At 57.3% G+C, this 57,035-nt stretch carries 53 protein-coding genes (2 of these 53 cut by a window edge); 30 read left to right on the top strand and 23 right to left on the bottom strand.

Annotated elements, in window-relative coordinates; genetic code table 11:
* Both BLQ98_RS04475 and BLQ98_RS04470 read right to left on the bottom strand, forming a co-directional pair.
* A protein-coding gene (locus BLQ98_RS04475) for an acetylornithine deacetylase/succinyl-diaminopimelate desuccinylase family protein (RefSeq protein ID WP_093732141.1) crosses the window boundary here: on the bottom strand, positions 1–1,127 show its 5' portion. The gene continues 154 nt to the left of window position 1, outside the view; the window shows 1,127 of its 1,281 coding nt (coding positions 1–1,127); its start codon is at positions 1,125–1,127; its stop codon lies beyond the left edge, outside the window.
* A 100-nt stretch (positions 1,128–1,227) separates the two neighbouring features.
* A complete protein-coding gene (locus BLQ98_RS04470) occupies positions 1,228–2,478 on the bottom strand; it encodes an aminotransferase class V-fold PLP-dependent enzyme (RefSeq protein WP_093732140.1) in 1,251 nt (416 codons plus the stop codon).
* A 120-nt stretch (positions 2,479–2,598) separates the two neighbouring features.
* Here BLQ98_RS04470 and BLQ98_RS04465 point away from each other — a divergent pair, with 120 nt between their 5' ends.
* On the top strand, positions 2,599–3,450 hold the full coding sequence (locus BLQ98_RS04465) for a formate/nitrite transporter family protein (RefSeq protein ID WP_093732139.1): 852 nt from the start codon (positions 2,599–2,601) through the stop codon (positions 3,448–3,450).
* A gap of 53 nt (positions 3,451–3,503) precedes the next feature.
* Positions 3,504–4,430, top strand: coding sequence for a YihY/virulence factor BrkB family protein (locus tag BLQ98_RS04460; RefSeq protein ID WP_237272562.1), 927 nt, complete (start codon positions 3,504–3,506; stop codon positions 4,428–4,430).
* Between the two features lie 3 nt (positions 4,431–4,433).
* On the opposite strand, the gene BLQ98_RS04455 is transcribed toward BLQ98_RS04460, so the two are convergent.
* Positions 4,434–5,162 (bottom strand): Crp/Fnr family transcriptional regulator, encoded by a 729-nt coding sequence (locus BLQ98_RS04455; RefSeq protein WP_093732138.1) that lies wholly within the window; start codon positions 5,160–5,162, stop codon positions 4,434–4,436.
* A gap of 83 nt (positions 5,163–5,245) precedes the next feature.
* Between BLQ98_RS04455 and BLQ98_RS04450 the strand changes: the two genes are divergently transcribed.
* Positions 5,246–5,602 (top strand): hypothetical protein, encoded by a 357-nt coding sequence (locus tag BLQ98_RS04450; RefSeq protein WP_093732137.1) that lies wholly within the window; start codon positions 5,246–5,248, stop codon positions 5,600–5,602.
* Here BLQ98_RS04450 and BLQ98_RS04445 read toward each other — a convergent pair.
* The 3 genes from BLQ98_RS04445 to BLQ98_RS04435 form a co-directional block, all read right to left on the bottom strand.
* Complete coding sequence (locus BLQ98_RS04445; protein WP_093732136.1) at positions 5,565–5,942, bottom strand: hypothetical protein; 378 nt, start codon at positions 5,940–5,942, stop codon at positions 5,565–5,567. The two genes, BLQ98_RS04450 and BLQ98_RS04445, sit on opposite strands and share 38 nt — an antisense overlap.
* Positions 5,942–6,244: an ElaB/YgaM/YqjD family protein gene (locus tag BLQ98_RS04440; protein WP_237272564.1), complete on the bottom strand. Its 303-nt coding sequence runs from the start codon at positions 6,242–6,244 to the stop codon at positions 5,942–5,944. Before BLQ98_RS04440 ends, BLQ98_RS04445 begins: the two co-directional genes overlap by 1 nt.
* A gap of 144 nt (positions 6,245–6,388) precedes the next feature.
* The gene (locus tag BLQ98_RS04435; RefSeq protein WP_093732134.1) at positions 6,389–7,198 is read right to left on the bottom strand and encodes a response regulator; all 810 of its coding nucleotides are present in this window, start codon (positions 7,196–7,198) and stop codon (positions 6,389–6,391) included.
* A gap of 108 nt (positions 7,199–7,306) precedes the next feature.
* On the opposite strand from BLQ98_RS04435, the gene BLQ98_RS04430 reads away from it, so the two are divergent.
* From BLQ98_RS04430 to BLQ98_RS18210, 4 genes are all read left to right on the top strand, one after another.
* Positions 7,307–7,462, top strand: a complete 156-nt coding sequence (locus tag BLQ98_RS04430; RefSeq protein ID WP_093732133.1) for a NepR family anti-sigma factor — start codon at positions 7,307–7,309, stop codon at positions 7,460–7,462.
* Positions 7,459–8,016 carry an RNA polymerase sigma factor gene (locus tag BLQ98_RS04425; protein ID WP_093732132.1) on the top strand — a complete coding sequence of 186 codons (558 nt, stop codon included), beginning with the start codon at positions 7,459–7,461 and terminating at the stop codon, positions 8,014–8,016. Before BLQ98_RS04430 ends, BLQ98_RS04425 begins: the two co-directional genes overlap by 4 nt.
* Before the next feature lie 53 nt (positions 8,017–8,069).
* A complete protein-coding gene (locus tag BLQ98_RS04420) occupies positions 8,070–9,740 on the top strand; it encodes a sensor histidine kinase (protein ID WP_244148369.1) in 1,671 nt (556 codons plus the stop codon).
* A gap of 293 nt (positions 9,741–10,033) precedes the next feature.
* A complete protein-coding gene (locus BLQ98_RS18210; RefSeq protein ID WP_167354505.1) occupies positions 10,034–10,183 on the top strand; it encodes a hypothetical protein in 150 nt (49 codons plus the stop codon).
* Positions 10,184–10,228: 45 nt separating this feature from the next.
* Here the strand turns inward: BLQ98_RS18210 and BLQ98_RS04415 are convergent, their stop codons facing one another.
* Complete coding sequence (locus BLQ98_RS04415; RefSeq protein WP_093732130.1) at positions 10,229–10,780, bottom strand: cupin domain-containing protein; 552 nt, start codon at positions 10,778–10,780, stop codon at positions 10,229–10,231.
* Positions 10,781–11,033: 253 nt separating this feature from the next.
* Here BLQ98_RS04415 and gabT point away from each other — a divergent pair, with 253 nt between their 5' ends.
* The gene (gene gabT, locus BLQ98_RS04410) at positions 11,034–12,353 is read left to right on the top strand and encodes a 4-aminobutyrate--2-oxoglutarate transaminase (RefSeq protein WP_093732153.1); all 1,320 of its coding nucleotides are present in this window, start codon (positions 11,034–11,036) and stop codon (positions 12,351–12,353) included.
* A 70-nt stretch (positions 12,354–12,423) separates the two neighbouring features.
* Here gabT and BLQ98_RS04405 read toward each other — a convergent pair whose 3' ends face one another.
* Positions 12,424–14,040, bottom strand: coding sequence for an FMN-binding glutamate synthase family protein (locus BLQ98_RS04405; protein ID WP_093732129.1), 1,617 nt, complete (start codon positions 14,038–14,040; stop codon positions 12,424–12,426).
* A gap of 450 nt (positions 14,041–14,490) precedes the next feature.
* Here BLQ98_RS04405 and BLQ98_RS04400 point away from each other — a divergent pair, with 450 nt between their 5' ends.
* The 6 genes from BLQ98_RS04400 (at position 14,491) to BLQ98_RS04375 (ending at position 24,916) form a co-directional block, all read left to right on the top strand.
* On the top strand, positions 14,491–15,450 hold the full coding sequence (locus BLQ98_RS04400; RefSeq protein ID WP_093732128.1) for a TAXI family TRAP transporter solute-binding subunit: 960 nt from the start codon (positions 14,491–14,493) through the stop codon (positions 15,448–15,450).
* 123 nt (positions 15,451–15,573) lie between these two features.
* Entirely contained in the window at positions 15,574–18,342 is a 2,769-nt protein-coding gene (locus BLQ98_RS04395; protein WP_093732127.1) for a TRAP transporter permease, read from the top strand.
* Positions 18,343–18,509: 167 nt separating this feature from the next.
* Entirely contained in the window at positions 18,510–19,616 is a 1,107-nt protein-coding gene (locus BLQ98_RS04390) for a carbon-nitrogen hydrolase family protein (protein ID WP_093732126.1), read from the top strand.
* Between the two features lie 83 nt (positions 19,617–19,699).
* The gene (locus tag BLQ98_RS04385) at positions 19,700–22,438 is read left to right on the top strand and encodes an aminotransferase class I/II-fold pyridoxal phosphate-dependent enzyme (protein ID WP_093732125.1); all 2,739 of its coding nucleotides are present in this window, start codon (positions 19,700–19,702) and stop codon (positions 22,436–22,438) included.
* A 24-nt stretch (positions 22,439–22,462) separates the two neighbouring features.
* A complete protein-coding gene (locus BLQ98_RS04380) occupies positions 22,463–23,923 on the top strand; it encodes a biotin carboxylase (protein WP_093732124.1) in 1,461 nt (486 codons plus the stop codon).
* Between the two features lie 18 nt (positions 23,924–23,941).
* Entirely contained in the window at positions 23,942–24,916 is a 975-nt protein-coding gene (locus BLQ98_RS04375) for a C45 family autoproteolytic acyltransferase/hydrolase (protein ID WP_093732123.1), read from the top strand.
* A gap of 65 nt (positions 24,917–24,981) precedes the next feature.
* Here the strand turns inward: BLQ98_RS04375 and BLQ98_RS04370 are convergent, their stop codons facing one another.
* A complete protein-coding gene (locus BLQ98_RS04370; RefSeq protein ID WP_093732122.1) occupies positions 24,982–25,542 on the bottom strand; it encodes a type 1 glutamine amidotransferase domain-containing protein in 561 nt (186 codons plus the stop codon).
* Positions 25,543–25,708: 166 nt separating this feature from the next.
* On the opposite strand from BLQ98_RS04370, the gene BLQ98_RS04365 reads away from it, so the two are divergent.
* The 7 genes from BLQ98_RS04365 (at position 25,709) to BLQ98_RS04335 (ending at position 34,697) form a co-directional block, all read left to right on the top strand.
* Complete coding sequence (locus BLQ98_RS04365) at positions 25,709–26,356, top strand: paraquat-inducible protein A (protein ID WP_093732121.1); 648 nt, start codon at positions 25,709–25,711, stop codon at positions 26,354–26,356.
* 11 nt (positions 26,357–26,367) lie between these two features.
* The gene (locus tag BLQ98_RS04360) at positions 26,368–26,973 is read left to right on the top strand and encodes a paraquat-inducible protein A (RefSeq protein WP_093732152.1); all 606 of its coding nucleotides are present in this window, start codon (positions 26,368–26,370) and stop codon (positions 26,971–26,973) included.
* On the top strand, positions 26,966–29,050 hold the full coding sequence (locus tag BLQ98_RS04355; protein WP_244148368.1) for a PqiB family protein: 2,085 nt from the start codon (positions 26,966–26,968) through the stop codon (positions 29,048–29,050). The genes BLQ98_RS04360 and BLQ98_RS04355 overlap by 8 nt, the downstream gene beginning before the upstream one ends.
* A gap of 3 nt (positions 29,051–29,053) precedes the next feature.
* Complete coding sequence (locus BLQ98_RS04350) at positions 29,054–29,617, top strand: PqiC family protein (protein ID WP_093732119.1); 564 nt, start codon at positions 29,054–29,056, stop codon at positions 29,615–29,617.
* 221 nt (positions 29,618–29,838) lie between these two features.
* Positions 29,839–31,974, top strand: coding sequence for a polysaccharide biosynthesis tyrosine autokinase (locus BLQ98_RS04345; protein ID WP_093732118.1), 2,136 nt, complete (start codon positions 29,839–29,841; stop codon positions 31,972–31,974).
* 113 nt (positions 31,975–32,087) lie between these two features.
* Positions 32,088–33,116, top strand: coding sequence for a hypothetical protein (locus tag BLQ98_RS04340; RefSeq protein ID WP_093732151.1), 1,029 nt, complete (start codon positions 32,088–32,090; stop codon positions 33,114–33,116).
* A gap of 18 nt (positions 33,117–33,134) precedes the next feature.
* Entirely contained in the window at positions 33,135–34,697 is a 1,563-nt protein-coding gene (locus BLQ98_RS04335) for a substrate-binding domain-containing protein (protein WP_093732117.1), read from the top strand.
* A 43-nt stretch (positions 34,698–34,740) separates the two neighbouring features.
* Here the strand turns inward: BLQ98_RS04335 and radC are convergent, their stop codons facing one another.
* The 5 genes from radC to dnaK all read right to left on the bottom strand — a co-directional run bounded on the left by radC (position 34,741) and on the right by dnaK (position 41,268).
* Positions 34,741–35,502: a RadC family protein gene (gene radC, locus BLQ98_RS04330; RefSeq protein ID WP_093732116.1), complete on the bottom strand. Its 762-nt coding sequence runs from the start codon at positions 35,500–35,502 to the stop codon at positions 34,741–34,743.
* A gap of 395 nt (positions 35,503–35,897) precedes the next feature.
* Complete coding sequence (locus tag BLQ98_RS04325) at positions 35,898–37,100, bottom strand: IS91 family transposase (RefSeq protein ID WP_093732115.1); 1,203 nt, start codon at positions 37,098–37,100, stop codon at positions 35,898–35,900.
* Positions 37,101–37,111: 11 nt separating this feature from the next.
* On the bottom strand, positions 37,112–37,984 hold the full coding sequence (locus BLQ98_RS04320) for a tyrosine-type recombinase/integrase (RefSeq protein WP_093732114.1): 873 nt from the start codon (positions 37,982–37,984) through the stop codon (positions 37,112–37,114).
* A 142-nt stretch (positions 37,985–38,126) separates the two neighbouring features.
* The gene (gene dnaJ, locus BLQ98_RS04315) at positions 38,127–39,284 is read right to left on the bottom strand and encodes a molecular chaperone DnaJ (RefSeq protein WP_093732113.1); all 1,158 of its coding nucleotides are present in this window, start codon (positions 39,282–39,284) and stop codon (positions 38,127–38,129) included.
* A 76-nt stretch (positions 39,285–39,360) separates the two neighbouring features.
* Positions 39,361–41,268: a molecular chaperone DnaK gene (gene dnaK / locus BLQ98_RS04310; protein WP_093732112.1), complete on the bottom strand. Its 1,908-nt coding sequence runs from the start codon at positions 41,266–41,268 to the stop codon at positions 39,361–39,363.
* A gap of 208 nt (positions 41,269–41,476) precedes the next feature.
* On the opposite strand from dnaK, the gene BLQ98_RS04305 reads away from it, so the two are divergent.
* On the top strand, positions 41,477–42,079 hold the full coding sequence (locus BLQ98_RS04305; RefSeq protein ID WP_093732111.1) for an alpha-ketoglutarate-dependent dioxygenase AlkB family protein: 603 nt from the start codon (positions 41,477–41,479) through the stop codon (positions 42,077–42,079).
* 2 nt (positions 42,080–42,081) lie between these two features.
* On the opposite strand, the gene BLQ98_RS04300 is transcribed toward BLQ98_RS04305, so the two are convergent.
* Positions 42,082–42,906 carry an ABC transporter permease gene (locus BLQ98_RS04300; protein ID WP_093732110.1) on the bottom strand — a complete coding sequence of 275 codons (825 nt, stop codon included), beginning with the start codon at positions 42,904–42,906 and terminating at the stop codon, positions 42,082–42,084.
* Between the two features lie 113 nt (positions 42,907–43,019).
* Here BLQ98_RS04300 and cysQ point away from each other — a divergent pair, with 113 nt between their 5' ends.
* The 8 genes from cysQ (at position 43,020) to BLQ98_RS04260 (ending at position 52,131) form a co-directional block, all read left to right on the top strand.
* A complete protein-coding gene (cysQ, locus tag BLQ98_RS04295; protein WP_093732109.1) occupies positions 43,020–43,817 on the top strand; it encodes a 3'(2'),5'-bisphosphate nucleotidase CysQ in 798 nt (265 codons plus the stop codon).
* The gene (locus BLQ98_RS04290; protein ID WP_093732108.1) at positions 43,817–44,617 is read left to right on the top strand and encodes a 3-deoxy-manno-octulosonate cytidylyltransferase; all 801 of its coding nucleotides are present in this window, start codon (positions 43,817–43,819) and stop codon (positions 44,615–44,617) included. Before cysQ ends, BLQ98_RS04290 begins: the two co-directional genes overlap by 1 nt.
* Positions 44,618–44,900: 283 nt before the next feature.
* The gene (gene galU, locus BLQ98_RS04285; protein ID WP_093732107.1) at positions 44,901–45,800 is read left to right on the top strand and encodes a UTP--glucose-1-phosphate uridylyltransferase GalU; all 900 of its coding nucleotides are present in this window, start codon (positions 44,901–44,903) and stop codon (positions 45,798–45,800) included.
* A gap of 24 nt (positions 45,801–45,824) precedes the next feature.
* Entirely contained in the window at positions 45,825–46,808 is a 984-nt protein-coding gene (gene galE / locus BLQ98_RS04280; protein ID WP_093732106.1) for a UDP-glucose 4-epimerase GalE, read from the top strand.
* Positions 46,805–47,845, top strand: a complete 1,041-nt coding sequence (locus tag BLQ98_RS04275; RefSeq protein ID WP_093732105.1) for a glycosyltransferase family 2 protein — start codon at positions 46,805–46,807, stop codon at positions 47,843–47,845. The genes galE and BLQ98_RS04275 overlap by 4 nt, the downstream gene beginning before the upstream one ends.
* Positions 47,846–48,019: 174 nt before the next feature.
* The gene (locus tag BLQ98_RS04270) at positions 48,020–49,006 is read left to right on the top strand and encodes a glycosyltransferase family 2 protein (protein ID WP_093732104.1); all 987 of its coding nucleotides are present in this window, start codon (positions 48,020–48,022) and stop codon (positions 49,004–49,006) included.
* Entirely contained in the window at positions 49,003–50,700 is a 1,698-nt protein-coding gene (locus tag BLQ98_RS04265; RefSeq protein WP_093732103.1) for a DUF5927 domain-containing protein, read from the top strand. Before BLQ98_RS04270 ends, BLQ98_RS04265 begins: the two co-directional genes overlap by 4 nt.
* A 3-nt stretch (positions 50,701–50,703) precedes the next feature.
* Positions 50,704–52,131: a nodulation protein NodH gene (locus BLQ98_RS04260; RefSeq protein WP_093732102.1), complete on the top strand. Its 1,428-nt coding sequence runs from the start codon at positions 50,704–50,706 to the stop codon at positions 52,129–52,131.
* Positions 52,132–52,137: 6 nt separating this feature from the next.
* Here the strand turns inward: BLQ98_RS04260 and BLQ98_RS04255 are convergent, their stop codons facing one another.
* From BLQ98_RS04255 to BLQ98_RS04220, 8 genes are all read right to left on the bottom strand, one after another.
* The gene (locus tag BLQ98_RS04255) at positions 52,138–52,602 is read right to left on the bottom strand and encodes a PTS sugar transporter subunit IIA (RefSeq protein ID WP_093732101.1); all 465 of its coding nucleotides are present in this window, start codon (positions 52,600–52,602) and stop codon (positions 52,138–52,140) included.
* A 42-nt stretch (positions 52,603–52,644) separates the two neighbouring features.
* Positions 52,645–53,211, bottom strand: coding sequence for a ribosome hibernation-promoting factor, HPF/YfiA family (hpf, locus tag BLQ98_RS04250; RefSeq protein WP_093732100.1), 567 nt, complete (start codon positions 53,209–53,211; stop codon positions 52,645–52,647).
* 248 nt (positions 53,212–53,459) lie between these two features.
* A complete protein-coding gene (lptB, locus tag BLQ98_RS04245; protein ID WP_093732099.1) occupies positions 53,460–54,218 on the bottom strand; it encodes an LPS export ABC transporter ATP-binding protein in 759 nt (252 codons plus the stop codon).
* On the bottom strand, positions 54,218–54,712 hold the full coding sequence (locus BLQ98_RS04240) for an LptA/OstA family protein (RefSeq protein WP_093732098.1): 495 nt from the start codon (positions 54,710–54,712) through the stop codon (positions 54,218–54,220). The genes lptB and BLQ98_RS04240 overlap by 1 nt, the downstream gene beginning before the upstream one ends.
* Complete coding sequence (locus tag BLQ98_RS04235; RefSeq protein ID WP_093732097.1) at positions 54,709–55,317, bottom strand: hypothetical protein; 609 nt, start codon at positions 55,315–55,317, stop codon at positions 54,709–54,711. The genes BLQ98_RS04240 and BLQ98_RS04235 overlap by 4 nt, the downstream gene beginning before the upstream one ends.
* Positions 55,318–55,323: 6 nt before the next feature.
* Entirely contained in the window at positions 55,324–56,286 is a 963-nt protein-coding gene (locus BLQ98_RS04230; RefSeq protein ID WP_093732096.1) for a KpsF/GutQ family sugar-phosphate isomerase, read from the bottom strand.
* Positions 56,283–56,897: a ribonuclease D gene (locus tag BLQ98_RS04225; RefSeq protein WP_093732095.1), complete on the bottom strand. Its 615-nt coding sequence runs from the start codon at positions 56,895–56,897 to the stop codon at positions 56,283–56,285. The genes BLQ98_RS04230 and BLQ98_RS04225 overlap by 4 nt, the downstream gene beginning before the upstream one ends.
* Before the next feature lie 55 nt (positions 56,898–56,952).
* Positions 56,953–57,035 carry the 3' end of a PaaX family transcriptional regulator C-terminal domain-containing protein gene (locus BLQ98_RS04220; RefSeq protein WP_093732094.1) on the bottom strand. Its footprint extends 688 nt past the window's final position, so the window shows 83 of its 771 coding nt (coding positions 689–771); the start codon falls outside the window, past its right edge; the stop codon is at positions 56,953–56,955.

The raw sequence follows: 57,035 nt of genomic DNA, 5'->3' as shown, positions 1-57,035 counted from the left end.
TCGATGTGTTTCTGGTCGTATGACCCGGGGGAGGCAACATATTCAGGGGGTTTGCCCATGATATCCTCGATCGCATGGGCGACGGTTTGCACGACCGGCGCATCACGGTCGGTCATCGACGGCATGACAGAGTTCAGTTCTGTCAGCTCATAGTCAAAATCGACCCGTGTTTCGCGTAGCCCTTCCAGCAGCGCGCGCACTTCGCCGCGCACCTGATCCAGCGGTTCTTCCAGCAAAAAGCGCCGGTCGATGGTAATGCGGCAGCTGTCGGGGACGCAGTGCGCCGGTAACCCGTCAAAGTCCGCATCGTTTTCCTTTTGTCCACCGTGTATCGAATTGATGTTCATAGTTGAACTGCGCGCCCCTTCGGGGACCACGGGCATGTCTGTGTGACGGGCGGCCATGGCGGGGAAAAGCTTGTTTTCGAACTCGGACAGCACCGCGCCCATGTGGCGCACGGCGCAGTCGCCTAGAAACGGCATCGAGCCGTGGGCGATTTCGCCCTTGGTTTCGATCTCGGCCCACCAGCCGCCGCGGTGACCCAGACAGATACGGTCTTTTTGCAACGGCTCGGGGATGATCACGTGCTGCACGCGGTCAGGGTTGAAATGCCCGTGTTCTGCCAGGTAGGCGACGCCACCATAGCCGCCGGATTCCTCATCCGCCGTGCCAGAAATTTCGATGGCCCCGCTAAAGTCGGGATGTTGTTCGATAAAGGCTTCCGCCGCGATGATTGAGGCCGCCAGCCCGCCCTTCATATCGCAGGTGCCGCGCCCGTATATCTTGCCATCCGAGATTTCCGCCCCGAATGGGTCGAACGTCCAACCCGCGCCCACCTCGACCACGTCGGTATGGCTGTTAAAATGCACGCATTCGCCGGCCCTGCGCCCTTCGCGACGGGCGATGATGTTCCAGCGGGGGTATTTTTCGCTGTCGCCGGGGGTGCCAAACGCGCGGATCAACTGCGTCTCGAACCCGTGCTTGCGCAGACGGGTATCGAGGTATTCGCAGATCAAACGATAGTCCTGCCCCGGCGGGTTCAACGTCGGGATGCGGATCAAATCTTGGGTCAGGGCGATCAGGTCGTCGCGCTTGGCGATAATTGCGGTAGAGAGTGTGCTTGTCATGGTGCCATGTTTGAACGGGCGTTCATATATGGCAAGCGAAGTTTGAAGTTGCCCCGTCGGATTTGAGTTTATTTTGCAAAATGAAGCCGCGAACGGACGTTTATGCGGCGATGTCTTTTATCGCGGTGAGCAGGGCGCGGACTTCGTCCATCGAATTGTAATGGCACAGAGAAACGCGTACCGCAGCATCCAGCCCCAGCGGCGTAAGGATATTGCCGGAGTAGTGATCGGCCTTGCGCACATGGGTCCGGATGCCTTGGGCGTTGAGCTTTGACACGATATCTGCAGCGGGCAGCGTGTCGAGGGTGAACGATACCAACCCCTCGCGGTCGGGGTTGTCTGTTCCGCCAAGGATGGTGACGCCCGCCAGATCAGCTAGTCCCGCAAGGTTGCCGTTACCGAACATCAGCGCGTTGGTAAGCTGATGCTCATGCGTGTGAATTGCAGCCGCGGCGGCCTCGATACGTGCGCGCGGATCGCTGGCGTCGGATACTTGCGCCCCCAGCCAGTCAAAATAACGCACCACATCCGAAAATGTCGCATAGGCTCCTGTGTCTCGGGTGCCCATTTCCCAGTTGCCAGCGGGACCGTTTGCCAGTGTTTCAATCGGCAGCGATGAAAGGCGATCAGAGGCCCAGGCGATGCCATAGCCGTGGCGCGAGAACAGTTTGTACGGCGAGATGACATATCCATCGATATCATAGCTGGCGATGTCGATATGGCCGTGGCTGGCGTGTTGGATGCCATCAACAAAGATAAAGGCGTCGGGAGAGACGGCGCGGATCGCGGCGCTGATGCCCGCCACATCGTTGGCAATTCCTGTAACTGGCGAGGTGTGCAAAATTGTAGCGACCCGTACCTCGGATGTCATCAAGGCAGCATAGGCATCGGGCGTGACCTGTCCTGTCGCGTTGTCGTGGGGCACGCTGATATATGGTTTGCCTGCCACATCGGCCCAGTGTTGCGCGGCGCTGCGCGAAGCGGGGTGTTCGACGGTGGACCCGATGACGGCACCGGGGGCGCTGCCCATGACCGCGGTGCGGATCAGACGGAACGACAGCTCGGTTCCGCTTTCGCCAACAAAGAACTGCCCGACGGGGGCGTTAAAGAACAGCGCCATGTCGGCGCGAGCCTTTTTGATAACATCGACCAGCGCATGGGATGCCGGATTATCGCGGCCTTGGTTGTCAGGGATCGCCGCGAATTTGGCAGAAGTATCGACGACAGATTTCAGCGTTAGCGCGCCGCCAGCGTTTTCGAAAAACACGCGCGGACCCTGAAACGGGCAGTTGTCTACATGGGCAAAGCTGTCGCGGATTGCTGTCATGACTTTGGGGTTATCGGTGAACATTCTAGCGCTCCGCTACGTTAAATTGTGTGCTTATGCAGTTTCTGCGCTAGTTTGAGGCTGGATAACAATGGTATTTTAAGGCCTCGGCCCTATTCCTTAGCCTTTTTCAGGAGCGCAAACATGGCCCCTCTTATTCAACGCAGGGTTTCGCGCAAGAAATCGCAAGACGCGCAGGCCGAAGAGAAATCTGTGAGCGAAGCGACGGCCCTGTCGCCCAAGCTGATTTACGAGGTTATCCGCCGCGAGGGCGAGGAAGAGCTGGCGCGCAGTAAGCGGTCTTTGATCTGGTCGGGCATCGCCGCTGGTATCATGATCAGCCTGTCGGTTCTGGGCGAGGCGGTGTTTCGCACCTATCTGCCCGATACGCCGCACCGGTTTTTGATCGAAAATCTGGGCTATTCGCTGGGGTTTCTGGCCGTAATCATGGGCCGGATGCAGTTGTTTACCGAAAATACCATTACGACCGTTTTGCCCATCATGCGGGCTAAGACATGGCATTCGCTGATGTGCATGTTGCGACTGTGGGGGGTCGTACTGGCAGCGAATGTGGTGGGCGCATTTGCCGCCGCGATGCTGTTCCTATGGACGCCAGCGATCTCGCCCGACGTGCTGTCGGCGATACTTGACCTGTCGCATCACGCAACCAGCATGGGGGCCTATCAGGGGTTCTGGCGGGCAATACCGGCGGGAGTGATTGTGGCGCTCATTGTTTGGATGATGCCGCAGGCGGATGAGACGTCTTTTTTCCTGATCTTGGTATTCACATGGCTCATCGCGGCAGGGGATTTTGCGCATATTGTTGCGGGATCGGTTGAGATGGCGGTGATGATCCTGAACGGTCAGCTTGGCGTATTTGCAGCGGTGTTCGAGTTTTTCCTACCGGTGCTTGCGGGCAACATTGTCGGAGGAACGATCATCTTTACGCTCGTGGCTTGGGGTCAAGTGCGCGATGAGGTAGAAGAAGACAAGTAGCGAATAATTGATGCGGTAGCTGTAGCGGCTGCAGAAGACAAGGATCAGGGCTTTTGGCAGAAAAATCGGTGGGCATCTTCAAGCTGTACTGGGACGCGTTGAAGGCTGCGCTGGTTGATATCGCCGATAAAAACGTATCGCTGATCGCTGCGGGGGTGGCATTTTATGCAATGCTGTCGTTGTTTCCGGCGATTGCGGCGTTGGTCACGATCCTTAGCCTGATCTCGGACCCGGTCGTTGTCATTGCCCAGCTTGAGGACATGCGTGGCCTGCTGCCGAATGATGTCTATGATATTTTGAACGATCAGGTTGTGTCTTTGGTGACGACCAGCACTGGCAAGCTCGGCTGGGCGGGTGCGGTCTCTGTTCTGGTGGCGATGTGGTCGGCGCGAGCGGGCGTTGGCGCGATGATGATCGGTTTGAACAGCGTCTATAGTGAGCGAAACAGGAATGCCGCACGACATTATTTCCGCGCACTTACGCTGACGGCAACCTTGGTGCTGGTCGGATTGATCGCACTTGTGACGGTGGTGATTGCGCCGATCGTCCTGTCGTTTATCCCGATGGGCGTGTTCGGTTATTTCGTGGCAGAGGTCATCCGGTGGAGCATCGCAATCACGGTCCTGCTGGCCGGTGTGGGCGTACTTTACCGATTTGGTCCGAACCGTCGTGCCGCGCGGATCGGCTGGCTTACATGGGGTGCCGTCTTTGCGGTATTTTCATGGGCCGTCGTGTCGATCGCCTTTAGCTATTACGTGGCGAATTTCGGGAATTACAATCAGGTCTACGGGTCCATCGGGGCTGTCATCGCCATGCTGGTCTGGCTGTGGATCAGCAGCTTTTTGGTATTGATGGGGGCCTCGTGGAACGCACAGGTGGAACTGCGCACACGTCCTGACAGCACCATCGGGCCTGATCGTCCGCGCGGGAACCGGGGCGCGTATGTTGCGGATAATCTGGTCGGTTTTTCAGAGGAATAACGGCTACATCAACGGGCGTTTTGTCGGTTTGCTTCGTTCCGTCTCGGCAACGTCGGCGAGCTTATCCAGATCATTAACCTGCAGCACTTGATCGGACCATGATGCAAGCTGCTGATCGCGCAGCTTTGCAAGGGTTTTGTTGGTGTGAACCAGGGACAGGCCCAAAGCGTCCGCCAGATCACGCTGCGTAAAGGGAAGGGTCATCGTATTGTTGGTGACCATACCCAGCCCCATACCGCGTTCAAAGAACTTGAGCATCGCCCATGACACGGCTTGCAAGGCAGTGCGTTGACCGACAGTGGCCAGCGTCTCGCCGAGAAAATGTTCCTCGATTGCAGCGAGCCACGTGATGTCAAAGGCACGGTTGGGGTTGCTGCGGAAAAAGGTCCAAAAGTCGGATCGGTTGAATACACACATACGCATATGGGTGCGCGCATCAATGCTATGCCCCATTTCGCCTAGCATACCGGCCTGTAGCCCAAGGAAATCTCCGGGGAAAACAAAATTTATGACCTGTCGTTCACCATTGTCCAGCGACCTATGGCGAATCCCCATGCCTGAAAGCACAGTATAGAGTTGGGGGGAGTTTGATCCTTGCATCAGGATCGTGGTGCCGGGATCAACGGACAGCTCGCCGACCTTGAATTTCTTCATGAATTCGAGCTCTTCCCGTGTCATTGTGACAAAGGCGTCCTTTTTGTGCAGAGGACAATAACGACAATCGATACCCATTAAAAAATTCCTAACTCGTATGTCATAGTTTAACGCGATGCCGGATAGAGTTTGCTACACTTGCGTCAACAGAAAGGCGCGCTGTGATTCCTTTTTTCGTCTTTGATACAGACCCGATTGTTCGGGCCGATGTGGTCGATATCCTTGAACAGGCATGCGGCTGCACTGCCTTGTTTGTGTCCGAAAGCCTGACGGCTTTTGTCGAAGATCTGCGCAGCTGTTCTGCCCAAGCGGTTGCGCTTGTTTCTGGAACAAGACACGATTTGGCAGAGCTTTTTGCCTATGATCTACCTAAGACCAACGTGGCTTATGTCTTATATGGCCAAGGTCAGGCGCTTCCCGAACAATATGTCTATTCCGTTGTCGACCGGCCTTTCACCAATGAAACTATGATGCAAGGCATTAGTGACGCGCTTGCTTCCCTGCGTTCAGACCGTTGACGAAAGCCATAATGATCGCAGCAATTCCGCCCACGCCGCCAGTCACTTGGGCTTGTTGCATTGCTTGCGCTCGCAAGGCCGCTTCGCGCTTCTGACGCCGAATTGCACGGGCGCGAATTGACAGGGCAGCGATCAGAACAAGACCTAGCCCAAAGAGCAAACTTCCCAGAATTAGGCACGCCACCAAGGCCGAAGTAAACGTTAGCAGAAATAGCCAGAAGGCGACTGCGAGAAATGCCCCACCTACAATCAGGCAAAGCATCGCGCCGAAACCAATTGCTGCGGTTTGCGCAGTTCGGGTCGCCTTGAGGGCAACCCTATCTGTCACATATTCGAACATTAGCGGCGGGTCGCGAACAGACCGGCGATGAACCCAACACCCGCAGCGATGCCTAAGGCGGCAGTGGGTTGAGTGCGTACAAAATCTTCGGCAGTTTTCTGAGCTTCTAGCGCCTTATCGCGTCCGGAGTTTGCCATATCCTGAGCGGTGGACTTCGCCGTCGAGGCGGCTTCGGCGCTTTTGGCTTTGGTCAGATCGGCCATCGTGCTTGTCAGAGACGCAATATCGTCTTTCAAAACGCTCAGTTGGACCGAAATGTCATCGACAGACAGCGCTTTTGTGGTGGTTACGTCCTTGGCCATGGTGATCTCCAATATTCATGTGTTCACCAACCAAACGCGTCCTGTGGGCATAAGTTCCGACGCAATGTGTTTCACGTGGCACATCGCGCATAAAAAAAGGCCACGGTGGAACCCGTGGTCTTTTGTTCGTTCACATGGCGGAGCTTAGCTGTTCAGCGTCTCTGTCGAAGAGAAGAACATCGCCTGCGAAACCGCGGAAACAACCTGATCCACAGTATATGGTTTAGAGATCAGGAACGCGGGCTCGGGCTTGTCACCGGTCAGCAGGCGTTCGGGGAAGGCCGTGATGAAGATAACCGGACGGTTGCCCAGATCGCGCAGCAGGTCGTTGACCGCATCGATACCGGAGGAGTTATCGGCCAATTGAATGTCGGCGAGGATCAGGTCCGGCACGTCAGCCTTGCCTAGTTTTACGGCCTCTTCGCGTGTGCGTGCAACACCGGTGACCCGGTGACCCATCTCGGCAACGATAGATTCGATATCCATCGCGATAATCGCCTCGTCTTCGATGATCATGACCGAACCGGTTACACTATCGGCCATCTCACGGCGCGCAATCTGCACCAGCTGGCTGGCTTCGCTTTCTTCAACGCCGATGATTTGACCGACCTCTTTGAAAGAAAACCCTTCAATCGTGTGAAGCAGCAACGCTTCGCGGCTGTGGTTGGTCAGCTTAGCGAGGTGTTTTTGCGCTTTGGCCCGGAGGCCGCTTTCGCCTTCTTCAACAGGTGCACCGGCACTGGCCCAAATGCCGTATAACACCCGAAAAACACCTGTACGCGTATCGACACCATCCAGAACCGACCGATCTGTCAGGATCGCTTCGAGCGACGCGGCTGCAAAAGCATCGCCGCTGTTTTGGCTACCGGTAAGCGCGCGCGCGTAGCGACGCAGGTAAGGAAGGCATTCACCCAACGCATCGCTGACACTTGGTGTTTCGGTGACATCCGTCATTTATTGTCGTCCTTTTAAAATATTTCTGGAACCAAACCCCCTAACGTTAAGTTTGGTTCCATGTCATATGTATATATATAGTATTTAGAGAAGGCAGGAAACTTGTTGATGCAATCAGGCCAAAACGACGAGCGTGAGCGCTTTATCGATGAAAATCTTCGCCGCGTTTACGATGAAACGATGGAAGAAGGCGTTCCAGATAAATTCAAGGACCTGCTCAACCAGCTGAAAGAGCAGGATAAAACTGTTGGTAAAAAGGGATGAGCGCCGCTGATCCGCGCGATCAACTGGTAGAGCATTTGCCAGCCATGCGCGCCTTTGCCATTAGCCTGACCCGCAATGGTGCGATCGCCGATGACATGGTTCAAGACACTTTGGTCAAAGCCTGGACAAATATCGAGAAATTCGAGGTCGGCACGAACATGCGTGCGTGGCTCTTCACAATTTTGCGCAACACGTATTATTCGTCGCGTCGTAAGGCCAACCGTGAAGTCGCGGACGTCGATGGTGTGTTCACTGAAAGCCTGGCTGAAAAGCCGGCACACGATGGGCATATGCAAATGACAGACTTCCGCAAGGCTTTGGGTCTATTGAAGGACGAACAACGCGAAGCTTTGTTGCTTGTGGGTGCATCCGGATTCTCTTACGAAGAAGCTGCAGATATGTGTGGCGTGGCAGTAGGGACAATCAAAAGCCGGACCAACCGTGCACGTGCGCGCCTTGCTGAGTTGATGGGCTTGCGGGACGATGAAAGCCTCGAAATGACGGATGATGCGACAATGTCTGTAATTTCTGCATCCAAAGTTTCTTCCTTCTGACCATGACCTCGGGGTTCCTATCAACGAATATTTTTCGTGGCCTCGCGTTTCGCGTGCTGCTTTTCCTATCGCTCGCACTGTTGCCAATTGGTCTGATTGCTGTCGTTCAAACACGCGAGATCGCCGATCAGAGCCTTGAAAACGCAGAGCTTTCTTTGCTTGCAATAACAGAGCAGGCCTCGACGTTGGAAAATGGCACGATCAGGGAAGCCTTTGGTGCGGCTGCTGCTTTGGCGTCCGTGGTCAATCTAATCAAATCCGACGATGTCTCGTGCAGCGCCTTCATGCGCGAATACCAAGAGCTATCTGAACTTTATACCGTCGTGAGCTTCATCACGCCGGAGGGGAACATGGACTGCGTTTCTACTGGCGTCTCGGGTAATGTATCAGACCGGGATGTCTTTCAGAAGATGACCCAATTCAAGACCCGGATGGCGAATGTCACCGACAATCCGGCGCAAAGCTCCGAGCCGGTGATGATCGTCACAAATCCGCTTAAGGTTGATGATGAGTTAATCGGGTTCATCAACCTGTCTGTGCCGCTTAAAAGTTTCGACGACGCTCCTGAACCGGAGCAGTCGGCGCGCCCGATCTCTATGCTGACGTTCAATGCGCAGGGCGATATTCTGACGTCAAAAGGCGCGCTCGACACGACCCTAAAGGAACTGCCGTCTTTCGCGGCATTAAAATGGTATGCGGGCAAATCTGGCCGCGTCTTCCATGAAACCAATCAAGAGGGTGAGGAGCGCGTATATGCGGTGCTGCCGATCGTGTCTGGCGTCGGGTATGCCATGAGCGTTTGGCCCAAAAACTCCCCGCTGCTGAAGGCCGGTGCGATGACCCGGTTGAGCTTTGTGCTTCCGATTGCGATGTGGCTTGCCAGTCTTATCGTCGCGTTTTGGGCGCTGAACCGCCTGGCCATCAAACATATCCGCAAGCTTGGCCGGCAAATGCACCACTTTGCGTTGAACCGGACCTTGCCGAGAACGACGCTCGGCGGTGTCGTTCCAACCGAAATCGTCAATATGGAACATGCTTTCGTTGGCATGGCGGAATCTATTCTACGGGATGAGGCCGCGCTAGAAGATAACCTGCGCCAAAAGAACATCCTTCTAAAAGAAGTTCACCACCGGGTGAAAAACAATCTTCAGTTGATCTCGTCGATCATGAATATGCAGATTCGTCAGGCCACCACGCCGGATTCCAAGCGTGTCTTGCAGCGCCTTCAAGATCGGATCCTTAGCCTCGCGACGGTGCACAAAAGCCTGTACCAAAACGATAACCTGTCCCGCGTCGACGGGGGCGCGCTGATGCATGAAATTGTGAACCAACTACTTAGTGTTGGGTTGCCTTCGGGCTCTGCCGTGAAGGTGATGCAGAATTACGAAGCCGTGCAGTTGGACCCCGACGACGCTGCTCCTTTGACGTTGTTGGTATCCGAGGCGATCACAAATGCGCTGAAATATGTCGCTGCCGACGCGACGGGTGCGGGTCAAATCGAAGTGAGCCTGTCGCATACCCAACCCGAAATGGCGCTGCTGTTGGTCAAGAATACCGTCGGCAAAGGCGAAGTCGAAGACGGCACGGGGCTTGGCTCTCGTTTGATCAACGCGTTTTCACGGCAGTTGAACGGACAGGTGGAGATTACCGAGGATGACGGGCTTTATGTTCTTCGGGTTGAATTTCACGTGCCCCTGCAGGCGAAAGATGTTTACGACTATTAAACTGCCGTAGACTAAGCGAAAATAATTGAAATTTTTTTGCTATGTCGCGGATGAATCCCGCGGCGGCCTGTCACTAGGTCCACTTTTCACGCAACTGTAGGGATTCATGGGCCTTTTGCCGATTTCGCCTCGCTTGCGGTTCTCGGTGACTATGTCAGGCTACATTCTTGGCCGCAGCGGATTATAGCCCACGCTCTGCGGTGCAGCATTTAGGGGGGTCCAAGGCTGGAACCTTGTGATCCCCCGACTGTTACTCTCCTGAACGAGCCACACAAAGCGTACAGGAGGCATCAATGACGACAGACTTGTTTATCGCATCATTTTTGATTCTCGCTTTGGCTGCAATCGCTATCGTTTCGCTGACCACACAGCGCGGCAGCGAAGAGAAAAAGCGCCAAAGATCGTCTTTGCATCGCCCTATCCGGCGCGACGACGAACGATAATCAAAGGCATAGTGCGGGGTATCCGCACTTCCACATATAACGAATTCAAAAACTCGGCGGCGTACATGCACTTACAACAATGCATAGGACGTCGCCGATGTTTCTGAAACGGTGCGGCAATCGGCTGTCGAACAGGTAGCCATCGCCAGCGGCCAGAACAGCCACAGCACCATCTACGGTCACCTCGATCTCTCCTGATATGACAACGCCGGCTTCTTCGCCTTCGTGCACCAACAGTTCGGGCCCTGTATCTGCGCCGGGGGGATAGGTTTCGTGTAGCACCTGCAGGGAATGCTGTTCAGCGTTTCCGAGCTGCCGAAGCGAAACCTGTCCGTCACTGGTCGGTGAGACTTTGGTAAATTCGCTCTCGCGGTAGAACACCTTGGGGGTCTGGGTGTCTTCCAACGTCGAAAAGAATTCCGCCATGCTGATCGGGATCGCGTCCAGCAAGCTCTTCAAAGACGCAACCGACGGGCTCGTCTTGTTCTTTTCAATGAGGGAGATGGTGCCGTTGGTCAGCCCAGCCTTGGTCGCCAGTTCGCGCTGAGACAGGCCGCGGTCTTCTCTAATCGATCTTAGTCTTTGACCTATATCCACGTCCGGTCCCCGGATTATTTCTTTCAGCTTCCTAACCCGTATCATGGTGCGATCACAGGCAAATTTTAGCGCAGTAACTTCAAGTAAATTTTGCTGGGATAGATCTATATTGACAATTAAATTAAACGCAATAATAGGATTTTAAACGCAGGTCGCGTTTCAAAATGAGGATTTGTATATGCCTAGCACTGTCAAAAAACAGCCGCGCAATGCCGCTGCAAAGAAATCGGCAAAAAGCAGCGTCGTGCCCGACATGCTTGATGCGAATGTATCTGTCGAAACCAACGCGCAGCTGATTGCACGCCGTGACCTTGCCGTCCCACGTGGTGTCGCGTCTGCCGCGCCGATCTATGCGAAATACGCCGAAAACGCAGAGCTCTGGGACGTAGAGGGCAACCGCTATATCGATTTCGTCGGCGGCATTGGTGTGCTGAACACCGGCCACCGCCACCCCAAGGTGATCGCCGCGGCAAAGGCGCAAGAAGACCAGTACACGCACACCAGCTTTCAGGTCGTGCCTTATGGGCCCTATATTGATCTGGCCGAAAAGCTGAACGCGCTGGCCCCTGGGGATACACCCAAGAAAACCCTGCTGGTCACAACCGGTGCCGAAGCGGTGGAAAACGCGGTTAAAATTGCACGCGCCGCGACAGGCCGACCCGGTGTGATCGCCTTTACCGGCGGGTATCACGGGCGCACGCTGTTGACGCTGGGGATGACGGGTAAAATCTCTCCCTACAAAAAAGACGTTGGTCCCTTCCCGTCGGATATCTTCCGCGCGCCCTTCCCTTCGGCCCGTGATGGGATCACCGTTGAGGACGCGATCACCGGCCTGAAAAACCTGTTCCTGACCGACGCGCAGCCCGAACGTGTGGCCGCGATCATCATCGAACCCGTTCTGGGCGAGGGCGGCTATACCCCTGTGCCCTTTGACATGATGCGCCAGCTCCGCGAAATCTGTGACCAGCACGGTATCATGCTGATTGCAGACGAGGTTCAGGCCGGCTTTGGCCGGACTGGCAAATGGTTCGCGATTGAACACTCCGGCGTAGTGCCTGACCTGATCACCGTGGCGAAATCCATGGCGGGCGGTTATCCTTTGGCGGGTGTTATTGGTCGCGCCGATGTCATGGACGCGATGATCCCTGGCGGTCTGGGGGGCACCTATGGCGGCAACCCCGTCGCCTGTGCCGCAGCGCTTGCCGCGATTGAGGCGATCGAGGAAGAGGGCCTGTTGCAGCGTTCCTTGGACATGGGCGAACACCTTAAGGCGCGCTTTGCCGAGATTGGTGCACGCTCCGCGCCGTTCCGCATGTGGGATATCCGTGGTTTGGGTGCGATGGTTGCGGTCGAGTTTGTGACCGACTTTGACACCGCAACACCCGACGGTGATTTCACCAAGCGCGTCATTGCGCATGCGCTCAAGCGCGGTCTGTTGCTGCTAAGCTGTGGCATGCAGGGCAACGCTGTGCGTGTGATGGTGCCGCTGACCGCGTCCGATGCGATCATCGAAGAGGGGCTCGAGATATTCGAAGCCTCCGTCGCTGCCGCGGTTGCCGAAGACGCAAAGTAAACTGTCCAGACTGACTGAAAGGCGCGCCGGGAAACCTGCGCGCCTTTTGTGTTTCTGATCTTGGCGGCGGCTAGTCGAACGGCACAAAGCTGTCGGCCTGCGCCCGTGCCCAACGGGTTTTGTTGCCGTTATAATCGGGTGATTGATCGTCCAGCAAATAGCCTTCGGGCAGGTAGCCATAGACCTGATCTCCCTGCACCATACTGTTATCGCTTTGCCGCATCATCATATGCCGGGGCAGGAAATTGCTGGGGCTTTCCAGGCCGGCGGCACCTGCCATTTCGCCCAAGGCCATCAGCGTATTGTGGTGAAACCGCGCGACACGCTGGCTTTTGTCGTCCACATCCAGCGCGCGTTGCCGCGTGGGATCTTGGGTCGCGACGCCAACGGGGCACTGATTGGTATGGCACGCCTGCGCTTGAATGCAGCCCACCGCAAACATGAACCCACGGGCCGAGTTGCACCAATCCGCGCCCAAGGCCAGCGCCCGCGCAATATCAAAGGCCGACACAACTTTGCCCGCGGCCCCCAGTTTCACCTGATCGCGGATACCGGCACCGCGCAAAGTGTTGTGCACAAAGGTCAGCCCCTCGACCATCGGCATGCCGACGTGGTTGGCGAACTCTAGCGGGGCGGCGCCCGTGCCGCCTTCGGTGCCATCCACGACGATAAAGTCGGGCACGATCCCGGTCTCCAGCATCGCCTTGACCATACACATGAATTCGCGCTGGTGTCCGATGCACAGCTTGAACCCGACGGGTTTGCCGCCTGACAGATCGCGCAGCTTGCCTAGAAACTCCATCATCTGCACAGGCGAGGTAAAGGCAGAGTGGGCTGCGGGCGAGATACAGTCATGCCCCATCGGGATGCCCCGTGCCGCCGCGATCTCGGCGCTGATCTTTGACGCGGGCAGCATCCCCCCGTGGCCCGGTTTGGCCCCTTGGCTAAGCTTGAGCTCGATCATCTTGATCTGGTCGCTGGCGGCTTGTTCCTTGAACTTGTCGGGGTCAAACTGCCCATCTTCTGTGCGGCAGCCAAAATAGCCTGACCCGATTTCGTAGATCAGATCACCGCCGCCCTCGCGGTGATACCGGCTGATCCCGCCTTCGCCGGTGTCATGGGCGAACCGGCCCATCTTGGCACCCTTGTTCAGTGCGCTGATCGCATTGGCCGACAGCGACCCAAAGCTCATGGCAGAGATGTTATAGATCGACGCATCGTAGGGTTGCTTGCAGTCCTTGTTGCCGATGGTCACGCGAAAATCTGTATCGGTGATATGCACAGGCTGCACCGAGTGGGTAACCCATGAATATCCAGCATCATAGACCCGCATCCGCGTCCCGAAAGGTCGTGCATCTTCAACGCCCTTGGCGCGTTGGTAGACCAACGACCGGTCATCGCGGCTGAAGGGTTCTTCGTCCTGATCGGATTCAATCAGGTACTGCCTGATCTCCGGGCGGATGCCTTCAAAGAAGAACCGCATGTGACCCAGAACAGGATAGTTGCGCAGGATTGAATGTTTGGTTTGGATCAGATCGTAAATCCCCATCGCCATGAGGGTGCCCAAGATCACTGCCGGTAGGATCATCCATAATGACCACAGCGCCGAAAGTGCCGCGAACAGAACGAAAAGCGCTGAGATGAGCGCAAAAGGGCCAAAGCGGCCGAGGGACTTTAGTGCTTTCATAGGGAGGAGGCTCCTGCTGGAATGGCGAAGGTCAAATGCACCTTTTTCGGAGGGTATATAGCACGATAAACCTCAATGTACTGCGCAACCCAGTCGGATGTTCGGCCCTACTGCCGGCGCGCAGTTTTGATAATTCGTCAATCCGCGCTATCATTATCCCATATTGGAATGGGCGTTTAGAAATAGCTATGAAAAATCAGTTGATTACAGGACTATCGCATTGATATTTGTGCCCTGCGTCCGTTAAATGACGGTGGCCTTTTTGTACCGCATAGTGAAAATAAAACACAGTTTCATCACGCGAAACATATAGGGTCAGAGCATGTTTTCGGGGAGGAAACGGAATAAATCCGCTTGTTATGCTTGGGAATATCTGCGCTCATTTCAACCATCACGGAGAGCATACGCATCAATGACGTGTGTTCAGACAACTAAGTTGGGAGACTTCAAATGACGATTTTCAAGTCCATCGCCATCGCCTCTGCATTGGTCGCGGGTACCGCAGCCACCGCGCAGGAAAAATTCATCACTATCGGGACCGGCGGCCAGACCGGGGTATACTTTGTTGTGGGTCAGTCGATCTGCCGCCTGGTAAACCGTGACAGCGCCAAGACCGGCCTGAAATGTACCGCCCCGTCCACCGGTGGTTCCATCGCCAACATCAACGCCATCAAGGCGGGTGACATGGACATGGGTGTTGCCCAGTCCGACTGGCAGTTCCACGCCTACAACGGGTCTTCGCAGTTCGAAGGCGATAAGTTCGACAAAGAGCGGGCGGTATTCTCTGTCCACGCCGAGCCTTTTAACGTGATCGCGCGTGCTGATTCCGGCATCGAAAGCTTTGACGACCTGAAAGGCAAACGTGTCAACATCGGCAACCCCGGTTCCGGTCAGCGCGCCACAATGGAAGTCGTTCTGGATGCCAAAGGCTGGACCCTGGATGATTTCGCGCTCGCATCCGAGCTTAAGCCAGCCGAACAGGCTGCGGCTTTGGGCGATAACAAAGTCGACGCGATCATCTATACCGTGGGCCACCCCAACGGGTCGATCCAGGAAGCCGTATCCACCGTAGACGCCAAACTGGTGCCGGTAGAAGGCGAAGCGATCGACAAGCTGGTCGCCGATAACCCCTTCTACGCCTACTCCACCATCCCCGGTGGCATGTACAAAGGCACCGATGCGGATGTGAAAACATTCGGCGTGAAGGCGACTTTTGTGACTTCTGCCGACGTGGATGATGAAGTCGTGTACGAAGTTGTCAAAGCCGTGTTCGACAACTTTGACCGCTTCAAAAAGCTGCACCCCGCATTTGAGAACCTCAAAGAAGAAGAGATGATCAAAGACGGCCTGTCTGCGCCTCTGCACGACGGTGCGGCGAAGTACTACAAAGAGCGTGGCTGGATCGAATAAGCCAAACTCTTGACCATTTACGAACGCGGGGGAGACCTCGCGTTCGTACCCTGCGGCAACGACCGCAGCAGTAAGACAATAAACGTGCACCTGTCCTGATACGGGGCCACCAAGGGGACGAAGATGTCACAAAATGACCAACACCAAGCCGCCGCAGTAGAAGCTGAAGCCGCCGGCAAAGCCGGGCTGAGCCAGAGTGACCTCGACGAACTTGTCGCATCTTCGGATACGGGCGGCAGGTCTGCGACCGGCAGCGTTGGTGTTTTTCTTGCGCTAGCTGCGCTGGCATGGTCGCTGTTCCAACTGTGGATCGCATCCCCTCTTCCCTTTATTTTCGGGTGGGGCGTCTTTAACGACACCGAGGCACGCTCGATCCATCTGGCTTTTGCCATTTTCCTTGGCATCGCGGCCTTCCCTGCAGCGCGCACGAAGGTGCAGCTAGGACTTGGCGTTCTTGTGCCGGTGATGCTGGCCTATCTATTTATGGTTGCGGCCAAGGACGGCACCCCGACATGGTGGATCCCGCTGGTCGCCATCGCCATTGTCGCAACTGTTGTGCTTGGATCGCCCAAGGATCGTATCCCGCTGTGGGAATGGGCCTTGGCATTGGTCGGTGCGGCGTCGGCCCTATATCTGTTTGTCTATTACCGCGAAATCTCGGGCCGCGTGGGGGCACCGAACATGCAGGATACGGTCGTCTTTGTGATCGGCATTATGATCCTGCTTGAAGCAACGCGCCGCGCACTTGGGCCTGCGTTGATGATCGTCGCCTCGGTTTTCCTTGTGTACAATGTGCTGGGGCAGATGATGCCCGATATCATCGCGCACAAAGGGAATTCCCTGTCCGAGATCGTGAACCACCAGTGGATCACCACCGAAGGCGTGTTCGGGATCGCGCTTGGGGTTTCTACCTCGTTCGTCTTCCTCTTTGTGCTGTTCGGCGCCCTGCTAGATAAGGCCGGTGCCGGTAACTATTTCATCCAGGTTGCGTTCAGCCTGATGGGCCACATGAAGGGCGGGCCGGCAAAGGCTGCCGTGGTGTCCTCTGCGATGACGGGTCTGATTTCGGGGTCTTCCATCGCGAACGTGGTGACCACGGGGACATTTACCATTCCGTTGATGAAGAAGGTGGGTTTCAGCTCTGAAAAAGCCGGCGCGGTAGAGGTGGCATCGTCGGTCAACGGGCAGATCATGCCGCCCGTGATGGGCGCTGCGGCCTTCTTGATGGTTGAATATGTGGGCATCCCCTATTTCGACGTCGTCAAACACGCCTTCTTGCCAGCCGTGATATCCTACATCGCCCTAGTCTATATCGTGCACCTCGAAGCGCTTAAGGCCGGTATGGTCGGGCTTGAACGCCCCTATACGCCCAAGCCGATTGTGCAACGTCTACTGGTGTCTGCCTTTATCATCGCCTGCATTTGCGCGCTGAGTTTTGGAGTTTATTATGGCATGGGTTGGCTGCGCCCGGCCTTCCCCGACACTGCGGGCTATATCATCTTTGCGCTGCTAACGGCGGTCTATGCCGGTCTGCTGTATATCGGCTCGAAAGAAGAGCCGCTGGTGCTGGATGATCCGAACGAGCCGGTGACACGTTTGCCCTTGCCCGGTCCAACGGTGCGGTCGGGCCTGCACTTTATCCTGCCGATCGTCGTGCTGGTCTGGGCCTTGATGGTGGATCGCCTGTCGCCGGGACTGTCGGCCTTTTGGGCCACGACCTATATGGTCTTTATCCTCGTGACACAGCGCCCGCTGATGGCGTTGTTCCGTGGTGAAAGCCAGTTCGCGAATGATGTGGTCGCGGGTATCCGTGATTTGATCGATGGGTTGGTCGTCGGTGCGCGCAACATGATCGGCATCGGTATCGCCACAGCGACCGCCGGCGTGATCGTAGGCGTCGTCAGCCAGACCGGCGTTGGGTCTGCGCTGGCCGATGTGGTCGAGGTACTGTCGGGCGGTAATATCCTTGCGATCCTGTTCCTGACCGCGATCCTGTCGCTGATCCTTGGGATGGGGTTGCCGACAACGGCGAACTATATCGTTGTATCGGCCCTGCTTGCGCCCGTTATCGTGACGCTGGGCCAGCAGAACGGCTTGATCGTGCCGCTGATCGCGGTGCATCTTTTTGTGTTTTACTTCGGCATCATGGCTGACGTGACGCCTCCGGTTGGATTGGCGAGCTTCGCCGCCGCGGCCGTGTCCGGTGGCGATCCGATCAAGACCGGTGTTGTCGCGTTCTTTTACAGCTTGCGGACGGCGGCGCTGCCATTCCTGTTCATCTTCAACACCGAACTTCTATTGATTGATGTGACGGTGGTGCAGGGCATCTTTGTCTTCATTGTCGCGACCTTTGCGATGCTGCTGTTCGCGGCAGCGACCCAAGGCTGGTTTATGGCCCGCAACCGTTTCTACGAGACGATTGCCCTGTTGCTGATTGCCTTTACCCTGTTCCGGCCCGGTTTCTGGATGGATATGGTCTTTCCGCCCTATACCGAAGAGGCACCAGCCGCGATCGTGCAGGCCGCCGCCGATACTCCGATGGGCGAAGACCTGCGTCTGCGGGTGGCCGGTATCAATGATTTGGGCGATCCGATCGAGTTTGTGGCGCTGTTGCCAATCAGCGAAGGCACCACCGGCGAAGAACGGCTGGAGGCAGCGGGCGTGATCACCCGTGTCGAGGACGATAAGATGTTCATCGACGATGTGCTCTATGGGTCTGCCGCGCAAGCTGCCGGTCTGGACTGGGATCAAGAGGTGCTGCGTGTCCTGAAACCCGTCGCAACCCCAAGTAAATATTGGATGTTCATCCCCGCGCTGTTACTGCTGGCCCTCGTGGTCGTGCTGCAACGGGGTCGCACAGCGCGTGCGGCGCGCAAAGAAGCGGTGGTGTAGAAAATTAGTTTGTGCAGGTTACGCATAGAGGCCATGCAAATGCCGGTGGGGTCATCATCACGTCACGTGTTTAATATTCCCAACAATGGGGGTATGGACACGTCACCTTGGGCGTATGGGCGGAGTATTTCCGGCCCCTTCCGCCCATTTGGACGGAGTGACAAGTTATGACACCTTTTGCGATTGCAGGCGTACAGATGTACGTCAACGCGCTGGAGTCCAACGTTGATGGCATGATCCAGCGACTGGACATCCTGATGGCGCGTTTTCCATGGACCCAGATGGTCCTGTTTTCCGAGCTGGCACCTTTTGGCCCGCTTGACCAGTTTGCACTACCCCCCGAAAATGAAACGCTTGAGGTGTTTCAGGCTGCTGCACGCAAACACCGTGTCTGGCTGATCCCCGGCTCCATGTTCCTCAAGAACCCCGAGGACGGGCGCGTGTACAACACCGCCGTGGTGATCAACCCCGAGGGCGAGATCATCCGCCGTTACGCCAAAATGTTTCCGTTCCGGCCTTATGAATCCGGCATCGCGGCGGGCACTGAATTCTGCGTCTTTGACGTGCCAGAGGTCGGGCGTTTCGGGTTGTCGATTTGCTATGATATGTGGTTCCCCGAAACCACCCGCCAACTGACCAGCCAAGGCGTCGAAGTGTTGCTGACACCGGTCCTGACCGGCACCACTGACCGCGATGCAGAGCTGGCGATTGCCCGTGCGACCGCGGCGCAGTTCCAGTGTTATGTCTTTGCTGTCAACGGTCTGGGCGCGGGCGGCGTCGGTAAATCGCTGGTCGTTGATCCCACGTCGATGGTGCTGCACCAGTCCGCGGGTCAGGAAGACATGTTCCCGATCGAAGTCGACCTGTCGATGGTGCGTCGTCAGCGCGAAACCGGCATGAAGGGTCTGGGGCAGGTGCTTAAATCCTTCCGCGACCGGTCTACCGATTTCTCGATCTATGATCGCTCCAGCGGGACGGACGCCTATCTGAACACGCTTGGCCCGCTTGAGGTGCCCCATCAGGGGACCCGCGCCGGCCTGCACGTTGATGTGCCCGCACAACGGGTACCGGACGCGCCCGTATTCAAAGGGCATGAAACAACGACACCTGCGGTTCAACCGGGCTTTGCCCCCGAACCGCTGCCAAATCCATCGGCAGGGACCGCCAATATCGAGGCCTCTGTCGCACCACCTGTGGCTCCGGCTGCAGCGACACCAAATCCACCCGCAAAGCCCGGTGATCTGCCGGGCAGCGGGCCGACATCTAGCGGCTAGGCTGCGGCACTCAGGTCCGGCACTTTTTAAAAGTGCCGGACATCGGGATGCAGCAGTCGACCGCCCAAAGCGGAGTACGATTGATGCATTCTATGAACGATTATTCGTCGGCAATTCAGTTGCGGTCCGACCGATGGAGCGCGCTGCGTGAAGCGGCAAGCGGGCTCACCCGCGCTACCACAGCGAAAGAAACCGACACCCTGCGCGCCAAATGCGTAACGCTGTTTGAATCCCTGGCGCTGATCGAACCCTATTGGGCCTTTCCCGGCATGGCGGCGTTCGAACACCTGCAGCGGATGCTGAACAACAACAGCGTTGACGATATGTCCTTTGCGGTAAACCGCATAACGCGGGCGCTGACAACGGGGGCCTATCGCCGTCGCACCATCCCGCTGGAACGCGACAGCATCGATCATGACGAACATGACGACGAGGCCATGCTGTCCCCCGAAGCGCGGGCGCTGACCAAGCCGTATTTCGAGGTGTTGATCGTCGATGACGTGAATGACCAGCAGGAACGTTGGCTGAAATCCAACGTCAGCCGGATGCGCCGCCCCGAAGACCCGTTCCACTATGAGGCGGTGGTGGTCAAATCCATCGAAGACGCGCTGATCGCGGTGCTGTTCAACCACAATATCCAAGCCATCGTTGTGCGCCCGGGTCTGACGCTCAAATCCAAAATGGACGAGACTATTCTGGCTCGGTATCTCGCGCGCGCCGGCGGGCAGGAGGAGATCGACAAGCTCCAACCCGAAAACTATGGCCCCGAACTGTGCCGGATGATCGCCAAGGTCCGCCCCGAGCTCGACGCCTATCTGGTGACCGAACGGTCGGTCGAGGATATTGCCGGACTGGATCTGGGGATCTGCCGTCGGGTCTTTTACAACCAAGAAGACTTTATGGAGCTGCACCTGAACATTCTGCGCGGAGTGCAGGCGCGAAACAAATCGCCGTTCTTCACCGCACTTGTCGAATATTCCAAACAGCCCACGGGTGTCTTTCACGCGATGCCGATCAGCCGCGGCAAGTCGATAACGCGGTCGCATTGGATTCAGGATATGGGCGCGTTTTACGGGCCGAACATCTTCCTCGCGGAAACCTCTGCCACGTCCGGCGGGCTGGACAGCTTGCTGGAACCCCATGGGCCGATCAAAGAGGCGCAGGAACTGGCAAGCCGCGCTTTCGGATCCAAGCAGACCTTCTTTGCCACCAACGGGACATCGACCTGCAACAAGATCGTCGTACAGGCGCTGGTCCGGCCCGGTGACATCGTGCTGGTGGACCGCGACTGCCATAAATCCCACCACTACGGGATGGTGCTGGCAGGCGCGCAGGTGTGTTACCTCGATAGCTATCCGCTGAACGAATACTCCATGTATGGTGCCGTGCCGCTGCGTGAGATCAAGCACCAGTTGCTGGCGCTCAAGGCGGCGGGCAAACTGGATCAGGTGCGCATGTTGCTGCTGACCAACTGCACGTTCGACGGGCTGGTCTATAACGTCGAGCGGGTGATGGAGGAGTGTCTGGCGATCAAGCCCGACCTGATCTTCCTGTGGGACGAGGCGTGGTTTGCCTTTGCCCGCTTTAACCCGACCTACCGCCAGCGCACCGGCATGAACGCCGCCAATACGCTGCGTGTGCGGTTCAAGTCGGACGATCATCGCGCCGCCTATGAAAAGCAGCAGGCAGAGCTGAAAGACGCGGACGACGAGACGTTGCTGAATACGCGGCTGATCCCCGCGCCCAATGCGCGGGTGCGGGTCTATACGACGCAATCGACCCATAAAACGCTGACATCCCTACGGCAGGGGTCGATGATTCACGTGAACGATCAGGACTTTAAGGGCGAGGTGGAGCAGAGCTTCCACGAAGCCTATATGACCCATACCTCGACCTCGCCGAACTACCAGATCATTGCCTCGCTTGATGTGGGGCGGCGTCAGGTCGAGCTTGAAGGCTATGAATTCGTGCAGCGCCAGATCGAGGCCGCCTTGTCGATGCGCCGCGCGATTGCCGACCATCCGCTGCTGAACAAATACTTTAAGGTGCTGACCGCGGGCGACATGATCCCACAAGAATATCGCGAAAGCGGGGTGACCAGCTATTACGATCAGCAACAGGGCTGGACCGATATGTGGGACTGCTGGGAGAAGGACCAGTTTGTCTTGGATGCCAGCCGTGTGACGCTGCTGGTCGGTGGTACAGGCTGGGACGGTGACACGTTCAAGACCGATATCCTGATGGACAAATACGGCATCCAGATCAACAAGACCTCGCGCAATACCGTTTTGTTCATGACCAACATCGGCACCACGCGGTCCAGCGTCGCCTATCTGATCGAGGTGCTGGTCGAGATCGCCAGATCGTTGGACGACCGTCTGGATGACGCCAGCAAGATGGAACGGCGGTCCTTCGACAACCGCGTTGCCAACCTGATGGAGAACTATCCGCCGCTGCCGGACTTTAGCCGCTTCCACGAGGCGTTCCGAAACGACAATGTGACCTCAGAAGGTGATATTCGCACGGCGTTCTTCCTCGCTTATGACGAAAAGAACACCGATTACCTTGAACTGAACGGCTCGCTAAAGGATGCGATGGACGCCAACCAGACGGTCGTGTCTGCCAGCTTTATCATCCCCTATCCCCCCGGCTTTCCCATCCTTGTCCCCGGACAGGTGGTAAGCCAGGAAATCCTGTCGTTCATGCGGAATTTGGACGTCAGCGAAATCCACGGTTACCGCCCCGATCTGGGGCTGCGCGTCTTTACGGATGCGGCGCTGAAACGGGTGCGCAAGAAAAACCTGTCGTCTTCACCTGACTAAGATTGAGCAAAGGACCAAAATATCATGACAACGACTGTTCTTAAGAATATCTCGGAAATTCGCCGGTTCTTTCACCGTAACGAAGACCCTGTGTACTTTATCTCGGCCACGAACTTTAACCTTCTGGGTCTCGATGAGTGGGTGAAAAACTTCAAATACATCTGCTATATTGACTGCTACGGCGGCAAGCACCCGAACGTGTTCTGCCCCTCGGAACAGCCCCATGCGGAATTCCAGAGCATCGAAGACATCAACAATTATCTGCTGCAGCACAAAGAGGTTATCGACTTCATCAAGCGGCGCGGTGGCAAGCCCAAGTTCGTGTTCCTGATGTTTGACGAGGAAACCGAACGCCTGTCGAAAGAGCTGGGGGCGGATGTCTGGTTCCCCAAGGCCAAGCTGCGTCAAAAGATGGACAACAAGATCGAAACCGTCCGGATCGGCAACAAGGCCGGTGTGCCGTCGGTGCCGAACGTGCTGGCCGAGGTCAAAGATTACGAAGACCTCAAAAAGACCTGCGAGAAGGCCGGGATCGGGCACGATCTGGTGCTCCAATCCGCCTTTGGCGATAGTGGCCACACGACGTTCTTTATCAAGTCCGAAGCAGACTTCCGCCGTCATGAATCCGAGATCGTCGGCGAGGGCGAGATCAAGATCATGAAGCGCATCGACTGTCGCGGCTCGGCCATCGAGGCATGTGCCACCAAGGAAGGCACGATCGTGGGCCCGCTGATGACCGAGCTCGTTGGCTTTAAGGACCTGACGCCCTATCGCGGGGGCTGGTGTGGCAACGAAATCCTGTCGACGGCCTTTCCACCCAAGGTCCGCCAGAAAGCGCGCGAGCTGACTTATAAATTCGGGGAACAGCTGCGCAAAGAAGGCTATCGTGGCTATTTCGAACTGGATTTCCTGATCGACAAAAAGACCGGAGACATCTGGTTGGGCGAGCTGAACCCGCGCATCACAGGCGCGTCGTCGATGACGAACCACGCCGCCTTTGCCCATGCCGATGCGCCGCTGTTTCTGTTCCACCTGCTGGAATTCAGCAAGAAGAAGTTCAATCTGGATGTCGAAGAGCTGAACAACCGCTGGGCTGACCCGCAGAACATCGATGGCTGGAGCCAGATGGTGATCAAACACACGGACGACAGCGTCGATATCTGCACCGAAGCGCCAGAGACTGGTATCTACAAGATGAAGGAAGACGGCAGTGTGGTGTTTGACCGCTTTGACTATCACCGTCGTGCCGTGGAATCCGAGAACGAGGCGTTCTTCCTGCGCATCTTGCAGCCGGGTGATTACCGCTATGAAGGGGCCGACATTGGCATCCTTGTGACCCGTGGGCGGTCGATGACCAAGTCTTTCCAGTTGAATGAGCGCGCGAAAAAGTGGATTCACGGGATCAAACAATCGGTGAATGGTCGTCCGTTGCCCGTCGCAGAGGCGGGGCCAGCGATGTCTGATCCGGCGTTCAAGATCCTTTAAGCACCGAAAGGGCAGCATATGCTGTGGCGTGCCATTTCAGAAGAATTGCCCGGCCCGAAATGGGCCGGGCTTTTCGCCGAATATTGGCCTTTCTACCGTAAATGGTGGCTGAAGGAAGGTGAACCCGCGCGCCCGACCTATGCCGAATGCCGTCGTGCACTTAAAACTCATATGCCCGACCTCATCCCGCTGTACGAAGACCTGTGCGACCAGGCGGGCGGCGGTGATCTGGCAGCAAGGTTCCTGAGCTTCTATTGCCCGCCGCCCTATCTATCGGGGTGCAGTCAGGCGGTATGGGGTGGCAAGGAACCTGTCATGGTGCGCAACTATGACTATAATACCAACGCGTTCGACAGTCTGGTTTTGCGCACCGGCTGGAATGGTCGTCGCGTGATGGGCACATCTGACGGGCTGTTCGGGTTGGTCGATGGGGTGAATGATGCGGGTTTGTCGATTTCGCTGACGTTTGGTGGCCGGCGTGTGGTGGGCGTGGGCTTTGGCGTGCCGCTGATCCTGCGCTATGTGCTGCAAACCTGCGAGACTGCCGAGCAAGCGGGCGAAATTCTGGCGCGTGTGCCGACCCACATGAGCTATAACGTCACCGTGCTGGACCGCAAACGCAAGTATCTGACCGCGCTGATGGCGCCGGATCGTCCGGCGATCATCACCAAGGCGGCCGTGGCGACGAACCATCAGGAAAACGTCGAATGGATCAGCCACGCACGGTTCACCGCGACGGTCGAGCGTGAGAGATACCTGCTGCAACGGCTGCGGTTTCACCGTGATCCGGAAGAAAAGTTCATCAGCACGTTCCTCAAGCCGCCGCTTTATTCGCACCAGTTTAACGCAGGCTTTGGCACGCTTTACACCGCCGTCTATCGCCCCCGTAAACGCGAGATGGAGCACCGTTGGCCCGGAACCGTCTGGCATCAAAAACTGGATGCGTTCGAGGAAGGGTCACGCAATGTGCTGATGCCCGTCACGGTAACGTAGACCGCGGACACGCATGAAAAAAGGCGGGACATCTGCCCCGCCTTTGTCCTCCGCTTACACCGGATTTATGCGGCTTTGCGGTTGTGTTCACCTTCTTCGACTTCCTCGACGATCTTGGCGATAAACGCGTCCAGATCCTCGGGAGAGCGACTTGTGATGATGCCCTGATCCACAACAACTTCGCTGTCCTCGTAATGCGCACCGGCATTTTTCACGTCTGTCGCAATAGAGGCATAGGAGGTTGCCGCGCGGCCCTTGATGATGCCTGCTTCGATCAACAGCCAAGGGGCGTGGCAGATCGCGGCCACGGTCTTGCCCGCGTCGGCAAAGCTTTTAATCAGGGCTACGGCGTCCTTGTTGGCGCGCAGCAGATCGGGGTTGATCTGGCCGCCGGGCAGCACAATCGCGTCATAGTCGTCGACGGTGACATCTGACAGTGCTTTGTCAGCGGCAATGGTGTTGCCCCAGTCGTCCTTGTCCCACCCTTTGATATCGTTTCCATCGGGGGTCGCGACATGGACTGTTGCCCCGTTGGCCTTGAGGTCATTCAACGGGCGTTCCAGTTCGGATTGCTCAAAACCATTGGTGGATAGGATCAGAATTTTCGCGTCTGTGATCTGTGTCATTAGAAAGCTCCTTTCGTGTTCGCTATCTTCACCGACACAACGTCGCGGAATAGCGAATGTTCCTGAACGGAAAGCAGCACTGGCGGGCTCTTGCCTGCGTCAGGGATGACCATTTCGTGTCTAGAAACCGATACACACGGGTCATGATCTCCACTATACCAGCGGGATGAAAGACACGGACGATCACACCTCCCCCCCTGATCTGGAGCAGATAATCGTCTGCCCCCAGTGCGATGCTGTGTATCAGCTGAAAATCCCCAGCATCGGCGAAAAAGCAGTGTGCGAACGCTGCCACACGGTGCTGATCGAGCCGCGCAAGCAGGCGGGGCTGAAAATCATCGCCATCGCCTTCGCAACTTTTGTCCTGATCCTTGGCGCGACGTTCTTTCCGTTTTTGAATATCGATGCGGCAGGGAACAAAAACTCTGTCTCGGTGATGGATGCTGCTCTGGCGTTCTCGACCGGGCCGCTGCTGTTGCTTTCACTGGCGACGGCTGCCCTGATCATGCTGGTGCCCTTGGCGCGGGTGATGCTGACGCTCTATGTGCTGGTGCCCGTTGTACTGGACCTGCCACCTGCGCGTCACGCCATGCAGGCTTTTCGGCTGTCGCAGGCGTTGCAGCCTTGGTCGATGGCCGAAATCTTTGCGCTTGGCTGTGCGGTGGCGCTGGTCAAGGTGGCCGATCTGGCAACTGTGGGGTTTGGGCCAGCATTCTGGATGTTTTGTGGTTTGGTTGTTCTGATTGTGGCGCAGGACAAATTCATGTGTAAGTGGTCGGTATGGAATTCGCTGGAAAATCCCAAAAAATCCTAAGCGCCCGCGAAATGGGTCTGGTTGCCTGCACACGGTGTACGCGTGCCTGGCCCATCGGTACGCCGGTTTGCCAACGTTGCGGCCACAAGATGCTGTCGCGCGACTTTGGTAGTATGCAGCGGGTTTGGGCGTTCTGGGTCATGGGGCTGCTGTGCTACATTCCGGCCAATGCCTACCCGATGCTCAAGACGCGCACGCTGTTTCAGGTGGACGAAAGCACCATCGTCGGCGGTGCGGTCGAACTGGCACATCACGGGGCCTATGGCATTGCGTTCATCATCCTGCTAGCGTCGGTCGCAATCCCGCTGGCCAAGTTCTGGGCCATCGCCTTTCTGGCGGTCAGCGTCAAAAGACCCAATGCCGAAGCGCAGCGGTCGCGCCATGTGATGTATGAAATCGTAGAGTATATCGGCCGCTGGTCGATGATCGATATCTTTGTGGTTGCGATCCTTTCGTCGCTGGTGCAACTCAAGACATTGGCGACAATCAATCCCGGCCCTGCGAGCATGTTCTTCGCCTTGTCGGTCATCTTTACCATGCTATCTGCACAAGCATTCGACTCCAGACTGATCTGGGACACGAACGCTTCCGATGGGGATCCCGATCAACATGTCTGACACGCCACCCGAGGTTAAGGTTAAATCCGCGCGCAAGCTGTTTTTAAGCGGCGCGTCCATCGTCTGGATCATTCCGATTTTGGCGCTGGTTGCGGCATTGGGTGTGGCGATCAGCAGCTACAATTCCCGCGGTCCTGTGATCTATGTTGAGTTCGATAAAGGGGCAGGGATCAAAGCGGGCGAGACCGAACTGCGCTATCGCGACGTGACCGTGGGCCGCGTCGAGGAAGTTGGTTTTACCACCGGCTTGGGCAAGGTTGTCGCGACAATCCGTGTCGACAAGAACGTCGGTCCCTTCATCGACGCCAGCGCGTCGTTCTGGATCGTGCAGCCCCAAGTATCGGCGCAGGGCATCACCGGCTTGGGTACTGTGCTAAGCGGGGTCTACATCGAGGGCAGCTGGAACGATGAAATAGGCGAATTTGCCGAACGCTTCGTAGGGTCGGATGCGCCGCCCTTGATCCGCGCGGGCCAATCCGGTTTGCAGATCGCGTTTCGCACCGTGGGGAATGGAACGCTGACGGATGACGCCCCCATTCTTTATCGCGGGATCGAGGTCGGTCGTATCGGTAAGGCGGCGATCGCGCCAAGGGGAAATTTCGCCATCGTAGAGGCGCTGATCTACGAAGAGCACCGCAACCTGATCAACAGTAGCACTCGTTTCTGGGATACCTCCGGGTTCAGCCTGTCCTTTGGACCTGGCGGTGCCGAAGTCGATTTTGAATCGATTGCGACGTTGATCGGCGGGGGGATTACCTTTGACACTTTCGTCTCTGGTGGCGACCGCGTGCAGGATGGCACTGTTTTCGATATCTTCCCCACCAAGGAGGACGCGCGCAGTGCAGTGTTCAACGCCACGGATGTCGAACCTTTGATGCTTAACGTTATTTTCGACGACAATGTTTCGGGCCTCGCCGTCGGTGCCACCGTAGAGTTGAGCGGGCTGAATATCGGCGAAGTCGATACCCTCTCTGGGATCGTGGATTTTGATCAGTTCGGCGACAGCCGTGTGCGGCTGAACGCAACGCTGGCAATCCAGCCGGCGCGCCTTGGATTGCCGGGGGATGTGACTGCCGAAAGTGCGTTTGCCTTCTTGCAAGACCGTGTCGTGAATGGGCTTCGGGCAAGACTTGCATCTGCAAGCCTGCTGACGGGCGGTCTGAAAGTGGAACTGGTGGTCGTCGACAACGCTCCGACCGCGCGGCTTGTCCCTGCGGGCGACAACTTCCCCGTGATGCCCACGACCAAGAACGAAACATCTGACGCCGCAGCCACGGTCGAAGGTGTGTTTAGCCGTATCAACAACCTGCCGATCGAAGAGCTGCTGAACAGCGCCATCGGTCTGATGAATTCGCTGCAAGCTTTTGTCGGCAGTGATGAACTGCAACAGACCCCCCGCGATGTCCGCACGTTGATTAACGAGGTCACGGGGCTGGTCTCGTCTGAATCGGTGCAGAATATTCCCGTCTCGCTGAATGCCACTCTCTCGCGTGTCGAAACGCTTGTCGCCACGCTCGAGGAAGAGCAGATGGCAGCACGTCTGCTGGCCGCTGTGGACTCTGTCTCGGAAGCTGCCGATTCCCTCACCACCTCGACCGAGGGCGTGCCCGAGTTGATCGAAGAAATGAAGACTGTCGCCGCCAACGCAAGCGAGCTTGAATTGCAACAGCTGGTCGACGAACTGACAGCGCTGACACGGTCCGCCGATCAGGTTATCGGCACACCAGACGCCGTCGCGCTGCCCGGTTCGCTCAAGGATGCGTTGGACGAGCTGAACTACACGCTGCGCGAGCTCCGCGAGGGCGGAGCGGTCGAGAATGTGAACCGTACCTTGGCCTCGGCGCGCAATGCGGCGGATAACATTGCCGTTTCTGCGAAGGATTTGCCGCAGATCGTGACTCGCCTAACGTCCGTCTTTACGCAAGCAGAGCGGACGATCGAAGGGTATAACAAGGGCGACGAGATCAGCCGCACCGCACAGGAAACCATGCGGGACATCCAAAAAGCGGCCGATGCGCTTGCATCTTTGGCGCGCACCATCGAACGTAACCCCAATTCATTGTTGCTGGGACGGTAAAATATGAACGTAGTAAAAAGTATCGCAAGCCTTGGTCTGGTGGCAATCTTGGCAGCCTGCGGATCTGCCGATCGCTATGCCGTCGAGATGCCGCCTGTCACAGAGCGTGTCGGTATCCAATTCAACGCCGTTGAGGTACGTGACGTGTCACTGCCCAGCTATGCCGCTGCCGATGAGATCCATATGCGCGCGTCCAATGGTGCTTTGGTGAGCTCTTCGGACGAACTGTGGGCCGATGCGCCCGAACGCGCCGTAGCCCTAGAGCTAAGCGAGAACCTGTCGCGCCTCACAAGCCGCCGTATCGCGTCAGAGCCATGGCCCTTCGAAGCTTATCCTGACGCCCGCCTTGAGCTGCGGTTCAGCGAATTGCTGGCGACCGAAGCAGGCCAGTTCCGCGCTTCCGGCCAATACTTCGTCGCCGTCCTGACCGGCGGGCGTGAAAGATCAGGGTTATTTGATCTGTCCGTCGCATTCGACCCCAAGGGCGGCCCCGCGGCCATCGCTAAGGCGCGCGGGCAACTGATCCTTGATTTGGCCAGCTATATCGCGAAGAATGGCCTTAAATGATGTTTCTACGGGATCATTTCCCAAGATGTAGCAAATTTTATACGACTTTTGATTGAATTTTTCTCATAAGGATTTAGCAAAGCCGCCAACACCCCTAGGGGCGCAATCGCAGGACAGGCAGATCCTCTCTCCATGGTCACCAACCCGCATATCTGTGACTTCGAAGGCGCTGTGCCTCGACCCTTCTTTTTAGCCATTTCCGGCAATGACCAACGGGCGACATGCATATGATGAACCAAAGCCAATCGAACTTTTCCGCACCTAGGGACGAAGATGACGATACCATCGACCTTGGCGCGCTGATTGGTACATTATGGCGGGGCAAATTGATCATCGCTGCGGTCACGCTGATTTTTATGCTTTTGGCCGGGTATTGCGCCTACGGCGTCGCGGTCCCGACCTACCGGTCAACGGCGGTGGTGGTGCTGGACACCAAGGAAGACAGCATTGTCGACCTGCAAGCCGTCGTGGGCGGGTTTTCCGGCGATTCAACTGAGGTTAACACCGAGGTCGAAGTCTTGCGCTCGCGCGGGCTGGCCGGAAAGGTTGTCGACCGTCTGAACCTGATCGATGATCCGGAGTTTAACGGTAAACTACGCGAGCCGTCGATGATCGGCGGTATGATCTCGGGCTTGCGCGGGGTTTTGACATCACGCACCCCTACAGAAGAGCTGGACCCCGAACTTCAGAAAACTAAAATTCGCGACTCCGTCGTGCAGGCTTTGCTGAACAAGGTTTCGGTTTCCAACATTCGCCAAAGCCTGGTTTTCAACGTTACTGCCGAAACAGAATCAGCAGTGAAATCAGCCCTGATCGCAAACACAATTGTCGAGCTGTACATCCTGAACCAGATCGAAGTGAAATTCGAGGCGACAGAGAAAGCCACAGAATGGCTGAGCAACCGGGTATCCGAGCTTCAGATCGAACTTGAGAACGCGGAGAAAAAGGTCTCTGACTTTACAGCGCGCACGCAGCTTGTCTCCATCGAAGGGCTGCAAGCGCTGGAGCGTCAAATCAAGGAATTGCGCGACCGTATTGACGGTGCCGCACTCTCACGCCAAGCGCTGGAAACACGGCTCGCCAATCTGGAAGCCGCGCAGACACCCGCAGAAAAGCGTGATGCCGCACAAGACGCCGCGCTGACGCGTATTTTTAGTAACGGTCTTTCGTCAGACACCAACCAGACGGCATTCGATCTACGGTTCGAGACAGTGGTGAACCGGATCCGGTCTGATCTTGCGCGCAGCAGCCAGCAGCTTGAAGCGCTGCGTACCTCGGAAAGCGAGCTTGCCGCACAATTGGCGTCGCAGGGTCAGGACCTGATCGCGCTACAACAGTTGACCCGCGAGTCCGAAGCAACCCGGCTGCTCTATGAATATTTCCTGACCCGCCTGAAAGAAACCTCCGCCCAAGAGGGGATCCAAAAGGCCGACAGCCGCATGTTGTCGAATTCAGTGGTCCCTGATGCGCCAAGCGCGCCCAAGAAATCGCAGATTATTGCGCTGGCAATGATCCTGGGCGCGATGGTTGGTTCTGGCTTGGTGCTGCTTCGCGAATTCAGAACCCGCACCTTCCGCACCGCGACTGAGTTGGAGCATCACACCGGATACACTGTGATCGGACAGATCCCTTTGATTCCTGCGCGTGACCGAAAAAACACGCTCAAGTATCTTGAGGATAAACCCACATCTGCCGCCGCAGAAGCGATCCGCAACCTGCGTACATCATTGATGCTATCGAACCTCGATAAGAAGCCTCAGGTTATCGTCTCCACGTCATCGATCCCCGGTGAAGGTAAGACCACAGTTTCGCTGTCGCTTGCTAAATTCCTGTCAGGACTCGGAAAATCAGTCCTGCTGGTCGAAGGCGATATCCGCCGTCGTACTCTGAACGAGTATTTCCCCGACATGCCGCGTAACGGTATCGCGTCGGTGCTCAACGGCGATGTAAAATTTGCAGATGCGATCCATCGGCCGGACGGTTTCGGCGCGGATGTTCTGGGTGGGGAAAAGACCAATGTGAATGCGGCGGATATTTTCTCCTCTGACCGGTTCAAAGCCTTTATCTCCGAGATGCGCGACCAGTATGATTTCATTATCATCGATACGCCGCCGGTTCTGGTTGTCCCTGACGCACGTATCATTTCCCAAAACGCCGACGCGATCCTGTTTTCGGTTAAATGGGATAGCACGAACAAGGGACTTGTCGAAGAAGCTATGCGGTTCTTCCACAATTCGAACCAGCGGATCACTGGGCTGGTGCTTAGCCAGATCGATGAAAAGGGCATGAAGCGCTACGGCTACGGTGGCGAATACGGTGCCTATGGCAGCTACGGCAAGGGCTATTACGATAGTTAATCAGGGCTTGGGCGTGCCTCAAAACCGCCCAAATCTTTCCCCTCAAGGGTCATAACAGGGCCGCTGTGATGCGCGATATTCATTGGGAAGTTATTCCCAGTGAGGACCATCAGATGGCACGTATGAATAAGATCGCGACAGCTGTTGGCACGCTCGCCTGCGCCTTGGGCATCGGCTACGTGATGCAAAATACCGACGCTGCGACAGCCCGCTATGGGTCTGAGGCGGCGGTGAAAGAACAAGAGCTACGTCGCCTCAGCAGCGAGAACGCTGTACTTGAGGTTGAAGACATCGTGCTGACCTCGGCCGAGTTTAGCGCTGCGCCGCTGGAGCCGACGCTAGCGCTGCCTGATTCGGCCCCCGTCATGTTGGCCGCGGCGAGCGCGGATGAACCCATTGCGCGCCCAGTTTCCGCCCCAATTTCGGCGGAAGCGCCCCAGTCTCCGACCGCTGAGACACAAACCTGCGATATCAGTGCCAATGCGCGCCCTGTGGCGGGTGCTATGGTGAACCTGACGCTGGCTGCCCCGTGCATGCCCAATGAACGGATTACCGTACACCACAACGGGATGATCTTTACGCAAACGTCTTCGGAAAAGGGCACCCTCGACATCACTGTTCCCGCTCTTTCGCAAGACGCGACTTTCGTCATTGCGTTTGGCAATGGCGACGGGGCGATTGCAGAGGCCAAGATCGACGATCTGGCAGAGTTCGACCGGGTGGTTCTGCAATGGAAAGGTGACACTGGTTTTCAGATGCACGCACGTGAATTCGGGGCTGACTATGACAGTGTCGGCCATGTCTGGGCAGGCACGCCGCGCAGCGTAGCATCTGCCATCACCGGAGAGGGCGGATTCATGACGTTGAACGGCGACCTCAGCGCGGCTGAGCCCCTGATCGCGGAGGTCTATACTTTCCCCGTGCTAACCGAAGGTCAGGACGCACGCGTGGCACTGACGGTCGAAGCCGAGGTGATCAAGGCGAATTGTGGTCAGGAAATCGAAGCGCAGTCCATCGAACTTCTTGGGGATGCAAAGATCAAAACCCAGGACTTGAGCGTTGCAGTGCCGGATTGTGATGCCGTAGGCAGCTTTCTTGTGTTGAATAATCTGCTCCAAGACATGAAGGTTGCGGGACACTAACGCAACGCTTGGGGCCTTATGATCACGATTATACGTGCGGCGGTTTTCGCCGCACTTTTCTTATGTTCGGCGGCGCAAACGATATGGGCGCAGGACATCGCGCTTTCGTCCCGCGACGGCAAGATCGAATTGAGCGGCACACTGCTGGGCTTTGATGGCGAATTTTATCGCGTCGAAACCGAATACGGCGAGCTGACGATCGACAGCACCGGCGTGCAATGCGAGGGGCCCGGTTGCCCCAATCTGGATCATTTCATCGCAGAACTGCAGCTTTCGGGGTCTGCAACAATGGGCGAGATACTGATGCCTGCCCTGATCGACGGGTTTGCGCAGCGCAATGGCTATCAAGCCACCCGCGAGGACGAAGAGGGCAACCGTTTCACCTATCGTCTGGTCGACGAGAAAAGCGGCCAGACCGTTGCCCTATTTATGTTTCGGGCCAGCAACAGCGACGAAGGCTTTGCCGATCTGTTGGCGGATGAGGCGGACATTGTGATGTCCCTGCGTGAGATGCGTACCGAGGAACGGGTCCGGGCCCGTGAAGCGGGAATGGGCGACATGACGGGCCTGAACCGCAGCCGTGTGCTGTCATTGGATGCGGCGGTCCCTGTGGTGTCGGCGTCGAATCCGGTAAAACAGATATCGCCGCTGATGCTGGCGCGGGCGTTCGCCGGCAAGGTGACGAACTGGCAAGCACTTGGCGGGCCGGACGCGCCGATTGACCTGCATTTGCCCGACGACAGCAGCGGGTTAGCACAGGCGATCAGTGATCAGGTCATGCGCCCCGCAACGCTTACGTTTACGGACACGATCACGCGACACGCCCGACCCGCCGATCTGGCCGAAGCCGTCGCTAAAGACAGTTTTGCGCTTGGCATCACGAGCTATGCCGAACAGCGCGATACTGAGGTGTTGACGCTGTCGGGCAGCTGCGGCTTTGCGCTGGACGCATCGCGCCGGACCATTAAGACCGAAGACTACCCGCTGACCGCGCCGATGTTTCTGTATTTCCCGGCCCGACGTTTGCCGCAGGTGGCCCGCGAATTTCTGGCATTCACCCGCAGCCCTGCTGCCCAAATCGTGATCCGGCGTGCAGGATTTGTCGATCAAGCACCCGAGGAAATTCCGATAGAGGAACAGGGCAACCGCTTTACCAACGCGATCGCGGTCGCTGGGCCCGAGATCACGCTTGATGAATTGCAGCGGATGAACGCGACGCTGAAACCCATGGCGCGGTTGTCGACCTCTTTTAGGTTCGAGGCCGGGTCGGTGCGGCTGGATGCACAGTCGCGATCAAACGTGCAGCAGCTCGCGCGGGCGCTAGAGGTCGGTCAATACGATGCCCGCCGTCTGTTGTTTGCGGGTTTCAGCGACGGGCAGGGTGCGTCTTTTGCCAACCGTGACATCGCGCTGCGCCGTGCCGAGGCGGTGCGCCAAGCTGTCATCGCCGCCGCGGTCACCGCCAATCTTGAACGGGTCACGCTGGATCTTGATGCTTTTGGCGAAGCGATGCCGATGGCCTGCGATGATACGGCGTGGGGTCGGCAGGCCAACCGCCGTGTAGAGGTCTGGGTTCGCTAGCATCGGCCCTGTACCGGCGCTGGCGCACAGGGCTGCTTTGCAATCACAAATATCCGGCGCTGCGAAAGCTTAGCTCGCGGGATTTGCCGATAATTAGATGGTCGTGCAACGTTAGCCCCAATGTGCTGCAGGCCGCAAAAATCTGCTGTGTCATGTCGATGTCGGCCTGTGATGGCGTCGGGTCGCCCGACGGGTGGTTGTGCACCAGAATAAGCGCGCTTGCATTCAGCTCTAGCGCGCGTTTTGCAACCTCGCGGGGGTAGACAGGCACGTGATCTACGGTGCCTTTGCCTTGTTCCTCGTCGCCGATCACGACGTTCTTGCGATCAAGGTAGATCACGCGGAACTGTTCGGTTTCTCGGTGCGCCATGGTGGTGTGGCAATAATCCAGCAGCGCGTCCCAGCTCGACAACACATGTTGGCGCAGGAGCCTCGAACGCGCCATGCGGTGGGCCGCTGCCTCTATTATCTTGAGTTCGACGATGACCGCGTCGCCCACACCCGAAACGTCCCGTAGCCGTGGCTCTGAGGCGGTGATCACACGGTTGAAGTCGCCGAAACGGTCCATCAGCGTTCGGGCCAGCGGTTTCACGTCACGGCGGGGGATGGCGCGGAACAGGACCAGTTCAAGCAGCTCGTAGTCGGGGATGGCCGCAGCACCGCCCTGCATAAAGCGCGCGCGCAGCCGTTGCCGGTGATCCGCGATGTAAGACGGTTGTTTGCCCGAGGGTGCAGGCACCGCCACAGCCTCATCCCCCAGAAAGGGTAGGCGCGGGTCAGAGAAATGAGCGTTGTTGCGTCCCATAGGCCCAGAATGTGGCCAAAGAAGTTTTCATCACGTTAATGCGGGCAGAGGGGGAACAAAAAAGGGCGGAGCCTGCGCCCCGCCCGATGTCTTCAATGTCTAAGGTTTGTGGCTGCTGTCAGCGCGAGCTGCAGCGGCGGCAAATCCGACAAGGAGGAAAGCGCGGGCTGTTTTTGGTGCTATGGGGATTGTGCGTTACGGCTGCAGCGTTTGATGCGCAGAGCGAGCGGGATTTTGACGACGGGCGGCGTTTGCCGGTTTATTTACCCAGCATGACTTTGCCATTTGGTGTCCCATGATGCCGCCGCAGGCGTGATGTGGCATCGGGGTTTTTGAGAGGGCCGCACTGACTGGTCCGGCGTCTGCGCAAGGCAAGGTCGGATTTTCTAGTTGTATCATGCGGCGTCCTCCCATGGCGGAGCGCGGGATTTGGGTGTTTGGCCGCGCAGGAAGATCTCAACTATGATCATCGCACCACCGCATTTGGGGCACGGCTGATGCACGGGCGGATCTTCGGGTTCGGAGTTTGTGGCTTCGTCCGGCATTTGAGTGGGTTCTGGTTCGGCAGCAAGCAACCGCCTGATCTGTCCGATCCTGTCGCGGCGTATTCCATTTGCCAAGAATCCTGTGTGGCGGATGCGGTGGAAGCCAGAGGGCAGGACGTGGATCAGGAACCTGCGGATGAACTCATCCGTAGACAGGTGCATGACCTTCATTCGTTCTCCCTGCTTGATGCGATAGTCTTTCCACCAGAAGGCCACGATGTCCGCATCTGCGCTGACAAGCCGGTGGTTTGAGATCGCGATGCGGTGCGTGTAACGGCTCAGATATGCCAGTACCGCCTCGGGCCCACCAAAGGACGGTTTGGCATAAACGATCCAGTTGGTTTTGCGCAGCGGGGCGAGATGGACCGCGAAGACTGCCGGATCAGCCAACTCCGCCAGATCGCCGAAGAACTTGAGCTTGCCTGCCTTGTGCAATCGGATCAACCCTTCGAGAAAGAGGCGACGGAACAGCTTCGACAGGACCTTCACAGGCAGGAAGAACCCAGAGCGACAAGCGATCCATCGTGTGCCATCAGCAGACAACCCACCCCCGGGCACGATGACGTGCACGTGCGGGTGGTGCATCATCGCAGATCCCCATGTGTGCAGAACTGATGTCATGCCAATCTTTGCACCAAGGTGTTTTGGGTCGGCTGCGATGGTCACAAGCGTCTGGGCCGACGCCTTGAACAGCAAGCGGTATACGGCGGCCTTGTTCTGATAGGCGATGTCAGCAATCTGGGCCGGAAGCGTGAAGACCACGTGGAAGTATTCGACCGGCAACAGATCCTCCATCCGCGCCTGCATCCAGTCCTGTGCCGCAGCACCTTGGCACTTCGGGCAATGCCGGTTCCGGCACGAGTTATAGGCGATGTGCTGGTGGTCGCACTTGGTGCAAGCGGCAACATGCCCGCCGAGTGCGGCGGTCCGGCAGGCCTCAATGGCTGACATCACCTTCAACTGCGGCAGATTGAGATGCCCTGCATGTTCGCGGCGATACGCAGGCCCATGGGCGCGGAAGATATCCGCGACCTCCAGTTTGGGACGGGGCATCGTGGCGGGGCTTAACCCGGACCGACCTCACGGTTCACCAACAAATCCAGCGGGCTGGTCACGCTCTGGATCGTCTTGGTGGCCACCTTCGTATAGACCGTCGTCGTTTCCAGCTTGGCATGGCCCAACAACACTTGGATCACCCTGATGTCGGTCCCGCTCTCCAGTAGATGCGTGGCAAAGCTGTGCCGCAAGGTATGGGGCGACACCTGCTTCTTGATCTCGGCAAAGTCACACGCCACGCCAAAGGCGCGGTTTAACTGCCGTGTCGAGATCGGGTCGATCCGGTTGCGACCCGGGAACATCCAACCTCTCGGGCGCACCTCACGATAATAATCACGCAACAGAGCAAGCAGGTTTGGCGACAACATAACCTGCCGGTCCTTACGGCCCTTACCTTGCTCGATCCGGAGCAACATCCGGTCGCTGTCGATATCGCCGACCTTGAGATGCGTGACCTCACTGGCCCGGAGCCCACCACCATAGGCCACGCTGAAGGCCGCACGGTATCGCAACCCAGGCCCTGGTGCTGCTTCGATGATGCGCACGACTTCCTCGGCGCTCAGCACCACAGGGATTTTCTTAGCTGCCCGCTGATACCTCATGTGCCGCTTCATTTCGGGCCGGGGGCACGTCGCTGAGAAAAAGAAACTGAGCACCGTCAGTCGGTTGTTGAACGTCGGGGCACCAACGCCGCGTTCCTTCATATCAAGCTGGAAGGCCCGCAGCTCTTCCGGCGTCGCGCTGTCCGGCGCGTGCCCCAGAAACCGTGTAAAGTCACGCATCCCTCGCAGATACATCGTTTGCGTCTTCGGCTGCAGTCCCTTGATCTGCATATCTTCGAGAAACCGCTGGCGCAGCGCTGGTACATATTGGTCTGACATTGAAACCTCCTGTTGGTCAGATTGAGAAGGTCTCAATCGTCCAACAGGTTCGTCAGTTCACAAAATCACCACGCTTCGATCTTTGCGAAACACCAGAAACACGCGCCAATACCGCGAGAGCGGTTTCGTCCTTGTCGGCCAATCAGCCCTTCATCGAATCCCAGAAGGATTTCACCGACGAAAAGAAGCTGCTGCTTTCAGGGTTGTTGTTAGAGGATTCTTTTTCGAATTCCTGCAACAATTCCTTTTGGCGGCTGGTCAGGTTCACCGGCGTCTCGACCGCCAGTTCGATGATCATATCGCCCGTGCCACCCCCACGCAGCGGGGGCATACCCTTGCCACGCAGACGCATCTGGCGACCAGACTGGCTGCCCGCCGGAATTTGCACGCGCCCACGGCCACCGTCGATCGTCGGCACTTCGATGCTGCCCCCAAGGGCGGCTGTGCTCATCGACACGGGAACGCGGCAGAACAGGTTTGGCCCATCGCGTTCAAACAGCTTGTGTTCCTGCACCTCGATAAAGATGTACAAATCACCCGTTGGACCGCCTCGCATACCCGCTTCGCCTTCGCCGGCCAGACGGATGCGCGTGCCGGTTTCAACGCCCGCAGGGATGTTCACAGACAGTGCGCGGTCTTTTTCAACGCGGCCAGCGCCACGGCAGGATTTACACGGGTTCTTGACGATCTGGCCCATGCCCGAACAGGTGGGGCAGGTGCGTTCGACGGTGAAGAAACCTTGCTGCGCGCGGACTTTACCCATGCCAGAGCAAGTGGGACAGGTTGTCGGCTCTGCGCCGCCCTCTGACCCGGAGCCGCTGCAGGAATCACAGGCAACCGAGGTGGGCACATTGATCGACTTTTGCATGCCCCGGTACGCATCTTCGAGCGTGATCCCAAGGTTGTAGCGCAGATCGGCACCGCGTGCGGCACGCCGACCGCCACCACCCCGTTGGCCGCCCATAAAGTCGCCAAACAGGTCGTCAAACACATCGGAAAACGCCGAGGAAAAGTCGCCCTGACCGCCACCACCACCGAACCCGCCGGGTCGTTGGCCGCCACCGCCCATGCCCCCTTCGAAAGCTGCGTGACCATAGCGGTCATAGGCGGCTTTCTTTTCGGGGTCTTTCAAGACTTCGTAAGCTTCGTTCGCTTCTTTGAACTGGGCTTCGGCGTTGGGGTTGTCGGCATTGCGGTCGGGGTGCAATTCCTTGGCTTTGGTGCGGTAGCCTTTTTTGATCTCGTCGGCAGAGGCACCTTTAGCAACGCCGAGCGTCTCGTAGTAATCACGTTTGGCCATGAATTAACTCCTACGCTGGAACGTGATGGGCCGGCCCGGCAAGCGGACCGGCCCATCAGTGGTTCCGTGGGCGTGCTTACGCGCGCTTGTTATCGTCCAGATCTTCGAAATCGGCATCGACGATATCGTCGTCACCACCGGAGGCGTCAGCAGCCGGAGCAACGTCTTCGTTTTCGTCCTGAGCCGCTTTATAGATGGCTTCGCCCAGTTTCATCGCTGCCTCGGTGACGTTCTGGATGCCGTTGTTGATTTTATCAACATTGTCGGTCGCCAGTTCATCGTTCAGCGCAGCAATGGCCAATTCGATCGCTTCGACGGTGGTCGGGTCAACCTTATCACCATGCTCTTCCAGCGACTTTTCGGTCGAGTGGATCAGCGATTCAGCCTGGTTCTTCGCTTCGATCAATGCGCGGCGCTCTTTGTCAGCGTCGGCATTTTCTTCGGCGTCTTTCACCATTTTGTCGATGTCCGCATCGGACAGACCACCAGAAGCCTGGATCGTGATCTTCTGCTCTTTGCCCGTGCCTTTATCCAGCGCGCCAACAGCAACAATACCGTTTGCGTCGATGTCAAAGGTCACTTCGATCTGGGGCATACCGCGCGGTGCAGGAGGAATGCTTTCCAGATTGAACGCGCCAAGGATCTTGTTGTCCGCAGCCATTTCACGTTCGCCTTGGAAGACGCGGATGGTCACGGCGCTTTGGTTGTCCTCAGCGGTCGAGAAGACCTGCGACTTTTTGGTAGGGATCGTGGTGTTGCGGTCGATCAGACGGGTGAACACGCCACCCAACGTTTCGATGCCCAAGGACAATGGTGTTACGTCCAGCAAAACAACATCTTTGACGTCGCCTTGCAGAACACCCGCCTGAATGGCGGCACCCAAGGCAACAACCTCGTCAGGGTTCACACCCTTGTGCGGCTCTTTGCCAAAGAACTTGGACACTTCTTCGATCACGCGTGGCATACGGGTCATACCGCCGACCAGAACGACTTCGTCGATTTCGGATGCGGATACACCGGCATCTTTCAACGCAGCAGCACATGGTTTCATCGACGCTTTGATCAGGTCACCCACCAGCTGCTCCAGCTTGGAGCGGGTCAGCTTCATCACCATGTGCAACGGCGAGCCGTCTTTGCCCATCGAGATGAATGGCTGGTTGATCTCTGTCTGGCTTGCGCTCGACAGTTCGATCTTGGCCTTCTCGGCCGCTTCTTTCAGACGCTGAAGCGCCATCTTGTCTTGGGTCAGATCAACGCCGTTGGTCTTTTTGAATTCATCCGCAAGGTAGTTCACGATGCGCATGTCAAAGTCTTCACCACCCAAGAATGTATCGCCGTTGGTGGATTTGACTTCGAAAAGACCGTCGTCAATTTCGAGAATGGTCACGTCGAATGTACCGCCGCCAAGGTCATAGACCGCGATGGTTTGCGTTTCTTTCTTGTCCAGACCATAGGCCAGCGCGGCCGCTGTCGGTTCGTTGATGATCCGCAGCACTTCCAGACCGGCAATCTTGCCCGCGTCTTTTGTAGCCTGACGCTGAGCGTCGTTAAAGTAAGCAGGAACAGTGATAACTGCCTGGGTAACTTCTTCGCCCAGGTAGGATTCAGCCGTTTCCTTCATTTTGCCAAGGATGAACGCAGAGATTTGCGAAGGGGAGTATTTCTCGCCCTTGGCTTTTACCCAAGCGTCGCCGTTCCCGCCGTCGATCACGGTGAAGGGCAGGTTCTTTTTGTCCTTGGCCAGATCTGCGTCGTCATTGCGACGGCCGATCAGGCGCTTAACGCCGAAAATTGTGTTGTCCGGATTGGTAACCGCTTGCCGTTTGGCAGGCTGGCCAACCAGACGTTCGTCGTCTGTAAAGGCGACAATGGATGGCGTGGTGCGTGCACCTTCCGCGTTTTCAACAACGCGAGGCTGGCTGCCGTCCATGATGGCGATACAGCTGTTTGTCGTTCCTAGGTCGATACCAATAACTTTGGCCATGTTTGATCCCTCATTTACTCAAGGCGATGACACGAAGCGCAGGCCCGTTGTGGCACCCTTGCCCCGATCTTTTTCACCAAAGGCCGGATGCCTTCAGCGGTTCTCGGCGTATATAAGGAGCAGATATGGACCCTGCAACCGTTGCATGAGAAAGGAAACGCGGATTCTGCGTGGATTTTTCGCCAAAGCAGGCAAGAAGGGCGTTTAGATGACGATATTGCGGTTACGCGGCTTCGAAATTCATAAATCCCACCTTACGCTGTCAGCACAACGCACGTTGCTGGATACTGTGCGCGGGGTGGTAAAGCAGGCGCCGTTCTTTCGGCCCGTCATGCCGGGGGGGCAGCAGATGTCGGTGCGTATGACGTCTGCGGGCGATTATGGTTGGCTGTCAGACGCGCAGGGCTATCGCTATGCCGAGGTCCATCCAAACGGCTCGCCCTGGCCGGCGATCCCATCGGATGTCCTTACGATCTGGAATGACCTGACCGGATTAGAGCGTCAGCCGGATTCTTGCCTGATCAACTACTATGCGTCGGACGCGAAAATGGGGCTGCATCAGGACCGGAACGAGACCGATTTTCGCTGGCCGGTCGTGTCAATCTCGCTCGGGGACGAAGGATTGCTGCGCGTTGGCGGGCAAAAACGCGGCGGCAAGACGGACAGTCTATGGCTGCAATCAGGGGATGTCGTTGTCATGGGAGGCGAGGCGCGCCTGAACTATCACGGGATCGACCGCATCCGTGCGGGGTCATCGACGTTGCTGCCCAAGGGCGGAAGGATCAACATCACGCTCAGGGTTGCGACCTGAGATCAGCGTCGCGCGCTCCAGCTGGCAGAGGCATGTTTGCGCGTATAGAATTCGCCCATCAGCCCGATCACCATAAGCACCACCCCGACCCAAACGGCATATTCCCAGTTACTATAGCGCGGGTTGTAGTTGATAAATGCATACCCACGGGCCTGATCAATGGCGTGGAACAAGGGGTTCCAGTCAAACATGGCCAGCATGAAGGACGGTAGCGAATTGGCCAGAAACATCTTGCCTGAAGCAATCATATTCGCCCGCTGGTAGATCGTCGTAAAGATCTGCGTAAAAGAGGGTGCCCACGGTTTGATGGCCAGCAACACCATGCCGACAGCAACCCCGGTGAACCACGCGATCAGCATCATGAAAAACACGCCAGCGGTGTCGTAAATCACGATCGGGTTGAACGCCAAATGGTAGATCGACATGATCAGGATCAGCGACAGCATCTGGATGTAGAGCGATCCCAGTGCTGCAGCCGCCAGAGAAATCATCGTGGTCATCGGCGCATGTTTCATCATGGCGCTGGCGGGCCCTTCGGAACCGGCCACGGCTGATACCGTCTTGGTGTGCATCATGAACAGGAAAATACCCGTCATGATATAGATCACGAAATCACCCCGAATGGCAGATCCGCGCATACCGAGGACCGAAAACATCACATAGAACACGCCCACGAAAATGACCGTTTGCATAATGTTGATGGCGATGGCTGCAAACGCATTGTTGTGCTGCTTGCGCACAGAGCGGACGATCGAATGGTAGACGAGTTCGAAAAAGTTGACTGCCGAGCCTATATTGCCCCTGTTGGTGCGCCGTGGTTGAAACATTGTTGTAGCCTCTTTGTGACGTACCCTCGCACGGAATTCTTGCTGTTCCGTCAAGGCGCAATCATAAGGGGTTTGCGCAAAGTAATCAACGAAACTGAAAAGGTCGCGACATTATGGATTATGAACAGCTGGTAACGGTGATGCGCCGTTTGTCGATCGAAGCAGGCGACAAGATCATGGAGATTTACGGCTCGGATGATTTCGAGGTCAAAACCAAATCTGACGAAAGCCCCGTGACCATCGCTGACGAAGCCGCGGACCAGATCATCTCGGACGGGCTGCGCGCCGCTTTCCCTGATGTGATGCTTGTAACCGAAGAGCAATCCGCCACCCATTCGGCGTCGGGCGATACTTTTCTTATTGTGGATCCGCTGGACGGCACCAAGGAATTCATCAACCGCCGTGGCGATTTTACCGTGAATATCGCATTGGTCGAAGGCGGCGTGCCGACGCGCGGTGTCGTCTATGCACCGGCCCGATCGCGGATGTTCTTTACGCTGGCCGACGGCAGCTCCGTCGAGGAAACCGGTGATTTCCCCAAGGATAGCATAGGACCGGTGCAGCCGATATCAGTCTCTAAACCAGATAATACGGCTCTGATGGTGGTGGCGTCAAAGTCACACCGCGATCAGGCGACCGATGATTACATCGCCAAATACAATGTGCGCGATATGAAAAGCGCGGGCTCGTCGCTGAAATTCTGCTTGATCGCGACCGGCGAAGCGGACCTTTACCCGCGCGTTGGCCGGACGATGGAATGGGACACGGCTGCGGGCCATGCCGTTCTGACCGGTGCTGGGGGCGCAGTTGTGCGTTTTGACGATCTGACCCCGCTCACTTACGGCAAAGCCGATTTTGCCAACCCTTTCTTTATCGCCCATGCGCCGGGCGTTGATTTGAAAGCCTCCTGATGTCTGTCCTAATTGTTATTCCTGCGCGGTATGCCTCTACGCGCTATCCCGCTAAACCGCTGGCGATGCTGACGGGGGCGGGCGGCAATACGCGCAGCCTGATCGAGCGCAGCTGGCGTGCCGCCAGCGAGGTCCAGGGCGTCGACAAGGTGGTCGTGGCCACCGATGACGACCGCATCAAGGACGCCGCCGAAGCCTTCGGGGCCGAGGTCGTGATGACGTCAGTCGATTGCGCCAACGGCACAGAACGTTGCGCCGAAGCCCATACGGTTCTGGGCGGCGGGTACGACATCGTCGTGAACCTGCAAGGCGACGCACCGCTCACGCCGCATTGGTTTGTCGAAAGCCTTGTGCAGGGTCTGCGAAACGACCCTAACGCAGGGATTGCGACACCTGTGTTGCGCTGCGATGGTGCCGCGTTGAACGGGCTGCTGGCTGATCGCAAGGCCGGTCGCGTGGGGGGCACCACTGCCGTGTTCGCGGCTGATCATGCGGCGATGTACTTCTCTAAGGAAGTCGTGCCGTTCACATCGAAAACCTATGACGATGCGGACGCGACACCGGTCTTTCACCACGTAGGCGTCTATGCCTATCGCCCCGATGCGTTGGCGTCCTACTCGTCGTGGAACGTGGGCCCGCTTGAACAGCTCGAAGGGCTTGAACAGCTGCGGTTCATGGAAAACGGCCATAAGGTGCTTTGTGTAGAGGTCGAGGCCAAGGGCCGCCAGTTCTGGGAACTGAACAACCCCGAAGATGTGCCCAAGATCGAAGCAATGATGGCCGAGATGGGGCAGGACTGACCGCGCTGCCCAATCGCTTTCGCCGAGATTGCGTTTGGGCGGGCAATCTGCAACGAATAGGCCCGCAGCCCGCAGAGGTTTTCATTTATTTTCAGAAAACGGCGGATAAGGCGCAAAATTGCGCAGGCTGTGACGCAAGGGGGGTTTTGTGCCGCAAAATCAGCAAGAAGCCGCCACAATTCGGGCGCTGGTCTTATTTAGGACTGGCAGCATGATGGTTTGCAATTCACTGAGCACTAACTTCAGTTATCCGCACGTATATTTATAAGGGCAGCGATTTCACATGGCTAAGAAAGTAACAAAAGCGATTTTTCCGGTGGCTGGTTTGGGAACGCGGTTTTTGCCCGCGACGAAATCTGTTCCCAAAGAGATCATGACCCTGGTCGATCGCCCGCTGGTGCAATACGCCATCGACGAAGCTCGCGCGGCCGGAATCAAGGAATTCATCTTTGTCACATCCCGCGGCAAGGGTGCGCTGGAAGACTACTTTGACCACTCTCCCGTGCTGGAACAGGAACTGCGCTCCAAGGGCAAAACGGAGCTGTTGGAGATCCTTAAGGACACCAATATGGATAGTGGTGCCATCGCCTATATCCGCCAGCACAAAGCACTTGGTCTGGGTCACGCGGTATGGTGCGCCCGTCGTCTGATTGGCAACGAACCCTTTGCGGTGATGCTGCCCGATGACGTGATCGCAGCTGACAAGCCCTGCCTGCAGCAGATGATCGAAGCCTACAATGAAACCGGTGGAAACATGGTTGCGGCGATGGAAGTGAACCCTGAAAAGTCCTCTTCTTACGGTATGTTGGACATTGATGACGGTCCATCTGACGGGGCCTTGGTCAAGGTCAAAGGCATGGTCGAAAAGCCCAAAGCCGAAGACGCACCGTCGAACCTTGCCGTGATCGGCCGCTATATCCTGTCGCCAAACGTACTGAAGAACCTGAACCAGCTAAAGTCCGGCTCGGGCGGGGAAATTCAGCTGACAGATGCTATCGCGGCGGAGCTGACCCAAGGCAACGATGTCTACGGCTACCGCTTTAAGGGCCAGCGTTTTGACTGTGGTTCTAAATCTGGGTTCTTGCAAGCGACGGTCTCCTTCGGGCTGGCCCGCGAGGAACTGCGCGATGATTTGCGCGCCTATCTGCAAGACATCATGCAGGGCGAAACTGCGGCGCAATAAGCGCAGGACGATAAGGACGGGCGTATGGCGAATATCTTGGTCACTGGCGGCGCAGGCTATATCGGGTCGCATGCGTGCAAGGCGCTGGCCGCTGCAGGCTATACGCCTGTCACTTTTGACAATCTGGTCACCGGCTGGCGCGATGCGGTGAAATTCGGCCCCTTTGTGCAGGGTGATCTGCTGAACCGGGCCGAGATTGATGCCGTGTTTGAACGGTACCGACCGGTCGCCGTCATGCATTTCGCCGCGCTTAGCCAAGTGGGCGATAGCATGAAACAACCCGGCACCTATTGGCGCAATAATGTCGAAGGGTCGCTGAACCTGATCGAGGCGACGGTCGCGGCGGGCTGCAAACAGTTTGTCTTTTCATCCACCTGCGCGACCTATGGCGATCAGGATAATGTCGTGTTGGATGAAAACAGCGCGCAACATCCGATTAATGCCTACGGGGCCTCCAAGCGCGCAATCGAAGATATCCTGCGCGATTTCGAGGCCGCCTATGGGCTGCAAAGCGTGATCTTTCGCTATTTCAACGTCGCCGGTGCCGACCCCGAGGGCGAAGTGGGCGAATTCCACCAGCCCGAGACGCATTTGATCCCGCTGATGCTGGACGCCATCGACGGCAAACGGGATGCGCTGACGATCTTTGGCACCGATTACGATACGCCGGATGGCACCTGCATCCGCGACTATGTGCATGTCTGCGATCTGGTCGACGCCCATGTGTTGGGGCTGAACTGGCTGCTTGAGGATAAGGGCAGCCGTGTGTTCAATTTGGGCACCGGCACAGGGTTTTCCGTGCGCGAGGTTGTTGAGCAAAGCCGTGAGGTGACCAACCGCGCCGTACCGATGACCGAAGGCGACCGGCGACCGGGTGATTGCACCAAGTTGGTCTCGGGCTCGGTCCGCGCTGAGACGGAGCTGGGCTGGCGGCCCAAACGATCGACCCTGCCGCAGATGATTGCAGACGCATGGAGATGGCACCAAACCGGCGACTATAGCGCATGACGGATAGCGCCGCTGGTCCTGCGTCCCGATGGGCCCGCCTGTGGGGCGCCTACCGGATGCGGTTGAAACGGCGGCGGCTACTGTGGCGTGGGTTGCGGTCGCGGCATCAGCTCGGGGCCTCGTCGGGGCAAGGGGCAATCCCGCCTGACGGGGTGCTCGCCTTTGTCGTGCTGCGTAACGAGGCCGCGCGGCTTCCGTATTTTCTGCAGCACTACCGCGACCTTGGCGTTGCCCATTTTCTAATTGTCGACAACGGCAGCGATGATGGCAGCGCCGACCTGCTGGCGGCGCAGCCCGATGTGACCCTGTGGCAAACCTCGGCCAGCTATCGCGGGTCGCGGTTCGGCTTGGATTGGCTCAACTGGCTGCTGTGGCGGCATGGGCACGGGCGCTGGTGCCTGACCGTCGATGCCGACGAACTGCTGGTCTATGACCAGATGGAGAAGGGGAAACTGCCCGCGCTCGCAGGGCAGCTTGAGAGGGTAGGCCGCGTCGGATTCGGCACGCTGATGCTGGATATGTTCCCAAAAGGGCCCTTGGGCGCACAGGCCTATGTGCCGGGAGATGATCCGTCGCGCATATTGAACTGGTTTGACGCCGGACCATACCGCGCTGTACGTCAGTGGCCGCTGAACAACCTGTGGGTGCAGGGCGGGGCGCGTGAACGCATGTTCTTTGCTGATAAGCCTTCGCAATCGCCAACGCTGAACAAGATACCGCTGGTGCGCTGGAACCGGCGCTATGTCTACGTCAATTCAACCCACTCTTTGCTGCCACCGGCGTTGAACGACCTCTATGATGGGCCGGGAGCGGAGACCCCGTCAGGGGTGCTGCTACACAGTAAGTTCCTGCCAGAGATCGTTGCAAAATCCCTTCAGGAAAAGGCGCGTGGGCAGCATTTTCACACACCTGAGCAGTTTGACGGCTACTATGACCAGATCGCCGATGCCCCCGATCTGTGGCACGCTGGCGCGCAGCGCTATACCGGACCGGCGGATCTAGAAGCCTGCTGCTTGATGCGCAGCCCTTGGGGTTGATGGCCGTACCGGCTGCTATTCCACCAGCGCAGCGTGTAACTGTTTCAAATTACGTTGTTTATAAAGACGGCCCATGACATATTGTCCTCAAACCTGATGCAATAAAGGCGACGCTCGGGCGGGGCGTTCTGAGCAGGGTATGGAGAAGACGTGAGCCTTTGGGATTCTTACAAGATGCGCGTGCGGCGCAAGCGGAGGTTGATCCGGGCCCTACGCAAGTCGTCCGAGCTGAAAAATGTTCAGGACAATACCCGCGCGATCCGTCCTAACGATGTCTTGCTTGTCTGCACAATGCGGAACGAAAAAATCCGGCTGCCCTACTTTCTAGAGTATTATCGCGCGCTCGGGATCAACCACTTCCTTTTTGTCGATAACGGGTCCGACGATGGCAGCGCAGATTACCTGCGCGGGATGAAAGATGTGTCCGTCTGGCATACCGACGCCAGCTATCGCCGGTCCGGTTTCGGTATCGACTGGATGAACTATCTTAAACGCAAATACGCGCACGGCCACTGGGTGCTGGTGGTCGATCCGGATGAATTCTTTGTGTATCCGTTCTGTGACACGCGACCGGTTCAGGCGCTGACCGATTGGCTGGATAACTGCGAGATCCGCAGCTTTGGTGCGATGCTACTGGATGTCTACCCCAAGGGGAGGCTGGAGGATGAACCCTATCAGGCTGGTCAAAACCCGATGGAGATCGCCGCGTGGTTCGACAGCGGCAACTACGCGATTTCGCGTAATGAAAAATACGGCAACCTCTGGATACAGGGCGGGCCGCGTGCGCGGGTGTTCTTTAAACATAAGCCTGCCAAGGCACCTGCGCTCAATAAGGTGCCTTTGGTTAAATGGGACCGTCGCTATGCCTATGTTAGTTCGACCCATACGCTTCTACCGCGCGGGCTGAATCGGGTTTATGACGAATGGGGTGGAGAGAAAGCCTCGGGCGTTTTGCTGCATGCTAAATTCCTTGATACCTTCGGGGCCAAGGCCGCAGAAGAGCTTGAGCGTGGCCAGCACTACGCCAAGTCCATCGAATACAAGACCTATGCCAACAACCCTGACCAGAACCCGCAGCTTTGGGGTAAGTGGTCCGAGAAATATATCAACTGGCGCCAGCTCGAGATTCTGGGCCTGATGTCCAAGGGCAACTGGGCATGAGCGTCGGACTGGTCATGCTGGTCCATACCGCCCTAGACCGCGCCGAACAGGTGGCACGGCATTGGGCTGCGGCGGGCTGTACGGTGGTGATCCACGTCGACAAATCCGTACCGGAAAAGACCCATGACGATTTTGTGCAGGCGCTGTCTGATGTCCCTCATCTGATGTTCAGCAAGCGCTATCGCTGCGAATGGGGAACGTGGGGGCTGGTTGCCGCGTCTCAGACCGCGTCCGAGATGATGTTGGACAGCTTTGCAGACGTGCGCCATGTCTATTTGGCGTCTGGTTCATGCCTGCCACTGCGTCCGGTGAAAGAGCTGATCGATTATCTTGCCGCCCGTCCGCGTACCGACTTCATCGAAAGCGCGACAACAGCAGATGTCCCTTGGACGGTTGGGGGGCTGGATGTCGAACGTTTTACCATGCGTTTCCCCTTTTCGTGGAAGCGACACCGGTATCTGTTCGACAAGGCGGTAGCTGTTCAACGCTTCGTCGGGCTCAAGCGGCGCATCCCCAAGGGCCTTGTGCCGCATATGGGGTCGCAATGGTGGTGTCTGACGCGGCAAACCCTGTCGGCGATCCTGCAAGATCCGAAACGCGCCGCATACGATGCCTATTTCCGCCATGTCTGGATACCGGATGAAAGCTATTTCCAGACGCTCGCGCGGCTCTATTCCATCCAGATCGAAAGCCGGTCACTGACACTGTCCAAGTTCGATTTCCAGGGCAAACCACATATTTTCTACGATGATCACCTGCAGCTTTTACGGCGGTCCGATTGTTTCGTCGCACGCAAGATCTGGCCCAAGGCGGGCCGCCTTTATGACGCGTTCCTGACCGATGAGGCGGGTGCGATGAAACGGACAGAGCCGAACCCGGGCAAGATCGACCGCGTCTTTGCCAAAGCCGTTGAACGCCGCACGCGTGGACGCGCAGGGCTGTATATGCAAAGCCGGTTTCCGAACGAAGGCTGGGAAAATGGTGTTACCGCCGCGCCCTATTCGGTCTTTCAAGGCTTTGCCGCGCTGTTCGAGAATTTTGAGCCTTGGCTGGCAAAATCCACCGGCGCGCGGGTCCACGGCCATCTGTTTGCACCGGACCGCGTGCATTTTGCCGATGGGCAGAATGCGATCAATGGCGCGCTGAGCAATAGCGCCAAGATCCGCAATTATGACCCCAAGGCGTTTCTGACCAATCTGATCTGGAACACCCGTGGCGAACGTCAGTGCTTTCAGTTCGGTCCGCAGGACAATCAGGACATCTGCTGGGAGATCGCCAAAGACCCGAATGCACAGGTGTCGGTGATCACCGGCGCGTGGGCGGTGCCGCTGTTCCGGTCGAATAAAGATTTTGCCGAGATCCGCCGTACCGCCGCTGCGCTGCAAAAGATCGAAAGCGAGCATATGGCGATCCTGCGGTCGCATTATGCCAAAGCGCGGGTGCGCATCTGGACGATGGCGGAATTCATCGAAGCCCCGATGGAGCCGTTGCAAAGCATTCTCGACGAGATCGGACAGGTCAAAACGGGCCGTTTATCCGAGGTGCCGAAGATGGCGGACCTGACTGGCTTTGGGCAATTCCTGCAAAACCTCAAGAACCAGGGGATGCACCCCTATCTGATGGGCGATTTTCCCGTAGAACCTGGCCTGTCGGCCCCCCAGAAACCGCCGCGCAAACCCTATTTGGTGCAATAAAATATGACATTGAAATTTAAAAGCTTCGTCGTCTTTGCCGAGATGCGCACAGGCTCCAATTTTCTGGAAAGCAACCTGAACGCCTTTGACGGGATCACCTGCCACGGCGAGGCGTTCAACCCGCATTTCATCGGCTACCCCAAAAGCGCAGAGATTTTAGGCGTGGATCAGGAAACGCGGGACGATGATCCGGCCGAGTTGCTGGCCGCGATACGTGACAAGACCAAGGGCATCGGCGGATTTCGCTATTTTCACAACCACGACCCCCGCGTGCTGGCCCCGCTGTTGGAAGATGACACCTGCGCCAAGATCATTCTGACGCGGAATCCGGTAGAAAGCTATGTCAGCTGGAAGATCGCGCGCAGCACAGGGCAATGGAAGCTGACTGACGTCAAGGCGCATAAAAAGGCGCAAGCGGTGTTCGACGAGGCAGAGTTCTCTGACCATCTTGAGGCGCTGCAAGAGTTCCAGTTGACGCTGTTGAACCGGCTTCAAAAGCTGGGGCAGACGGCGTTTTATGTGGCGTACGAAGACCTGCAAAGTGTCGAGGTGATGAACGGTTTGGCGCGGTATCTGGGGGTTGATCATCAGCTCGACGCACTGGACAAGAGCCTGAAAAAGCAGAACCCCGAACCGATCTCGGCCAAGGTCAGCAACTATGATGAGATGCTGGACGCGCTTGGCCGGATGGATCGTTTCGACCTGACCCGAACGCCGAATTTTGAACCCCGACGCGGGCCGGTGGTGCCGTCCTATGTTGTCGCGGCCAACGCTCCGCTGCTGTATCTGCCACTGCGCAGCGGGCCCGAACCGCAGGTGCTGGATTGGATGGCGGCGCTGGACGGTGTCGGGCGGGGCGCTTTGCAAACCAAGCTCAACCAAAAGCAATTGCGCCAGTGGAAGCGCAAGCATCCCGGTCACCGCAGCTTTACCGTGCTCCGGCACCCCGTAGACCGCGCCCATGACGCTTTTTGCCGGCATATCCTGACCACGGGCAAAGGCAGCTATGCTCAGCTGCGCGCAACGCTGATCAAACGCTATAAGATGCCGCTGCCGCAGGGCGAGCCGGACAATAACTATGACGCCGATGCACATCGCGCCGCGTTCAAGGCCTTTCTGACCTTTCTCAAGGGGAACCTGAACGGGCAGACGGCGATCAGAGTGGATCAGGCGTGGTGTACCCAAGCGCAAGCGGTGCAGGGTTTCGGAGAGTTTGCCTTGCCCGACCGGATCATCCGCGAAGACGAGTTGGCAGCAGAGCTGTCGGCGCTGGCGCAAAGCGTTGGCGTTCAGCCCCCGGCCACGATGATGTCGCGCCCGGTGACCCAACCCTATGTGCTGGCCGACATCTACGACGCCGAGATCGAGAAGCTTACGTCCGACGCGTATCAGCGGGACTATATGATCTTCGGTTTTGATAGCTGGGGGTAGGGCCGCTTAGGCGGCCTGAGTTGCCTGTGCTTCGGTCAGGATCGCATACAACGTGGCAGGATCCGGATTGGCCCGCAGCTTGGCGCAGACAGAAGCATTGCGCAGGGTGCGCGACACCAGCGCGAGCGCCTTGAGGTGTTCGACGCCGGCACTTTCGGGGGCGAACAGCGCAAAAGCAATATCAACCGGCTGGCGGTCAACCGCGTTGAAATCGATCGGTTTGTCGAGAAGCACAAAGGCTCCCAACACGTCTTCCAGTCCTTCAAGACGCGCGTGGGGCAGCGCAACCCCTTGGCCCACACCTGTTGGCCCAAGAGATTCACGCGTCATTAAGGCATCGACCACCGCAGTGGCCTTCAACCCGTACGCATTATGCGCCAGCTCCCCGATATCGTGGAGCAGGCGTTTCTTGCTTGAGGCCGATGTGAGGACTTTGACAGCCCCCGGTTTTAGGAGTTTCGCAAAATTCATTCTGCTCGCTCTGTTCTCGGCCGCTTACGGGTCCGGTTTCTGTTACGACGGATCAATCCAGCCGATGTTGCCATCCTCGCGGCGGTAGACAACATTCACGCCTTCTTTGCCGTCTTTGCGAAAGACCACGACAGGTGTACCCGAAATTTCCATCTGCATCACAGCTTCACCGACAGACAAGGTCGCAATCTTGGTCTGCATTTCCGCAATGATCATGGGTTGGAGGGTTTCGGGTTCCTGCGCGTCTGAATCGCTTTCTGAAGCGAGGATATAAGAGGACGCACCGAAAAGTTCAACCGGTTGCGCACGCTCGCGATGGTGATCCTTCAACCGACGCTTGTAACGGCGCAGTTGCTTTTCCATCTTCGCTGCGCATGAATCGAAAGATCCATAGATATCAGTAGCATGTGCTTTCGCTGACGCCGTAAGGCCAGTCGATAGGTGCACCGTCGCTTCGCAGACAAATTCGTGACCGGATTTTGAAAAGATGACATTCGCGTCCGTCGGACGTTCAGCATACTTCTGGACAGCTTCGCCCAATTCCGTTTTCACATGCGTTTGCAGGGCTTCGCCGATGTCGATTTGTTTGCCACTGATTTGGTACCGCATAAAATCTCCTTACTCTAATGATCCGGACAACACCATTGGCCGCACTAAGTGCGGTAAAGGCGGGGTCAGATGCGGGTGAATGACGATGCGACCAGCGTGTGAAACATTGCCCCTTCGGGAAGGGGGGATGCAGCACGAACATGATACGCAGTCTCGCCATGGGACCATTGAGCGCCCGAATGGGCCGCGTTGTCAAATGAATCCGGCTTAAATCTGTGCGGAAACTAGCGCAATATTTCTATAGTTGATCAAGAAATGCGGAAGTTATCGCCAAGGTAGACGCGGCGTACATTTTCGTTCTGTACGACCTCTTCGGGGGTGCCAGACATCAATACCGTGCCTTCGTGCAAAATGTAGGCGCGATCCACAATATCCAATGTTTCCCGAACGTTATGGTCCGTGATCAGCACGCCGATACCGCGTTTTTTCAGGTCGGCGACTAGATGCCGGATGTCATCCACAGAAATCGGATCGACCCCGGCAAAGGGTTCATCAAGCAGTAGGTATTTGGGGTCTGCGGCCAGACAGCGGGCAATTTCGACCCTGCGCCGTTCCCCGCCCGACAGCGCCAAAGCAGGCGCGCGGCGCAGGTGTTCAATGGAAAACTCCGACAGCAATGCCTCGAGCCTTTCGCGGCGCCCGCGCGCATCAGAGATCGAGATGTCCAGGATGGCCGAGATATTGTCCTGCACGCTTAGCCCGCGAAAGATGCTCATCTCTTGGGGCAGATAGCCGATGCCCAGCTGTGCGCGGCGATACATCGGGAGGGTGGTGACGTTCTTGCCATCGATGGTGACGGTGCCACCTTCGGGCATGACCAGACCCGCCACCGCATAGAAGGTAGTGGTTTTACCGGATCCGTTCGGCCCGAGCAGGGCGACGACTTCGCCACGGTTCAGCTCCATCGAGAAGTCGCGGATCACGGTTTTCTTGCGGTATGATTTACGCAGATGTTCAATGCGCAGACCGCTTGCGCCATCCGTAACCGTTAAATTGGGGGCAGACATCAGTTATTGCTGCCCGTTTGTAGAATGGTTTTCACGCCGCCGGACATTTGCGCGGTGCCCTCGGATAATTTGACGCTCATGGTTTCAGAACTGAGCGCGTTGCGCCCTTGGGTTAGCAACACATTGCCCGACATGACGATCGTGCCGGTGTCGATATCATAATCCGCCCGCTCTGATTCGGCGGCGTCTTTGCCTGACACAAGGGTCACACCGCCGGTCGCTTCCAAACGGGCGATGCCTTCGGCTTCGGCCCGATATACAACCAGAACCCGTGCGGCGGACAAGCGCATCTCGCCCTGACCGATCAGCACATTTCCGGTGAAAACAGCCGTCCCATCGCCCTGATCGACAGACAGGTTATCAGCGGTCACCTCGACGGGGAGGCCCGTATCCTGACGGATCGTCCCAAAGGCCACATTGGTCCCCTGTGCGGCGATTGGCATCGCAGAAAAAAGCAGGAAAACAGACATTAATAGGTGTTTCACGCGCGTCACTCTGATTTGGGTTTCGGTTTGTATATCAGCTTCACTCGATTTGTGAAAACCAATTGGGGCGAGGCTTCGTCGTCTGTTTGTGTGATCGACATGGCACCGGCCTCTAGGGTGCCACCCGGGGCTGTGCCATAGACTGTGCCCGGCGATTTGATGTTCAGGCCGGACAGGTCCGATGTGATCTTGTCACTTTGCAGCCGGTACCCCGTAGAGGTCGTCAGCACCACCCCGCCCAGCAGGTCGGCCACATCTTTGGCGATGTCGAAATCGGCCAGGTCCGATTGCAGGCGAAAGGTCGATCCTTCGGGGGTCTTTATGGTCGCGCGCAGGTTTTCAGCGTGGTTCATGCCGGTCTGCCCGTCCGGACGGGTCAGCACATCAGCATAGAATGACAGCTCGTCACCTTCTGCTGTCGCACCGGTAAAGAAGGGGCCGGTGATTTGCTGGTCGCGCAGGCGGTCCTGCACATCTTTTTCAGCAAAGGGGATCGCCTGCCCGGGATCAATTGCGCGCGACAGCAGGAACAGCGTCGACAGCAGGCCAAGCGCTGCAAGCGGGAACAGCACCTTCAGCCAAGAGATCAGTCTGGTATAGCGGTCCCGTTGCATCGCCGCTTAGCCTAGGCCGACGCGCAGGCAGTCGTGAATATGCAGCAGACCCGCGGGGATGTTCCCTTGGGTGGGGTCCAGCACCAGCAGACAGGTGATCTTGCGCGCGTTCATCATGCCCACGGCCTTCTCCGCCAGCGCATCGGGGGCGACGGTCACGGGGGTTGGCGTCATAACGTCGCGCGCCGTTTTTTCCATCAGCCCGTCCAGATGCCGCCCCAGATCGCCGCTGGTGATGATCCCTGCCAAGGCACCGCTGGCGTCGGTGACGATCACCACACCAAAAGATTTGCTGCTCATTGCCATCAGCGCGTCAGACATGGGGGCATCGGCCTGCACCAAGGGCAACGCATCGCCTGTGTGCATCAGGTCTGCAACGCGGCTGAGCCGTGCGCCCAGTTTGCCGCCGGGATGGAATTCACGGAAATGTTCGGCGGTGAAAGAGCGGTTTTCCATCAGCGCAATCGCCACGGCATCCCCCATCGCCAGCGTCATCGTGGTCGAGGTCGACGGGACGACGCCGGTGCCGCAGGCTTCTGGCAACTGAGGCAGTTCAAGCACCACGTCGCAATGCGCGCCAAGGCTGCTGGTCGCACGGCTGGTGATGCCGATCAACGGTATGGAAAAGCGGCGCGAATAGGCGATCAGATTGGCCAGTTCAGGTGCCTCGCCCGAGTTCGAGATCGCAAGCACGACATCATCGGCGGTGATCATGCCCAAATCGCCGTGGCTCGCCTCGGCGGGGTGGACGAACTGCGCGGGCGTGCCGGTGCTGGCCAGCGTCGCTGCGATCTTTTTGGCGATATGGCCGGATTTGCCGATGCCGGTGACAATCACGCGCCCGCGTGTCGCAACCAACAAGTCGATTGCCTGACGAAAACGATCATCAAGGCTGTCGGCCAGTTGCTCAAGCGCTTGGGCTTCGGTGCGGATGACGCGGCGGGCGGTATCTAGGAATGGTGTGGTCATGCGTGTGCAAAAATATCCGTTTCGGGCCAGCCGTCCAAATCGAGTTGGGCACGGGTTGGCAAAAATTCAAAACACGCTTGCGCGAGCTCGATCCGACCTTCGCGGATCAACATCTGGTTCAGCACGTCGCGCAGTTTGTGAAGGTGCAGCACATCGGACGCGGCATAGTCGATCTGTGCTTTGGTCAGTTTTTCGGCCCCCCAATCGCTGGATTGCTGCTGTTTGGAGATATCGACGCTCAGCAGTTCCTGGCATAGTTTGGCCAGCCCGTGGCGGTCGGTATAGGTGCGCACAAGGCGGCTGGCGATCTTGGTACAATAGACCGGTGCGGCCTTTGCCCCAAAGGCGTTCAGCATGGCCGCGATGTCAAAGCGCCCATAGTGGAACAGCTTGAGCACATGGGGATCTTCGAGCAGGGCACAAAGATTGGGCGCCTCGGTCTGGCCCTTGGCAATCTGGATCAGATGGGCGTTGCCATCGCCACCAGAGAGTTGCACGACACAAAGCCGATCGCGGTGCGGATGGAGCCCCATGGTTTCGCAATCAATCGCGACCATCGGTCCAAGGTTCAGCCCGTCAGGCAAGTCATTTTGGTAAACTGTATTTGTCATGCCTTCCCTATATCCCGCTGGTGCGCTTTGGGAAAGCATCGCTTTGTATGCTGCTTCAGACGGTGGCGATTTCCGGCAGATCGGGGCGCGGATAGCGTGACAAAAGCTCTGCGACCATCTGATGCGCGGTCAATCCGG

It is taken from the genome of Sulfitobacter litoralis, assembly GCF_900103185.1.
GTDB classification, from domain to species: Bacteria; Pseudomonadota; Alphaproteobacteria; order Rhodobacterales; family Rhodobacteraceae; genus Sulfitobacter; species Sulfitobacter litoralis.
The sequence above is the reverse complement of the archived record's forward strand: the minus strand, read 5'-3'. Positions and strand labels throughout refer to the sequence as shown.

Bases quoted from the DNA above. Each gene is read 5' to 3' on its own strand.
- BLQ98_RS04470 (WP_093732140.1), bottom strand. From the start codon at position 2,478: ATGTTCACCGATAACCCCAAAGTCATGACAGCAATCCGCGACAGCTTT.
- BLQ98_RS04465 (WP_093732139.1), top strand. From the start codon at position 2,599: ATGGCCCCTCTTATTCAACGCAGGGTTTCGCGCAAGAAATCGCAAGAC.
- BLQ98_RS04455 (WP_093732138.1), bottom strand. From the start codon at position 5,162: ATGGGTATCGATTGTCGTTATTGTCCTCTGCACAAAAAGGACGCCTTT.
- BLQ98_RS04445 (WP_093732136.1), bottom strand. From the start codon at position 5,942: ATGTTCGAATATGTGACAGATAGGGTTGCCCTCAAGGCGACCCGAACT.
- BLQ98_RS04440 (WP_237272564.1), bottom strand. From the start codon at position 6,244: ATGGCCAAGGACGTAACCACCACAAAAGCGCTGTCTGTCGATGACATT.
- BLQ98_RS04435 (WP_093732134.1), bottom strand. From the start codon at position 7,198: ATGACGGATGTCACCGAAACACCAAGTGTCAGCGATGCGTTGGGTGAA.
- BLQ98_RS04430 (WP_093732133.1), top strand. From the start codon at position 7,307: ATGCAATCAGGCCAAAACGACGAGCGTGAGCGCTTTATCGATGAAAAT.
- BLQ98_RS04425 (WP_093732132.1), top strand. From the start codon at position 7,459: ATGAGCGCCGCTGATCCGCGCGATCAACTGGTAGAGCATTTGCCAGCC.
- BLQ98_RS18210 (WP_167354505.1), top strand. From the start codon at position 10,034: ATGACGACAGACTTGTTTATCGCATCATTTTTGATTCTCGCTTTGGCT.
- gabT (WP_093732153.1), top strand. From the start codon at position 11,034: ATGCTTGATGCGAATGTATCTGTCGAAACCAACGCGCAGCTGATTGCA.
- BLQ98_RS04405 (WP_093732129.1), bottom strand. From the start codon at position 14,040: ATGAAAGCACTAAAGTCCCTCGGCCGCTTTGGCCCTTTTGCGCTCATC.
- BLQ98_RS04400 (WP_093732128.1), top strand. From the start codon at position 14,491: ATGACGATTTTCAAGTCCATCGCCATCGCCTCTGCATTGGTCGCGGGT.
- BLQ98_RS04395 (WP_093732127.1), top strand. From the start codon at position 15,574: ATGTCACAAAATGACCAACACCAAGCCGCCGCAGTAGAAGCTGAAGCC.
- BLQ98_RS04390 (WP_093732126.1), top strand. From the start codon at position 18,510: ATGACACCTTTTGCGATTGCAGGCGTACAGATGTACGTCAACGCGCTG.
- BLQ98_RS04385 (WP_093732125.1), top strand. From the start codon at position 19,700: ATGCATTCTATGAACGATTATTCGTCGGCAATTCAGTTGCGGTCCGAC.
- BLQ98_RS04380 (WP_093732124.1), top strand. From the start codon at position 22,463: ATGACAACGACTGTTCTTAAGAATATCTCGGAAATTCGCCGGTTCTTT.
- BLQ98_RS04375 (WP_093732123.1), top strand. From the start codon at position 23,942: ATGCTGTGGCGTGCCATTTCAGAAGAATTGCCCGGCCCGAAATGGGCC.
- BLQ98_RS04370 (WP_093732122.1), bottom strand. From the start codon at position 25,542: ATGACACAGATCACAGACGCGAAAATTCTGATCCTATCCACCAATGGT.
- BLQ98_RS04365 (WP_093732121.1), top strand. From the start codon at position 25,709: ATGAAAGACACGGACGATCACACCTCCCCCCCTGATCTGGAGCAGATA.
- BLQ98_RS04360 (WP_093732152.1), top strand. From the start codon at position 26,368: ATGGGTCTGGTTGCCTGCACACGGTGTACGCGTGCCTGGCCCATCGGT.
- BLQ98_RS04355 (WP_244148368.1), top strand. From the start codon at position 26,966: ATGTCTGACACGCCACCCGAGGTTAAGGTTAAATCCGCGCGCAAGCTG.
- BLQ98_RS04350 (WP_093732119.1), top strand. From the start codon at position 29,054: ATGAACGTAGTAAAAAGTATCGCAAGCCTTGGTCTGGTGGCAATCTTG.
- BLQ98_RS04345 (WP_093732118.1), top strand. From the start codon at position 29,839: ATGCATATGATGAACCAAAGCCAATCGAACTTTTCCGCACCTAGGGAC.
- BLQ98_RS04340 (WP_093732151.1), top strand. From the start codon at position 32,088: ATGGCACGTATGAATAAGATCGCGACAGCTGTTGGCACGCTCGCCTGC.
- BLQ98_RS04335 (WP_093732117.1), top strand. From the start codon at position 33,135: ATGATCACGATTATACGTGCGGCGGTTTTCGCCGCACTTTTCTTATGT.
- radC (WP_093732116.1), bottom strand. From the start codon at position 35,502: ATGGGACGCAACAACGCTCATTTCTCTGACCCGCGCCTACCCTTTCTG.
- BLQ98_RS04325 (WP_093732115.1), bottom strand. From the start codon at position 37,100: ATGCCCCGTCCCAAACTGGAGGTCGCGGATATCTTCCGCGCCCATGGG.
- BLQ98_RS04320 (WP_093732114.1), bottom strand. From the start codon at position 37,984: ATGTCAGACCAATATGTACCAGCGCTGCGCCAGCGGTTTCTCGAAGAT.
- dnaJ (WP_093732113.1), bottom strand. From the start codon at position 39,284: ATGGCCAAACGTGATTACTACGAGACGCTCGGCGTTGCTAAAGGTGCC.
- dnaK (WP_093732112.1), bottom strand. From the start codon at position 41,268: ATGGCCAAAGTTATTGGTATCGACCTAGGAACGACAAACAGCTGTATC.
- BLQ98_RS04305 (WP_093732111.1), top strand. From the start codon at position 41,477: ATGACGATATTGCGGTTACGCGGCTTCGAAATTCATAAATCCCACCTT.
- BLQ98_RS04300 (WP_093732110.1), bottom strand. From the start codon at position 42,906: ATGTTTCAACCACGGCGCACCAACAGGGGCAATATAGGCTCGGCAGTC.
- cysQ (WP_093732109.1), top strand. From the start codon at position 43,020: ATGGATTATGAACAGCTGGTAACGGTGATGCGCCGTTTGTCGATCGAA.
- BLQ98_RS04290 (WP_093732108.1), top strand. From the start codon at position 43,817: ATGTCTGTCCTAATTGTTATTCCTGCGCGGTATGCCTCTACGCGCTAT.
- galU (WP_093732107.1), top strand. From the start codon at position 44,901: ATGGCTAAGAAAGTAACAAAAGCGATTTTTCCGGTGGCTGGTTTGGGA.
- galE (WP_093732106.1), top strand. From the start codon at position 45,825: ATGGCGAATATCTTGGTCACTGGCGGCGCAGGCTATATCGGGTCGCAT.
- BLQ98_RS04275 (WP_093732105.1), top strand. From the start codon at position 46,805: ATGACGGATAGCGCCGCTGGTCCTGCGTCCCGATGGGCCCGCCTGTGG.
- BLQ98_RS04270 (WP_093732104.1), top strand. From the start codon at position 48,020: ATGCGCGTGCGGCGCAAGCGGAGGTTGATCCGGGCCCTACGCAAGTCG.
- BLQ98_RS04265 (WP_093732103.1), top strand. From the start codon at position 49,003: ATGAGCGTCGGACTGGTCATGCTGGTCCATACCGCCCTAGACCGCGCC.
- BLQ98_RS04260 (WP_093732102.1), top strand. From the start codon at position 50,704: ATGACATTGAAATTTAAAAGCTTCGTCGTCTTTGCCGAGATGCGCACA.
- BLQ98_RS04255 (WP_093732101.1), bottom strand. From the start codon at position 52,602: ATGAATTTTGCGAAACTCCTAAAACCGGGGGCTGTCAAAGTCCTCACA.
- hpf (WP_093732100.1), bottom strand. From the start codon at position 53,211: ATGCGGTACCAAATCAGTGGCAAACAAATCGACATCGGCGAAGCCCTG.
- lptB (WP_093732099.1), bottom strand. From the start codon at position 54,218: ATGTCTGCCCCCAATTTAACGGTTACGGATGGCGCAAGCGGTCTGCGC.
- BLQ98_RS04235 (WP_093732097.1), bottom strand. From the start codon at position 55,317: ATGCAACGGGACCGCTATACCAGACTGATCTCTTGGCTGAAGGTGCTG.
- BLQ98_RS04230 (WP_093732096.1), bottom strand. From the start codon at position 56,286: ATGACCACACCATTCCTAGATACCGCCCGCCGCGTCATCCGCACCGAA.
- BLQ98_RS04225 (WP_093732095.1), bottom strand. From the start codon at position 56,897: ATGACAAATACAGTTTACCAAAATGACTTGCCTGACGGGCTGAACCTT.